Genomic DNA, 57,671 nt, shown 5'->3' with positions numbered 1-57,671 from the left:
GGCGGGTTGCTGCATTTTCCGCTGCGGCAAACGCTAAACGATCTCACCGGTTTGCCGACGCTGGCGGTCAATGATGCGCAGGCCGCGGCGTGGGCTGAGTATCATGCGCTTGGCGGCGAGTATCGCGATATGGTGTTTATTACTGTTTCCACCGGCGTGGGCGGCGGGGTAGTGAGTGCTGGGAAACTGCTGACCGGAGTCGGCGGTCTGGTCGGGCATCTGGGACATACGCTGGCCGATCCGCATGGACCCGTGTGTGGCTGCGGGCGTGTGGGCTGCGTTGAAGCGATCGCATCCGGTCGTGGGATCGCGGCGGCTGCCGAAGGCGCGCTGGCCGGATGCGACGCCAAAACTATTTTTAGCCGTGCCGGGCAGGGTGATGAGCAGGCAAGCCAGTTGATCCATCGCTCAGCGCGAACATTGGCAAGGCTTGTCGCTGATGTGAAGGCCATGACCGATTGCCAGTGCGTGGTCATTGGCGGCAGCGTTGGGCTGGCTGAAGGGTATCTGGCGCTGGTGGAACATTATCTGGCACAAGAGCCTGCGGCCTATCACGTGGAATTACTGGCAGCGCATTACCGTCATGACGCTGGATTATTGGGGGCTGCGCTGTTGGCCCGGGGAGAATAATGATGATTACCGATGAGCTGCGTTCACTGCCTTCTTCCGGATTACATCCGGTATTGCAGGAAGCGCTAACGCTGGCCGTTGCGGCAAGGCCGCAGGAGAAAGTACCAGGATGCTATGAGCTGCAGGGCGATAATATTTTTATGAACGTCATGCAGTTCGTCACGCAGAGCCCAGAGCAAAAGAAAGCGGAGCTGCATCAGCAGTACATTGATATTCAGGTGCTGTTGTCCGGTGAAGAACGCATTCTGTTCGGGATGACCGATTCTGCTCGCCAGTGCGAAGAGATACATGCTGAGGACGATTATCAACTGTGCAATCACATTGCCGATGAGCAGGCGCTCACCTTAAAGCCGGGAAGATTCGCAATTTTTATGCCGGGTGAACCGCATAAACCGGGTTGTGCAGTGGGGGACCCAAGGGAAATCAAAAAAGTCGTGATTAAGGTGCGCGCCAGCTTGTTACACGCCTGACGATGAGAGAGACGGTGTCGGATGACAAGGTTGGCGCCATCCGACACGGGATATAACAATTTAGCGCTTAAACGTCACTGCTTCCGGCTGCGTCAAGTGCAGCGTGGTTTGGCTGGGGACTGTCTCGGCAATGACTCGCCCATGACGAATAGAATACCGCGCAGGCGTCTGGCGACGAACCGCGTCAAATCCATTTTCAGCCGGTAAAATCACCAGATTCGCCGAGTTCCCCACGCTCAGGCCATAGTCCTGCAGGTGCAGAGTTTTCGCGCTGTGGGTAGTGATCAGATTCAGTCCATCATTTATCTGTCCGTATCCCATCAGCTGGCACACGTGTAACCCCATATGCAGCACCTGTAACATATTTGCCGTGCCTAATGGATACCACGGATCGAAGACGTCATCATGACCGAAGCAGACGTTGATCTCCGCTTCCAGCATCTCTTTGACGCGCGTGACGCCGCGGCGTTTAGGATAAGTGTCAAAGCGTCCTTGCAGGTGAATATTCACCAGTGGATTGGCGACAAAGTTAATGCCGGACATTTTCAACAGGCGGAAAAGACGGGAAGCATATGCGCCGTTATAGGAGTGCATTGCCGTGGTATGACTGGCAGTCACGCGCTCGCCCATATTGTAGCGATGCGCCAGCGCCGCGACGGTTTCAACAAAGCGTGATTGCTCATCGTCAATTTCGTCGCAGTGCACATCGATAAGTCGATCGTATTTTTGCGCCAGGGCGAAGATTTTGTGCAGCGACTCCACGCCATATTCACGCGTAAATTCAAAGTGGGGAATCGCGCCGATGACATCGGCCCCCAAACGCACGGCTTCCTCTAACAGCGCTTCACCGTTGGGATAAGACAGAATACCTTCTTGCGGGAATGCGACAATTTGCAGCTCTACCCACGGCGCGACCTCTTGCTTCACTTCCAGCATGGCTTTCAAAGCCGTTAGCGTAGGATCGGAAACGTCAACGTGGGTACGGACATACTGAATGCCATTAGCCATCTGCCATTTCAGGGTTTGCATCGCGCGCGCTTTTACGTCTTCGTGGGTCAGCATTGCCTTACGCTCGGCCCAGCGTTCAATACCCTCAAACAACGTACCAGACTGGTTCCAGCTCGGCTCACCCGCGGTTTGCGTGGTATCCAGATGGATATGTGGCTCAACGAACGGTGGGATTGCCAGACCACCCTCGGCATCAAGTACTTCGCCCTGCGGCAATGGAGCTGCGTCCTGAGGCTCAATCCGGCTGAAGCGCCCGTTTTCAATCGTGAGCTGCCATAATCCTTCGCGTCCCTGTAAACGCGCCTGACGGATGGTGATGTTATTGTTCTGCATGGCTGACCTCTGGTGATTTAGCAAGGCTGCGATTGAAAAGTGGATTCAGCAGGATATAGCTGAATACGCCGCCGAGTACGGCGTTGACTGGCACAATACCGGGAATATAGTGACCGGCGGCGATGCCCAGCGCAACGGACAAAATAGCTATCCAGTTGACGGTCATAAATCGTGCTTTGCTGAAATCGGCATATCGGCGATGGTTCAGCAGATAGTCGGCGATAATCACCCCGCCAATCGGCGGAATCGCTGCCGACAGAAATGTTAGCCAGCCAACAAAGTTATTGTAAAGCCACAGCGCGCACAGTGTGCCGATAATGCCGTTAGCCACCGACAGCGTACGGCTGGAAAGACCGGTAATATTGGCAAATCCCAGACCCGATGCGTACAGCGCATTGTCGTTAGTGGTCCAGATATTCAGGCCTAGCACTACAATCGCAGGCAACAGCAGGCCCTGGGCTATCATCACGTCAGAAATATCTGCTTGTCCGACTGCAGCGGCGCCCGCCGCACCGAAGATAAACATCAACGAGTTGCCAAGGAAAAAAGCGACCATGGCAATCAGTACCGCGCCTTTGGCATTGCGGCCAAAGCGAACGAAGTCGGCGGTTAACGTCCCGGCGCTGACAAACGAGCCAACCACCAGCGCCAGGGCGGTGGAGAAATCAAGCGGCGTTTGCGGCACAATCGCTTTTAAATGGTCTAAACCGCCGACATCGCTCACCGCAAGCCAGACGGAGTAGCTGCCAAGAATGACGATGGCGGGAACGGCGATGGTAGATAAAATGGTCAGGGCCGAGATGCCAAAAAAGATAGTCATCGTCATCAGCAGACCGGAAACCGCAATCAGGATATTGACGTCAATCCCCGTCGCTTTGCCAACCGGAATGGCAAACATGGCCACACCCACGCCAAACCAGCCTACCTGGGTGCCTCCTAATAGCAGTGAAGGAAGCCAGGAACCTTTCACGCCAAATGAGTAACGAGCAAGGAGGTGGGTGGAGAGTCCGGTTTTTGCGCCGATGAAACCGAGAAATGCAGTGTAAATACCGAGGAGAAGATTACCGAAGAGAACTGCGAGGAAGAAATCATTATAAGAAAGACCGGTACCGAGTGTGCCACCGGTCCACATACTGGCGGAAAAAAATGTGAGCCCCAACATAACAAACGTTAGTGGTATCACGCCTTTCCGCGCCGCCAGAGGGACGGGGCCCTGGCTATAATTGTTGTCCTGCGACACAACGCCTCCATGAATTTTGCCCAAAAAATCCGCCGCATAATATACAGTTCTCAGAATAAAGCAAACGTTTTCGTGTGATGTTTTCTTGATGATTATTCATGGGGTTAATGGTTTCGCTAATTTTTCTCCGTCGTCAGTGAACCACCGCGTGCGAGTTGTGTTTCGAGCATGGTTTGCGAACGAATGAGTTCGTCTGTGAGTAATACCAGTAAGCTGACCATGTAAGCGGAAAAATATTAGCTCCCCATCCATCAGCGTCAGGCTGTGGCAGGGGAGCCCGAAGAGTTACACTTCCAGATAATTCAGAATCCCGTCAGCCGCTTTACGACCTTCGGCAATCGCGGTGACCACCAGATCAGAACCGCGCACGATATCGCCACCGGCGAAGATTTTCGGGTTGCTGGTCTGAAAGGCGATGTCACTGCGTTCGGGAGCGATAATCCGGCCCTGAGAATCCAGTTCGACGCTGTGTTTTGCCAGCCATTCCATACTGTGCGGACGGAAACCAAACGCCAGTACCACCGCATCAGCCGGTACAACGTGCTCGGAACCGGCGACGATCTCCGCGCGGCGACGACCCTTCGCATCCGGTTCGCCCATTTCGGTACGCGCCATTTTCACGCCGCATACTTTACCGTTGGCATTCACTTCCACGCCTAACGGCTGGACGTTGAACTGGAATTCCACGCCTTCTTCACGCGCGTTTTTCACTTCGCGCTTGGAACCCGGCATGTTCTCTTCGTCGCGGCGATAGGCGCAGATTACGTGTGCTGCGTTCTGGCGAACCGAAGTGCGCACGCAGTCCATTGCCGTATCGCCACCGCCGAGAACGACGACGCGTTTGCCTTCCATGCTGATGTACGGCTCGTCGCTGCTTTCGCCAAAGCCCATCAACTGTTTGGTATTGGCGATCAGGAATGGCAGGGCGTCGAATACGCCGGAAGCGTCTTCGTTCTCCAGTCCGCCGCGCATCGACTGATAAGTACCTACGCCAAGGAATACCGCGTCGTAATCCTTCAGCAGGTCGTCGAGCTGGACGTCACGGCCCACTTCCACGTTGAGTTTGAACTCAATACCCATGCCGGTGAAGATTTCACGGCGGCGGGTCATGACCTCTTTCTCCAGCTTGAAAGCCGGAATGCCGAAGGTCAGCAGACCACCGATCTCCGGATGACGATCAAACACCACTGCCTTCACGCCGTTGCGGGTTAGCACATCAGCGCAGGCCAGGCCCGCCGGCCCCGCACCGATAATCGCCACGCGTTTGTCCGTCTGGCGCACACCGGTCATATCCGGGCGCCAGCCCATTTCGAACGCTTTATCGTTGATATAGCGCTCGATGTTACCGATGGTCACCGCGCCGAACTCGTCATTCAGGGTACAGGACCCTTCACACAGACGATCCTGCGGGCAGACGCGGCCGCAAACTTCCGGCAGGGTGTTGGTCTGGTGTGACAGCTCAACTGCTTCAAAAATACGCCCCTCGTTGGCCAGCTTCAGCCAGTTTGGGATGTAGTTATGCACCGGGCATTTCCACTCGCAGTACGGGTTGCCGCAGGACAGGCAGCGATCCGCCTGCGCTTTCGCCTGGCCTTCAGAAAAAGGCTCGTAGATCTCGATAAACTCGATCTTACGGATCTTCAGCGGTTTCTTAGGCGGATCAACGCGCTGCAGGTCGATAAATTGGTATACGTTCTGACTCATTGCTGCTACCCCTTACTGCGCCTGCACACGCAGCTCTGCTGCGCTACGACTACGGTGACCCAACAGTGCTTTCACATCACTGGATTTTGGTTTTACCAGCGCGAATTTCGCTGAGAATGCTGGCCAGTTAGCCAGGATCTCTTCGCCGCGTGAAGAGCCGGTATGTTGTACGTGCTCGGTAATCAGACCGCGCAGGTGTTCTTCGTGAATGGCAAGAGAATCAACGTCCAGCACTTCCACCAGTTCCGGGTTCACGCGCTTGCGGAAATCGCCATCTTCATCCAGTACGTAGGCGAATCCGCCCGTCATGCCTGCCCCGAAGTTAACGCCCGTTTTGCCGAGAATACAGACGATGCCGCCGGTCATGTATTCGCAGCCGTTGTCGCCGATACCTTCCACCACGGTGATTGCGCCGGAGTTACGTACCGCAAAGCGCTCGCCCGCACGACCTGCCGCAAACAGACGACCGCCGGTGGCGCCGTACAGGCAGGTATTACCAATGATGCTCGCTTTATGACTGAGGAATGCGGAACCTATTGGCGGACGAATCGCGATAAGGCCGCCCGCCATACCTTTGCCGACATAGTCGTTGGCATCGCCGGTCAGATACAGCTCCACGCCGCCCGCGTTCCACACGCCAAAGCTCTGGCCTGCAGTACCGTTGAAGTGCGCTTTAATCGGGTCAGATGCCAGGCCCTGATCGCCGTGGGTTTGGGCAATATAGCCAGACAGCGACGCGCCGACGGAACGGTCGGTGTTGCGGATATCGAACCAGAAGGTTTTGCTCTGGCGCTCGTCGACATACGGTTTTGCCTGTTGCAGTAGCTGTGCGTTCAGTACGCCGTTATCAAACGGCGGGTTGTTCTCGGTGCAGAACAACGCCTTACCAGGATGCGGCTCGGCGGTTTCCAGCAGACGCGACAGCTCCAGCTTCTGCTGTTTGGCGGTAAACCCTTCCAGCTCTTTGAGCAGGTCGGTACGACCAATCAGATCCACCAGACGTTTCACGCCCAGCTCGGCCATCAGCTCGCGTACTTCGCGGGCGATAAATTCAAAGTAGTTGGTCACTTTGAACGGCAGACCGTGATAGTGGTTCTTACGCAGTTTGTCGTCCTGAGTTGCCACGCCGGTTGCGCAGTTATTCAGATGGCAAATACGCAGGTATTTACAGCCCAGCGCGACCATTGGGCCGGTGCCGAAACCAAAGCTTTCCGCGCCAAGAATCGCCGCTTTAATGATATCCACGCCGGTTTTCAGACCGCCATCGACCTGCAGACGAATCTTATGACGCAGACCGTTGGCGACCAACGCCTGCTGGGTTTCCACCAGACCCAGCTCCCATGGGCAGCCCGCATATTTCACAGAGGAGAGCGGGCTTGCGCCGGTGCCGCCGTCGTAGCCGGCGATGGTGATCAGATCCGCATAGGCTTTTGCCACGCCGGTAGCGATGGTGCCGACACCCGGTTCGGACACCAGCTTCACCGAGATCATCGCCTTCGGGTTAACCTGTTTAAGGTCGAAAATCAGCTGCGCTAAGTCCTCGATAGAGTAGATATCGTGGTGCGGCGGCGGGGAGATCAGCGTCACCCCCGGCACCGAATAGCGCAGTTTGGCGATGTACGGGGTAACTTTATCACCCGGCAACTGACCGCCTTCGCCCGGTTTCGCGCCCTGAGCGACTTTAATCTGAATGACGTCGGCGTTGACCAGGTACGCCGGGGTTACGCCAAAGCGACCGGAAGCCACCTGCTTAATACGCGATACCTTGTTGGTGCCATAACGCGCAGGATCTTCGCCGCCTTCGCCGGAGTTAGAGTTACCGCCGATGCTGTTCATCGCTTCCGCCAGCGCCTCATGTGCTTCCGGGCTTAATGCGCCGATAGACATGGCTGCGGTATCAAAGCGTTTAAATAATTCGCTCGCGGGCTCTACCTCGTCAATGCTCACGGCTTCATCGCCAGGCGTAATCGCCAGCAGATCGCGCAGCGTGGCCGCCGGACGCTCATTGACCAGCTTGGCATATTCCTGATAGTCGCTGTATTCGCCGCTTTGTACAGCCTGTTGCAGCGTGCGTACCACGTCCGGGTTGTAAGCGTGGTATTCGCCGCCGTGGACGTACTTCAGCAAACCGCCTTGGCTAATCGGTTTCCGCGCCAGCCAGGCATGTTTCGAGAGGTTTAGCAGATCCTGCTGGAAGTCGGTAAAAGCTGCGCCGCTGATGCGGCTGACTACGCCCTGGAAGCACAGCGCCACGACATCATCGTGCAGACCAACGGCTTCAAACAGCTTCGAGCAGCGGTAAGAGGCGATGGTTGAGATGCCCATTTTGGACATGATCTTGTATAGACCTTTGTTGATGCCGTTACGGTAGTTCAGCATCACGGTCCGGTAATCTTTGGCAATCGCCTGAGTGTCGATCAGACGCCCCAGCGTTTCATAGGCCAGATACGGATAAATGGCCGTCGCACCGAAGCCGAGCAGCACCGCGAAGTGGTGCGGGTCACGCGCGCTCGCCGTTTCAACGATGATGTTGGCGTCGCAACGCAGGCTTTGTTCTACCAGACGCGTTTGCACTGCGCCCACGGCCATCGGTGCCGGAACCGGCAAGCGGTTTTTCGCGATGTTACGGTCAGAAAGCACCAGCAGTACCGTGCCGTTACGTACCATCTGTTCCGCCTTATCGCACAAGGCTTTGACGGTCTCTTCAAGCGTGGTTTCGGTCACATCAAAGGTGATATCCAGCCGGTCAGCGCGATAATGCTCCTCTTTCATGGTGGTGAGCTGGGTGAAATCGGAGTACAGCAGGATCGGTGATTTAAAGCTCAGACGGTGTGCCTGACCTTCGGCTTCGCAGAAGACGTTCATTTCGCGACCGATGCTGGTGGCCAGCGACATAACGTGCGCTTCACGCAGCGGGTCGATCGGCGGGTTAGTCACCTGCGCGAACTGCTGACGGAAGTAGTCATAAATGATGCGCGGCTGGCTGGACAGCACGGCAAACGGGGTATCGTCACCCATTGAGCCGACCGCTTCCTGGCCGTTTTCACCGAGCACGCGAATGACGGAATCCAGCTCTTCGGCGCTGTAGTTAAACTGTTTCTGGTAGCTGGCGAGGGTATCATCGTCCAGCTCGCGGCTGCCGACCTGATCGTCAGCCAGCTCTTCGAACGGCACCAGGCGACGAACGTTTTTCTCCATCCACTCTTTGTAGGGGTGGCGGCTTTTCAGGTCATTATCGGTTTCCGCTGAGTGCAGAATGCGGCCGCTGCGGGTGTCGATAACCATCAGCTCGCCAGGGCCGACGCGGCCTTTTTCCACCACTTCATCCGGCTGATAATCCCAGATCCCGACTTCAGAGGCGCAGGTAATCAGCTTGTCTTTGGTGATGACGTAGCGCGCCGGGCGCAGGCCGTTACGATCGAGGTTACAGGCGGCAAAGCGACCATCGGACATGACGATGCCCGCCGGGCCGTCCCACGGTTCCATGTGCATAGAGTTGAAGTCAAAGAACGCGCGCAGCTCCGGGTCCATATCCGGGTTGTTCTGCCAGGCCGGCGGCACCAGTAAGCGCATGGCGCGGATGATGTCCATCCCGCCCGCCAGCAGCAGCTCCAGCATATTATCCATGGAACTGGAGTCGGAGCCGGTTTCGTTGACGAACGGCGCGGCGTCATGCAGGTCAGGGATCAGTGGCGTCTGGAATTTATAGGTACGGGCGCGCGCCCACTGGCGGTTACCGGTGATGGTGTTGATTTCGCCATTGTGCGCCAGATAGCGGAACGGCTGCGCCAGCGGCCAGCGCGGCACGGTGTTGGTGGAGAAGCGCTGGTGGAACAGGCAGATGGCCGATTCCAGACGCAGGTCCGCGAGGTCCAGGTAAAAGCGCGGCAGATCCGCCGGCATACACAGACCTTTATAAATGTTCACCAGGTTCGACAGGCTACAGACGTAGAAGTCTTTATCTTGCAGGAGGCGTTTTTCAATACGACGGCGGGCGATGAACAGGCGTCGTTCCATATCACGTGGGCGCCAACCCGCAGGGGCGTTAACGAAAATTTGCTCAATACGAGGCAGGGAGGATAGAGCGATTTCACCGAGAACACCTTCGTTGGTCGGCACGTCGCGCCAGCCGACAATCGACAGGGTCTCCTGCTGTAATTCTTCTTCGACTATGCGACGAGAGGCTGCCGCCAGTTCAGCGTCTTTATTTAAAAAGATCATGCCGACGGCGTAATTTTTGGCTAAACGCCAGCCGCGCTCTTGCGCCACGATGCGGAAAAAGCGATCCGGTTTTTGTAACAGCAGACCGCAACCATCGCCGGTTTTTCCATCGGCAAGAATTGCGCCACGGTGCTGCATGCGGGCCAGTGCGTGTATGGCGGTACGCACTACCTTGTGGCTAGGTTCGCCTTCTATGTGGGCGATCAGGCCGAAACCACAGTTATCCCTCTCAAGAGATTTATCGTACAACATATGAGTGAACCTCCCCAGGCTCTGCGGGATTCCCATCTAAACCGTTGCGCACGGGCACACCAAGAGCATGGCGACGGGGTTTGCGTGCATACGCTTACCTCGCATTCGCCCTCTTTATCCTTTTCGCACAGGTCAAACAAGTTTGAGGACTTGCTTCAGAGGGAATCTCAATTACTGCATAAATATGATGAGCAGGCTGCTCATCCAGAAAGCTTCCAGCGGATTTCCACGTTATCGGGAATCCACACACAGGTCAAATGGCAATCTTATTTATGCAAAAATGTGCTATAGGGCAATTAACTTTATGAAATTGCTGAAATAAAAGGGTTTTTTACATAGGTTTAACGTAGGGGGAACGGTCAGGGAAGTGTGATCTGTCTCACTGTCAGAACGGCTGTATAACCCTCGTCCTGCCTTTGTTTATCAAGATGTTTGGCATTTTATGCTGGTTTTTAAAGTTTTGGCGTCTTAAAGATACTGTTTTTATGCAAAGAGTATAAGAAGATAAAAAAAAGAGTCGAATATAAGGAAAAGTAATTACATTTTTAATGAATGAAATTTCGATTATTTTGATTTGTTATGCAATAAGTAAAGGCTCGCCAGGGCGATTGATCCAGGTCATCGCCGACTGGGGCAAAAAATGGCAGGCTTTGGCCTCTTTTCAAGGCGCGGTCTACCAGATTATGCAGTTACAGAAATTAGTCAATATGTTTGGTGGGGATCTTTCTCGCCGTTATGGACAAAAGGTTCATAAACTCACGTTGCACGGCGGCTTTAGCTGCCCAAATCGCGATGGCACCATCGGGCGCGGCGGATGTACTTTCTGTAATGTTGCCTCGTTTGCCGATGAAGCGCAGCAGCACCATTCCATAGCCGAGCAGCTTGAACATCAGGCGCACCTGGTCAATCGCGCAAAACGCTATCTGGCCTATTTCCAGGCCTACACCAGCACCTTTGCTGAAGTACAGGTGCTGCGTTCGATGTATCAACAGGCGGTCAGCCAGGCCAGTATCGTTGGGTTATGCGTTGGGACACGCCCCGACTGTGTGCCGGAAGCGGTGCTTGATCTGCTTTGCGAGTATAAAGACCTGGGCTATGAAGTGTGGCTGGAGCTCGGTCTGCAAACCGCGCATGACAAAACCTTGCACCGAATTAACCGCGGCCATGATTTCGCCTGCTACCAAAACACCACGCGGCTGGCGCGCGAGCGCGGGCTGAAAGTGTGCTCGCATCTGATCGTCGGTCTGCCGGGAGAAGGGCAGGCAGAATGTCTGCAAACCATGGAACGCGTGGTGGAGACGGGCGTTGACGGTATTAAGCTGCATCCGCTGCATATTGTGAAAGGCAGTACGATGGCAAAAGCCTGGGAAGCCGGGCGGCTGAACGGGATTGAACTGGACGACTACACGATTACCGCAGGTGAGATGATCCGCCATACGCCGCCGGAGGTGATTTATCATCGTATTTCCGCCAGCGCGCGTCGCCCAACGCTGTTGGCGCCGCTATGGTGTGAAAATCGCTGGACGGGGATGGTCGAATTGGATAAGTACCTTAACGAGCACGGCGTGCAAGGCTCGGCGCTGGGTACGCCGTGGGTGCAACTGGGGAGCTAGTATGTAGGCCTGATAAGGCAAAGCCGCCATCAGGCAATCTGCGCCTGCTTGCCTGATGGCGCTTCGCTTATCAGGCCTACGATGAACTTATCCGGCCTACGATGAACCACTCCTCGGTCATTTCACCGATAACCGCCGCATTTCTTGCACAATCTTCAACGTCACGCTGAGAATTGAGTATTATTGTGCCAAGTTGTCGTGAAGGAACCCTCTATGAAGCAAATTCGTATGCTGGCGCAATATTATGTCGACCTGATGATGAAGTTAGGTCTGGTGCGCTTTTCGCTGCTATTAGCGCTGGCTTTGGTCGTGTTGGCAATTGTGGTGCAAATGGCTGTCACCATGGTGCTGCATGGCCAGGTAGAAAGCATTGATGTCATCCGCTCTATCTTTTTTGGTCTGTTAATTACCCCCTGGGCCGTCTATTTTTTGTCAGTGGTGGTGGAGCAACTGGAGGAATCCCGGCAGCGTCTGTCACGGCTGGTGCAAAAGCTGGAAGAGATGCGCGAGCGCGATCTCAAGCTCAATGTGCAGTTGAAAGATAATATCGCCCAGCTCAATCAGGAAATTGTTGAGCGCGAAAAAGCTGAAGCGGAGCGTCAGGAAACGTTTGAGCAACTGAAGGTCGAAATCAAAGAGCGCGAAGAAGCGCAGATTCAGCTTGAGCAACAGTCTTCATTTTTACGCTCTTTCCTTGATGCCTCGCCGGACCTGGTCTTTTATCGTAATGAAGATAAAGAATTTTCCGGCTGTAACCGCGCCATGGAGTTGCTGACCGGCAAGAGTGAAAAGCAACTGGTGAATTTGAAACCGGCTGACGTTTACTCCCCTGAGGCGGCTGAAAAAGTTATTGAGACCGACGAGAAGGTGTTTCGTCATAACGTCTCGCTCACCTATGAACAGTGGCTGGACTATCCGGATGGACGCAAAGCCTGCTTTGAAATTCGTAAAGTGCCTTACTACGACCGCGTTGGTAAACGTCATGGCCTGATGGGCTTTGGTCGCGATATTACCGAACGTAAGCGTTATCAGGACGCGCTTGAACGCGCCAGCCGCGATAAGACCACGTTTATTTCTACCATCAGTCACGAGCTGCGTACGCCGCTGAACGGCATCGTTGGCTTAAGCCGGATCCTGCTGGATACGGATCTGACCGCCGAGCAGGAAAAATACCTGAAAACTATCCATGTCTCTGCCGTGACGTTGGGCAATATTTTCAACGATATTATCGATATGGATAAGATGGAGCGGCGTAAAGTCCAGCTCGATAACCAGCCGATCGATTTCACCAGCTTTATGGCGGATCTGGAAAACCTCTCTGGCCTGCAGGCACAGCAAAAAGGGCTGCGTTTTGTGCTTGAGCCAACGCTACCGTTGCCGCATAAAGTGATTACCGACGGCACGCGTTTGCGCCAGATTCTGTGGAATCTGATCAGCAACGCCGTGAAGTTTACCCAGCAGGGGCAGGTGACCGTGCGGGCGCGCTATGACCAGGGGAATATGCTGCATTTCGAGGTAGAAGATTCCGGGATCGGCATTCCGCAGGATGAACAGGATAAAATCTTCGCCATGTATTATCAGGTGAAGGACAGTAACGGCGGCAAACCGGCAACAGGAACCGGGATTGGTCTGGCCGTATCAAAGCGTCTGGCGAAAAATATGGGCGGCGATATTACGGTCTCCAGCCAGGCTGGTAAAGGTTCTGTCTTTACGCTGACTGTGCATGCGCCTGCGGTAGCGGAAGAGATTGAAGACGCTTTTGAAGACGATGACATGCCGCTGCCCGCCCTGAATGTCCTGCTGGTGGAAGACATTGAACTGAACGTCATTGTCGCGCGCTCAGTGCTGGAAAAACTGGGTAATAGCGTGGATGTCGCCATGACCGGGAAAGCCGCGCTGGAAATGTTCACGCCGGGTGAATATGACCTGGTATTGCTGGATATTCAGCTACCGGATATGACCGGGCTGGATATCTCCCGCGAGCTTACGCAAAAATACGCGCGTGAAGATCTGCCGCCGCTGGTGGCCCTTACCGCCAACGTTCTGAAAGATAAAAAAGAGTATCTGGATGCGGGAATGGACGACGTGCTGAGTAAGCCGCTGTCAGTCCCGGCTTTAACCGCCATGATCAAAAAATACTGGGATACCCGAAACAAAGAGGAGAGCACTGTGACATCTGAAGAGAGCAGTAAATCGCAAGCGCTGTTAGATATTCCTATGTTGGAACAATACCTCGAGCTGGTGGGACCGAAGTTAATTACCGACGGGCTGGCGGTGTTTGAGAAGATGATGCCGGGATATTTGAGCGTGCTGGAATCCAATCTTACTGCACGTGATAAAAAAGGCGTGGTTGAGGAAGGTCATAAAATTAAAGGTGCGGCAGGTTCGGTGGGGCTGCGCCATCTGCAACAGTTAGGTCAGCAAATCCAGTCGCCAGATCTTCCAGCCTGGGAAGATAACGTTGCTGAATGGATTGAAGAGATGAAGCAGGAGTGGCAGCACGACGTGGCGGTACTAAAAGCCTGGGTGGCGAGCGTGGAAAAAAAATGACCCCGGCTTGACCGGGGTGCGCGAATACTGCGCCAACACCAGGGAAATCGTGGCTGCGCCGTAACTTATTGTCATTGTTTACAAAGGCACAGCCCTATTTTTCAGGCCGCACGCAGTTAAGATAGCAAATCTTAAATAATTTGTTACATGAATCAGTTAAATGTGTGAAGCGTAGCATTTAAATCATAATAACTAATATGTTTCAGCCAGTTGAGAAAGGAGTATCACGATGAAAAAAGTGGGAGTCGTGCTCAGCGGATGCGGTGTGTATGACGGTGCAGAGATCCATGAAACCGTACTCACGCTGCTGGCCATTGCCCGCAATGGCGCGCAGGCCGTCTGCTTCGCACCGGATAAACAACAAGCTGATGTGATTAATCATCTGACCGGCGAGCCGATGCCGGAAACACGCAATGTCCTGATTGAAGCCGCTCGCCTCACACGCGGCGAGATTCGCCCGCTTGCTCAGGCGGTTTCAACGGAACTGGATGCGTTGATCGTGCCGGGTGGGTTTGGCGCCGCCAAAAATCTGAGTAATTTTGCCAGCCAGGGCAGCGAATGCCGGGTTGACAGTGATTTAGCCGCGCTGGCAGTTGCCATGCATCAGATGGGGAAACCGTTGGGATTTATGTGTATTGCGCCCGCCATGTTACCCAAAATTTTTGATTTTCCGCTGCGTCTGACCATTGGCACGGATATCGATACGGCAGAGGTACTGGAGGAGATGGGCGCTGAACATGTGCCTTGTCCGGTTGATGACATTGTCGTTGATGAAGACAACAAAATTGTCACCACGCCCGCCTATATGCTGGCGCAGGATATCGCTCAGGCCGCGAGTGGCATCGATAAACTGGTCTCGCGTGTGCTGGTGTTGGTTGAATGAGAACAGGCGTTACCGCTTTTCTGCGGCGTATCTTTCTACGGGCGGTTATCGTCCTCGCCGTATTCTGGGGTGGGGGCATCGCCCTTTTCAGCGTGATGCCGGTGCCGTTCTCGGCGGTGATGGTCGAGCGGCAACTGGGCGCATGGTTATCCGGTGATTTCGGGTATGTGGCGCACTCTGACTGGGTGAGTATGGATGAGATCTCACCGTGGATGGGACTGGCGGTGATTGCCGCCGAGGACCAGAAGTTCCCTGACCATTGGGGATTTGATGTCTCTGCCATCGAGAAAGCGCTGGCGCATAATGAACGTAATGAAAACCGTATTCGCGGGGCGTCAACGTTATCGCAACAGACGGCAAAAAACCTCTTTCTGTGGGATGGACGTAGCTGGGTGCGTAAGGGCCTTGAAGCCGGGCTCACGCTGGGGATGGAAACGGTCTGGAGCAAGAAACGTATTCTGACCGTCTATCTGAACGTTGCGGAGTTTGGCGACGGCATTTTTGGCGTGGAGGCGGCGGCGCAGCGGTATTTTCATAAACCTGCCAGTCGCTTAAGTATGTCTGAAGCGGCCTTGCTGGCGGCGGTCCTACCTAATCCTTTACGTTTTAAAGCGAATGCGCCTTCGGGTTATGTGCGTAGCCGTCAGGCGTGGATTATGCGCCAAATGCGCCAGTTAGGCGGTGAGTCGTTTATGCGGGAAAATAAGCTGTATTAGCGGAGTTATTGCCGGATGCGGCGTAAACGCCTTATCCGGCCTACTGGCTACGTTCTGTGTACTCGATTAATCTTCGTCAAACCCTGAATTAAACAGGGCAACCACCGCGGCCAGAGCTTCAACTTCCTGCGGGCCTGTGGCTTCAACTTCTATCTGCCGCCCCTTCGCAGAATCCAGCATCAGCAGCGCGATAACGCTGTTTGCCTCGGCTTCCGTTCCTTCATCATTACGCAGCAAAACTTCTGCTTCGAAACCCTGCATCAATTCAAAAAGTTTCATTGCTGGCCGGGCATGCATGCCCAGCTTATTAGTGATTTCAACGGTTTGCTTCACGGTCATGATTTACGTTTTTCCAGCGTACGATGGCGTGACTGCACGTTTTTACCGCGTGAGCGGAAGTAGTCTGCCAGCTGCTCTGCAATATACACCGAACGGTGTTTCCCGCCGGTACAGCCGATGGCTACAGTGAGGTAGCTGCGGTTGTTGGTCTCCAGCATGGGTAACCATAGCTCAAGATAGCTGCGGGTCTGGTAGATAAAATTGTGTACTTCTGTGTGCCGGTCGAGGAAGGCGGCGACAGGGCGGTCAAGACCGGTCATCGGGCGCAGCTTCGGATCCCAGTGTGGGTTGGGCAGGAAGCGCACGTCAAAGACGTAGTCCGCGTCAATCGGGATACCGTGTTTGAAACCAAAGGATTCGAATACCATCGTTAATTCACGTTCACGTTTGCCCAGCAGTCGGGTACGCAGCATTTCTGCCAGTTCGTGTACGGACATTTCGGAGGTATCAACAATCAGGTCTGCGCGGGAACGCAGCGGCTCCAGCAAATCGCTTTCTTTATCGATAGCGCTTTCCAGCGACAAGTTTTTGCTGGAGAGGGGGTGTAAACGACGCGTGTCGCTGTAGCGGCGAATCAGCGTGTTACGGTCGGCATCAAGGAACAGCAACTGCGGTGAGAAGCCTTCAGGCAGATTGTTCATTGCCTGCTCGAAAATCTCCGGGGATTCCGGCATGTTACGCACATCAATGCTGACGGCCGCAGAAATCTGGCGATCGGCCAGTGTACGAGCCAGATCGGGCAACAGCACTACGGGAAGGTTATCCACGCAGTAAAAACCCATATCTTCCAGCGCACGCAGGGCAACGGATTTGCCTGACCCTGAACGACCGCTGACGATCATCAGTACCATGTACTGTTTCTCCTCACAACGACAAAAAAGGATGCCATTGGGTTGTTATGCTTCATCCTGTCCACCTTCGGTGTCCGTGATGATTTGATACAACTCCTGGTCACTCTGTGCGGCGCGCAGGCGACGGCAGATGGCTTTATCTGCCAGACGTTTGGCGACCAGCGATAATGTATGCAAATGCGTCTTGGTTTGGTCTGCCGGGACCAGCAGGGCGAAAAGCAGATCGACGGGTTGATTATCAATGGCGTCGAAGGCGATGGGGGTTTCGAGTTGCACAAACACGCCAACCGCGCGCATCGTGTCTTCTTCCAGCTTGCCGTGCGGGATGGCAATACCATTACCGATGCCGGTACTGCCCATTTTTTCACGCGTCAGAATGGCTTCAAATACCACCTGAGAGGGCAAGCTGAGCTGTTTTGCCGCCAGTTCACTGATGATTTCCAGTGCGCGTTTCTTGCTTTGGCAGTGAACGGCCGCGCGCGTACATTCCTGGTTAAGAACATTGCTCAGTTGTAGAGTCGTATCGTTATTTGTCATAATTTCACCTAAGCGCTAACTGTACAAATGGCCCGTTGTGCTGCACAACAGGCCGTCCTGCACCCGCTAACTGCCCGGACAAGTTAGTGCTGTTTCAGTTTATCTTTATGTTTTGTTAACTGCCGAGCCAGTTTATCAATTAAACCGTCAATGGCGGCGTACATATCCTGACCTTCCGCGCTGGCATGAATTTCACCACCGTTTACATGCAGTGTTGCATCCGAGATATGTGTAACCTTCTCCACTTTCAACACAATATAGACCTGATTAATCCGGTCGAAATATTGTTCAAGCTTGGCGAATTTGGTATTAACAAACTCGCGCAGAGCTTCCGTGATTTCGACGTTGTTTCCAGTGATGTTGAGCTGCATAGTGTCTTCCTTATCGGTTGGGTCACACCAGTTGTTTGCGCTGGTTAGACGGCGGAATGGATAAAGACTCTCGGTACTTCGCAACGGTGCGGCGCGCCACCATGATACCCTGATCCGACAGCATAGAGGTTAACTTGCTGTCACTCAGCGGTTTCGCGGGGTTCTCCGCAGCAATTAATTTCTTCACCAGTGCGCGGATCGCTGTGGATGAGGCTTCGCCCCCGCTTTCAGTGTTAACGTGACTGGAAAAGAAATACTTCAGTTCAAATATGCCGCGCGGACTGTGCAAATACTTTTGCGTGGTCACTCGGGAAATGGTCGATTCGTGCATCTCGACGGCCTGGGCGATATCCGCCAGCACCATCGGTTTCATAAATTCTTCGCCTTGCTCAAAGAAGGCCTGCTGCTGTTCAACGATACAGCGACTGACGCGCAGCAGCGTATCATTGCGGCTTTCCAGACTTTTAATCAGCCACTTCGCATCCTGCAAATTGCTACGAATAAACTGGCTGTCGGCATCGTTGCGCGCGCTATTGCACATCGCGGCGTAGTGCTGGTTAATCTGCAAGCGTGGAATGCTGTCGCCGTTGAGTTCGACCACCCAACGATCGTTATGCTTACGCACCAGCACATCCGGGATGACGTATTCCGGCTCGCCGGTTTGGATCGACTGTCCTGGGCGGGGATCGAGCGACTGGATGAGGTTGACGGCTTCTTTCAACACGTCTTCTTTCAGTCGGGTTACGCGCATCAGCGAGCGAAAGTCATGGTTGGCTAACAGATCGAGGTGATCGCTGATGATCAGGCGCGCTTCTTCCAGCCATGGCGTGGACTTATCAAATTGCGAAAGTTGGATCAGTAAGCAGTCACGCAGATCTTTGGCTGCCACGCCAACGGGATCAAAGCGCTGAACGCGTTTAAGCACGGCTTCGATTTCATCCATACCGACGTCGTCATCGCCCATGCTTTCGAGAATATCGTCCAGGGTCACGGTGAGATAACCGGTTTCGTCAACCGCATCAACAATCGATGTCGCAATGGCGCGATCGGTATCCGAGAACGGGGTCAGCTCCACTTGCCACATCAGGTAATCCTGCAGCGATTGCGTGGTCTCCCCCTGATAAACAGGCAGTTCGTCGTCAATGTAATCTCCGCTGGTGCCTGAAGGCGTACCGGCGGTGTAGATTTCATCCCAACTGGCGTCAAGCGGCAATTCCTCTGGCATCTCTTTTTGTTCGAGCGCATCTGCGGTATCGAGGGATTCGCTGTCCTGTTTTTCCTGGGTATCAATTTCGTCGTGAAGATCGGTTTGCTCGAGCAGTGGGTTACTTTCCAGCGCTTGCTGAAGTTCTTGCTGAAGTTCCAGCGTGGACAACTGCAACAGACGGATAGCCTGTTGTAGCTGAGGCGTCATCGCCAGTTGTTGGCTAAGCCTGAGTTGCAAACCTTGCTTCATGTTCAGAGTTGTTTTCTCCTGCGGTGACGTGAAGTCTTCTACCCTATCAGAGTCTGAAGTCTTCCCCAAGGTATACGCGCTTAACGTGCTCATCCTGCAGTATTTCTGTCGGCGTGCCGTGGGCGATCAGGTGTCCCTGGCTCACGATATAGGCGCGCTCACAAACTGCCAGCGTTTCGCGGACGTTATGGTCGGTAATCAACACCCCAAGCCCGCTGTCGCGCAGGTGTTCGATGATCCGTTTGATATCGATAACGGAAATCGGGTCAACACCGGCAAACGGTTCATCAAGCAGGATAAATTTCGGATTCGCGGCCAGCGCGCGGGCGATTTCCACACGGCGTCGTTCACCACCGGAGAGCGATTGGCCCATGCTGTCACGCAGATGTTCGATATGGAATTCTTCCATCAGCTCATTGGCGCGATCTTCCCGCTGCTCACTGGTGAGATCGTCACGAATTTGCAGTACCGCCATCAGGTTATCAAACACGCTCAGGCGACGGAAAATAGACGCTTCCTGCGGTAGGTAGCCGATGCCGCGACGCGCGCGCGCATGCAGTGGCAGCAGACTGATATCTTCGTCATCAATGATAATGTTGCCCGCATCGCGCGGGACAATGCCGACCACCATGTAAAATGTCGTTGTCTTGCCCGCACCGTTAGGACCAAGCAGACCGACGATCTCCCCGGAGTTGACGGTCAGACTGACATCTTCCACCACACGGCGGCCCTTATAGGCCTTTGCAAGGTTCTTTGCAGTTAATGTTGCCATAACGAATCAGTTACCTTTTTTCTCTGCCGGAGCCTTGTTTTTGTCCTGCAACTGCGACGGAACCAGAACGGTGGTGACGCGTTTGCCTTTATCGCTGAAGGCCTGCATTTTCTGCTCTTTTACCAGATAGGTGATCTTATCACCCGTGATGTTGCTATCGAGCTGTTCCAGGTAAGCCTTACCGGTGAGCACGACGAAGTCTTTCGCCAGTTCATAGTGCATGTGTGAGGCGCGGCCTTTCACTGGCTTACCGTTGTCCTGCATCTGGTAAAAGGTGGCGGGCTCACCGTAACCATCAATCACTTCTTTACCGTCTTCACCGCCCGGGCGGGTCACAACGACTTTATCGGCATTAATTTTGATGGTGCCCTGAGTCACAATCACGTTACCAGTAAACGTCACCACGTTGCCCTGCATATCCAGGGACTGCTGGTCCGACTCGATATGAATCGGCTGCTCGGTATCGCCGGTGACGGCAAATGCCGGAATGCTGGCGGCCAGAAGTGAACTGGCAAGCACAAGATTAAGGCTGAGTTTGTTTATTTTGGATTTCATATGAGGTTCTAACCTTTTCAATCAGCTCGGCGTTCTTGTTGCGTAAGTTGCCGCGCATCTTCAGTCCGCTGGAGTTAAATGTTGTGCCATATAACGTGACAAGATCATCAGAAGTGACGTCTTGAGTCACCAGGTTAATCTGTGCGTTATCGGTCGTAATTCTGCGTAGTTGAGAGTCAGGCACCAGGGCGTTAACTTCAACATGGCCGTACAGATACAGCATTCGATCGTTGGTCAATTTGGCTTTATCGGCTTTGATTGACCAGGTCGGTACTTTATCTTTATCAAACGTGGTTAATACCGGTTGAGTAAACCACGAAACCGCTTGCTCCGAATAATATTCAACGTGTTGGGCGATCAAGTGATAGCTCAGCGCGCCTTCCGGACTATACACGACGGTATCGGTATGTTCGCTTTTATAGGTTGGCTCGTTGTTATTGACGGCGACCTGAGTGGCCTCGTCTTTGTCTGCCAGGTTAATACCAATCATCACAAGGACAGCCAGCGACAGTAGAATGATAACCCAACGTCTGGTTTTGCTCATATCGATTGCCCTTTGGCCTCGTCCAGTTTGCCCTGCGCCAGGAGTAATAAATCGCAGACTTCACGTACAGCGCCGCGTCCCCCATCGATACGGGTGACGTAGTCGGCGCGTGGAATCAGCAATGGATGGGCATCCGCCACCGCTACGCTTAATCCCACTTTTGCCATCACTGGCCAGTCGATCAGGTCATCGCCAACATAGGCCACATTTTCCGGCGCGATCGCCAGTTTTCCAAGCAGATCGTCAAAGGCGATCAGTTTGTCTGACTGCCCCTGATACAGATGCGTGATCCCCAATGTGGCACAGCGATCTTCTACAAGTTTAGCCTTTCGTCCGGTAATAATAGCAACCTCAATACCGGAAGTGAGCGCACAGCGAATTCCGTAGCCATCGCGGACGTTAAAAGCCTTCAGCTCTTCACCGTTGTTGCCCATATAAATCAGACCATCAGACAATACGCCATCCACATCCAGGATCAGCAAACGGATGTTCTCAGCCCGGGTGATAACGTCAGCGTTGACGGGTCCATAACAGGTCGCAAGCGACGCACCTGCTTTACTCATTTTCTTTATCCTTGAGTTTCTTACACTACACCTGCACGCAGCAGATCATGCATATGTAACACACCGAGTAACTGGTCGCCATCAGCAACCATTACCGAAGTGATATGGCGGGACTGCATTAAGTTCAGGGCATCAACGGCAAGAATGCCCGGACGCACGCGAATGCCTCCAGGGGTCATCACATCGGCAATGCCTAACTGGCGTACATCTACGCCCATATCAAAGACGCGACGTAAATCGCCATCCGTGAAAATACCGTCAATCTTCATTGCATCATCGCAAATGACGGTCATGCCGAGATTTTTACGTGTGATCTCAAGTAAGGCGTCACGCAGGCTGGCGCTTTTATTAACATGCGGAATCTCATCACCCGTATGCATAATATCGTTAACACGCAGCAAAAGCTTACGGCCCAGTGCGCCACCCGGATGCGATAACGCAAAATCTTCCGCGGTGAAGCCGCGTGCTTTTAATAACGCCACGGCAAGGGCATCGCCCATCACCAGCGTTGCGGTGGTGCTGCTGGTCGGCGCCAGGCCTAACGGGCAAGCTTCCTTGGGCACTTTAACACACAGATGCACATCTGCCGCACGCGCCATGCTGCTTTCCGGACGGCCGGTGATGCAGATAAGCGGGACATGAAGACGTTTTAATACCGGGATTAACGCCGCTATCTCATTGGATTCGCCGGAGTTAGAGATGGCGATCACCACATCCTGCGGCGAGACCATGCCTAAATCACCATGCGCGGCTTCGCCCGGGTGCACGAAAAATGAGGGGGTGCCGGTGCTGGCAAAAGTGGCCGCCATCTTCCGCCCAATATGTCCGGATTTCCCCATCCCCATCACCACGACTTTGCCCGGGCAACTGAATATTTTTTCACAGGCGAGGGTAAAGTTTTGATTAATGTACTGATCAAGCTCCGCCAGGCCTTCACGTTCAATTGCCAGGACTTCCTTGCCTGCTTGCTGAAAGTCAAAACCCGGTTGCAACTCTAAGTGCGACATAATGCGTTTCCAGTTATCCAACGAGAAGTGGCGATAACCAATACAGCATCGCCAGCCATATGATAAAACCGCCGGTCAGCAGCGCACCCGCGCCGCGACCAATCTGGCGCGGACGTCGCCAGCAGAGTAGTGCAAAAATCACGCTCACCAGCAGCATGACGCTATAGTCACGGGTGAAGGCCATCGGATTGACTTCACCCGGCGTAATCAGCGCCGGTAACCCGAGGACGATAACAATATTAAAAATGTTCGCGCCGATGATGTTGCCAACGGCAATATCGTTTTCGCCTTTACGCAGACCTGCAATGGCCGTTGCCAGCTCTGGCAAACTGGTGCCAATAGCGACTACCGTCAGCCCGATAGTGAGTTCGCTCATGGCGAAATAGTTCGCCAGTACGGTGGCGTTATCCACCACCATCCGTGTTGCCATTGGCATAATAATCAACGCAATGCCCAACCACAAAAATGCGACCGGTAATCCGCCTTCGCGTGGAAGCTCCGCTATCTGCTCCCGGGTCAGCGTGTCATTGCCTTGTCGCTCAGCCAGACGGGCGATTTTAACAATGAATAGCAGCCATAGCACGGCCAGAAGCAGGAGAAAGAAACCGTCACTACGACTCAACTGGCCGTCATACAACACGGATGCGGCTAAAATACTCACCAGCAACATTAGCGGTAATTCACGGCGCAGAACATCAGAATGCACGGTAAAAGGATGAATCAGCGCCGACAGACCTAAAATAAGCAGAATGTTGGTAATGTTAGAGCCGATAGCGGTACCCACGGCCAGATCGAGTTGCCCATTTATTGATGCCGCTACAGAGACAATGATCTCGGGTAACGACGTCCCTACGCTCACAACGGTCATCCCAATAATAATGGGGGGGATACCGAAATTTCGACATAAAATGGATGCGGCAAATACCAGACGGTCGGCACCGTAGACCACCAGAAGTAAACCAATTATTAACAGCGCCGTCGCTAAAAGCATCTAAAGTCCTTTCTTCAGGTATACTCGCCGGTCCACTTGAAGGATCTTCTGGAAGCCGTAACGAAGTCTTAATTTTGACTTTATGCGGCTAAAAAGTAAAACAAATGCCAGCTTTCGCTAACCAGGACGGGCAATAATCTGTAAATATGTTGGGTTCAGGGCTAAATTGAGCGCCAAACTCTTCGATCAACGAGGCAATAGTAAAGGATGAATCAATGGGTCAGTCTGTGGCGAATCTAGTCGATATGCGCGATGTCAGCTTTTCCCGAGGCGATCGCTGCATCTTTGATAATATTTCCCTGACGGTGCCGCGTGGTAAGGTGACGGCGATCATGGGGCCATCAGGCATCGGCAAAACGACGCTATTGCGTCTGATTGGCGGACAGATACCCCCGGATAAGGGCGAGATCCTGTTCGACGGCGAGAACGTTCCGGCCATGTCCCGTTCGCGTTTATTTACCGTGCGTAAACGCATGAGTATGTTGTTTCAGTCCGGCGCGCTGTTTACCGACATGAACGTGTTTGACAACGTCGCGTATCCGCTACGCGAGCATACGACGTTGCCTGCAGCGTTGCTGAAAAGCACGGTGATGATGAAGCTTGAAGCTGTTGGTCTGCGGGGCGCGGCAAAGTTAATGCCTTCTGAATTATCCGGTGGGATGGCACGGCGTGCCGCGTTAGCACGCGCCATCGCGCTGGAGCCTGACCTCATTATGTTTGACGAACCCTTCGTCGGCCAGGATCCCATTACCATGGGTGTGCTGGTGAAACTGATTTCGGAACTGAACAGTGCGCTGGGCGTCACCTGCGTGGTGGTGTCCCATGATGTGCCTGAGGTGCTGAGTATTGCAGATTACGCCTATATTATGGCGGACAAAAAAATAGTGGCCTACGGTAGTGCTCAGGCTCTGCAAGAAAACGCCGACCCGCGCGTACGTCAGTTCCTTGACGGTATTGCTGATGGGCCGGTTCCGTTCCGTTATCCGGCGGGCGACTACCACATCGATTTACTCAAAACAGGGAGTTAAGCCACCCATGTTGTTAAATGCGCTGGCATCACTCGGACATCGAGGGATTAAAACCCTCAGGACGTTCGGGCGAGCCGGATTAATGTTGTTCAATGCGGTTGTCGGCAAGCCGGAGTTTCGCAAACATGCGCCGCTGCTGATACGCCAGCTCTATAATGTCGGTGTCTTATCGATGCTGATCATTATTGTTTCTGGTGTGTTCATCGGTATGGTGCTGGGGTTGCAGGGATACCTGGTTCTGACGACCTACAGTGCGGAAACCAGCCTTGGCATGCTGGTGGCGCTGTCATTGTTACGTGAGCTGGGGCCGGTTGTTGCGGCGCTACTGTTTGCCGGGCGCGCCGGATCGGCCTTAACCGCAGAGATTGGCCTGATGCGGGCGACCGAGCAACTCTCCAGTCTGGAAATGATGGCCGTCGATCCGCTGCGTCGGGTGATCTCTCCGCGTTTTTGGGCCGGTGTCATTTCATTGCCGCTGTTGACGGTTATTTTTGTCGCGGTGGGGATCTGGGGCGGTTCGCTGGTTGGCGTTAGCTGGAAAGGTATTGATGCAGGCTTTTTCTGGTCGGCGATGCAAAATGCCGTCGACTGGCGTCTGGATCTGGTCAACTGTCTGATTAAGAGCGTGGTGTTCGCCATAACGGTCACCTGGATTGCATTGTTCAATGGTTATGATGCGATCCCGACCTCAGCCGGCATTAGCCGGGCAACGACACGCACCGTTGTGCACGCCTCTCTCGCCGTTCTGGGGCTGGATTTTGTGCTCACCGCACTGATGTTTGGGAATTGAGTTCATGCAAACGAAAAAAAATGAAATTTGGGTCGGGTTATTTCTGCTGATTGCGCTGCTGGCTGCGCTGTTTGTCTGCCTGAAGGCAGCGAATGTTACCTCAATGCGTACTGAGCCGACTTACACGATTTATGCGACTTTTGATAATATTGGCGGCCTGAAAGAACGCTCTCCGGTGCGGATCGGCGGAGTGGTGGTTGGACGCGTATCGGATATCTCGCTGGATCCGAAAACGTACCTGCCGCGCGTGACCCTGGAAATCGAATCGCGTTTTAACCATATTCCTGACACCAGCTCCCTGAGCATCCGTACTTCCGGCCTGCTGGGAGAGCAGTATCTGGCATTGAACGTCGGTTTTGAAGATCCTGAGCTGGGAACGTCTATCCTCAAAGATGGCGGTACGATTCAGGACACGAAATCCGCGATGGTACTGGAAGACATGATTGGTCAGTTCCTTTACAACAGCAACAGTAAAGGTGATGACAATAAGAATTCTGGCGATGCGCCAGCCGCAACTGAAGGCAATAATGAAGCCACTACGCCTGCGGGCGCAACGAAATAATCTCAGGAGAATCGACGTATGTTTAAACGATTGATGATGGTGGCTATGCTGATCATTGCCCCCCTTAGCGCGGCAACCGCGGCGGATCAGACTAACCCGTACAAGTTGATGAATGAGGCGGCGCAGAAGACCTTTGACCGCCTGAAGAACGAGCAACCTAAAATCCGCGCAAACCCGGATTACCTGCGCGATGTTGTCGATCAGGAATTGTTGCCATACGTACAGGTTAAATATGCTGGTGCGCTGGTCCTGGGCCGCTACTACAAAGAAGCGACCCCGGCACAACGTGACGCCTATTTCGCCGCCTTTCGTGAATATCTGAAGCAGGCTTACGGTCAGGCGCTGGCAATGTATCACGGTCAGACCTATCAGATTGCCCCTGAGCAGCCGCTGGGTGATGCGACCATCGTGCCTATCCGCGTGACCATTATCGATCCGAATGGCCGTCCTCCGGTTCGTCTGGATTTCCAGTGGCGTAAAAACTCGCAAACCGGTAACTGGCAGGCGTATGACATGATCGCCGAAGGCGTCAGCATGATCACCACCAAACAGAATGAGTGGAGCGACCTGCTGCGTACCAAAGGCATCGATGGCCTGACAGCACAGCTGAAATCTATTTCTCAGCAGAAAATTACCCTGGAAGAGAAAAAATAATGACCCAGTCACTCACCTGGAAGCGTGAAGGTGACAAGCTGGTGCTGGCGGGAGAGCTGGATCAAGACGTGTTAAATCCATTATGGGATGCGCGAGTTGAGGCGATGCAAGGGGTAACCTGCATCGACCTGAACCAGGTTTCCCGTGTGGATACCGGTGGTCTGGCGTTACTGCTGCACTTGATTGATCAGGGCAAGCAGCAGGGGAACAGCGTTTCGCTCGCTGGTGTTAACGATAAAGTTTACACGCTGGCGCAGCTTTACAATCTGCCTGACGATGTCCTTCCGCGTTAATTTTTTCAGGCTGGATAAGGCCTTGTGCCTTCATCCAGCATCCCCATCATAAGGGATCTGCCATCAAAGCCTTGTCTGATTTATCAGCGAGGCTTTTTGCTTATTTATGACAGCGCCACTTTGCTCTAAGATGTTGGGCTGTTTTCACTATCTGACGAATGAAGAGCCCATGGAAAATAATGAAATTCAGAGCGTGCTGATGAATGCGCTCTCCCTCCAGGAAGTCCACGTTTCTGGCGACGGCAGTCACTTTCAGGTTATTGCCGTGGGTGAGATGTTTGAAGGCATGAGCCGGGTCAAGAAGCAGCAATCAGTCTATGGCCCGTTGATGGAGTACATTGCGGACAACCGCATTCATGCTTTGTCGATTAAAGCGTTTACCCCAGCGGAATGGGCGCGCGATCGCAAACTTAATGGTTTTTGAGCTACGGGTGATGTGCCGGTAGCGAAGATAAATTCTTAACAGAGAACAGAATAATGGATAAATTTCGTGTTCAGGGGCCAACGAAGCTCCAGGGCGAAGTCACAATTTCAGGCGCTAAAAACGCCGCACTGCCGATCCTGTTTGCGGCGCTGCTGGCGGAAGAACCTGTAGAGATCCAAAACGTCCCGAAACTGAAGGACGTTGACACTTCCATGAAGCTACTGAGCCAGTTGGGTGCGAAAGTTGAGCGTAATGGTTCCGTGCACATTGATGCGCGTGACGTTAACGTCTTCTGTGCACCGTATGATCTGGTGAAAACCATGCGTGCGTCTATCTGGGCGCTCGGACCGTTGGTTGCTCGCTTTGGCCAGGGGCAGGTTTCACTGCCGGGCGGTTGCACCATCGGCGCGCGTCCGGTTGACCTGCACATTACCGGTCTGGAGCAGTTAGGCGCGACGATCAAGCTGGAAGAAGGCTATGTGAAGGCGTCCGTTGATGGCCGTCTGAAAGGCGCGCATATCGTTATGGATAAGGTGAGCGTCGGCGCGACGGTCACTATTATGTGTGCGGCAACACTTGCTGAAGGCACCACCATTATTGAAAACGCCGCGCGCGAGCCGGAGATCGTCGATACCGCTAATTTCCTGATTGCGCTGGGTGCGAAGATCAGCGGCCAGGGTACCGATCGCATTACCATCGAAGGTGTTGAACGTCTCGGCGGTGGTATTTATCGCGTTCTGCCAGACCGTATTGAAACCGGCACTTTCCTGGTTGCAGCAGCGATTTCTCGCGGCAAAATTATCTGCCGCAATGCGCAACCTGACACGCTGGATGCCGTCCTGGCGAAGCTGCGTGATGCGGGTGCGGATATCGAAGTCGGCGACGACTGGATAAGCCTCGACATGCACGGCAAGCGTCCGAAGGCGGTCAATGTACGCACTGCGCCGCACCCGGCGTTCCCGACTGATATGCAGGCCCAGTTCACGCTGCTGAATCTGGTGGCGGAAGGAACAGGCTTCATCACGGAAACCGTGTTTGAAAACCGCTTCATGCACGTGCCTGAGCTGAGCCGTATGGGCGCTCACGCGGAAATCGAAAGCAACACTGTGATTTGCCACGGTGTGGAAACGCTCTCCGGCGCGCAAGTGATGGCGACCGATCTGCGTGCGTCAGCAAGCCTGGTGTTGGCGGGTTGTATTGCTGAAGGTACGACGGTGGTCGACCGTATTTATCACATCGATCGCGGCTATGAGCGCATCGAAGATAAACTGCGTGCGCTGGGCGCAAACATTGAGCGCGTGAAAGGCGAGTAATCGTCAACGCCTCTGGTAACCCCCTGGTCTTTGGGCCGGGGGTTACTGCTTAATGTTCATTCAGGATTCTTTTTCCCTCTCGGTCCCCTCATCATCCGTGTTCTGTCGATGAATTCATGCGTTTTTGCATCGTGGTAGCGCGACGGCCAGATCACCCAAGGGTCGGTTCCCAGCGCCCGGGCAATAATCAACTCTCCTTTCGGCCATGGCCGCGTTAACGCGTTCGCCAGCGTTGATGAACTCAAGCCATTTTTACGTGACTCAGCGGCCATTGAGGTGCCTTTTTTGCGCAGTCCGGCGATGATGTCGGCCGTATGCCAGTCAATCAGCTTGCTTTCCATAAATTCATCTCTCCTTTGGTTAATGACTTACGGTTTCACGATCGGTTGTGGCGACACTATAACGCTGCGAGAACAAATGTTCTAAAATGTTCATGTAAGATGTGAGTATATTCAGATTATGCCAATATCTGGCTTGATTACCCGGAAAGATGAAAGGATTTATTGGAATTTATAAGAGCATCCCGTGCGAGGCACGGGATGATGAGTGGCTGGGGGGAAGGTAATTAACGGTCGCGCTGTACGGCGATATGCGCCAGACCAATCAGCGCTTCTCGCCATGGCGTGTCAGGCAGCACCTGCAACGCGGCGATGGCTTTATCAGCCTCTTCTTCCGCACGCTGTCGGGTCCACTCCAGAGAGCCACAGGCGTTCATCGCTTCCAGAACCGGCTCCAGAAGGTGACGACCGTTACCTTGTTCAATGGCCTGGCGGATCATCTGCGCCTGCTCCGGGGTGCCGTGGCGCATGGCATGCAGCAGCGGTAGCGTCGGTTTACCTTCGTTAAGGTCATCGCCGACGTTTTTACCCAACTGCTCGCCATCTGCGCTGTAATCCAGTAAATCGTCAATTAACTGGAACGCAGTCCCAAGATAGCGGCCATAATCCTGCAATCCTTTCTCTTGTTCTTCGCTGCAGCCAGCCAGAATGCCTGAGCATTGGGCTGCGGCTTCAAACAAACGCGCCGTCTTGCTGTAGATGACGCGCATATAGTTTTCTTCGGTGATGTCCGGGTCGTTGACGTTCATCAACTGCAGAACTTCACCTTCTGCGATGACGTTAACCGCTTTTGACATGACTTCCAGTACTTTCAGCGAGCCGAGGCTGGTCATCATCTGAAATGCGCGGGTATAGATAAAATCGCCGACCAGCACGCTGGCCGCATTACCAAACGCCGCATTCGCTGTGGCTTTCCCGCGGCGCATGTCGGACTCATCCACAACATCGTCATGCAGGAGGGTCGCAGTGTGGATAAACTCGATGAGGGCTGCAATCGTAACGTGCGCATTTTCCTGGTAACCAACAGCACGTGCTGCAAGTACTGCGATCATTGGGCGAATGCGTTTTCCGCCGCCGCTCACGATGTAGTACCCTAACTGATTGATCAACTGGACGTCAGAATTGAGCTGTTCAAGGATTGTCGCATTGACCCCCGCCATATCTTGCGCGGTTAACTCATTGATTTTTTCTAAATTCATCGCAAAAGCCGGGCTTCTCGCCCCGATTACCTCACCGTATGGCAAGGTAACGTCGGGTTCAGGTTTATAAATATATGCTGATTGTACTGAAAAAACGCCGTAGATAAACGTTACCGTACGTGTTGTGTTTTTTTTCTTCATGTATTGACGGTAGCACTTGTCAAAGGCTCGCGTTTTGCGTAATATTCGCGCCCTATTGTGAATATTTATAGCGCACTCTGAATCATCAAAAAGGTGTGCGCGGAAGCGGAGTTTTTTATGTACGCGGTTTTCCAAAGTGGTGGTAAACAACACCGAGTAAGCGAAGGTCAGACCGTTCGCCTGGAAAAGCTGGACATCGCAACTGGCGAATCTGTTGAATTCGCTGAAGTTCTGATGATCGCAAACGGTGAAGAAGTCAAAATCGGCGTTCCTTTCGTTGATGGCGGCGTTATCAAAGCTGAAGTTGTTGCTCATGGTCGTGGCGAGAAAGTTAAAATCGTTAAGTTTCGTCGTCGTAAACACTACCGTAAGCAGCAGGGCCATCGTCAGTGGTTCACTGATGTGAAAATCACTGGCATCAGCGCTTAAGTTAAGGGGAGCAGATTAAATGGCACATAAAAAGGCTGGCGGCTCGACTCGTAACGGTCGCGATTCAGAAGCTAAACGTCTGGGCGTAAAACGCTTCGGCGGTGAAACAGTTCTGGCTGGTAGCATCATCGTTCGTCAACGTGGCACTAAATTCCACGCTGGCTCCAACGTTGGTTGCGGCAAAGACCACACTTTGTTTGCTAAAGCAGACGGTAAAGTGAAATTTGAAGTGAAAGGCCCGAAAAACCGTAAATTCATCAGCATCGTTGCTGAATAAGTTTTTCGCGTCCCGGTAACGGATAAAAGCCCCGCAACACGTTGCGGGGCTTTTTACATTCGACGGCCGGTAAATATGCTCGTCGCGCCGTGATAAACCGGAAACGAGCCCTTGCAGGGAATACGGCATGAAGCAGCAGGCAGGCATTGGTATTCTGTTAGCACTCACGACTGCAATATGTTGGGGCGCTTTGCCAATAGCAATGAAGCAAGTGCTGGAGGTGATGGAGCCTCCTACCGTGGTGTTCTACCGTTTTTTAATGGCAAGTATTGGCCTTGGCGCTATCCTTGCGGTTAAAAAAAAGCTCCCCCCATTGCGCATTTTTCGCAAAGCGCGTTGGTTGGTGCTGTTGGCAATAGCCACCGGTGGGCTGTTCGGTAACTTCATTCTGTTTAGTTCATCTTTGCAGTACTTGAGCCCAACGGCCTCGCAGGTTATCGGTCAGCTGTCACCCGTTGGCATGATGATCGCCAGCGTCTTTATCCTGAAAGAAAAGATGCGCGGCACGCAGGTGATTGGCGCCATTATGCTTCTGAGCGGCCTGGTTCTGTTTTTTAATACCAGTCTGATCGAAATTTTTACCCGACTCACCGATTACACCTGGGGCGTTATCTTTGGTGTCGGTGCGGCGATGGTCTGGGTGAGCTATGGGGTCGCGCAAAAGGTGTTATTGCGCCGTCTGGCGTCACCGCAGATCCTGTTTTTACTGTACACTTTATGTACGATCGCGTTGTTGCCGCTGGCTAAACCCGGTGTCATCACGCAGCTCAGCGACTGGCAGCTGGCCTGCCTGGTATTCTGCGGCCTGAATACGCTGGTAGGATACGGCGCTCTCGCGGAAGCGATGGCGCGCTGGCAGGCGGCGCAGGTAAGCGCCATTATTACGCTTACCCCGCTGTTTACGTTGTTATTTTCAGATTTATTATCACTGGCCTGGCCCGATTTCTTCGCCAGACCGATGCTAAACCTTTTAGGTTATCTCGGTGCGTTTATCGTGGTTGCGGGCGCGATGTATTCCGCCATTGGTCATCGAATTTGGGGCGGTTTACGTAAGCATGAAACGGTGGTTTCGCAACCCCGCTCAGGCGAATGATTTACGGAGAGTAAAATGAAGTTTGTTGATGAAGCATCGATTCTGGTCGTTGCAGGTGATGGCGGTAATGGTTGCGTGAGCTTCCGCCGTGAAAAATATATTCCAAAAGGCGGCCCGGACGGCGGTGATGGCGGTGATGGCGGCGACGTATGGATGGAAGCCGACGAAAACCTGAACACGCTGATCGATTACCGTTTTGAAAAATCTTTCCGTGCGGAACGTGGTCAGAATGGCGCGAGCCGCGATTGCACAGGTAAACGCGGTAAAGACGTTACGATTAAAGTGCCTGTCGGTACGCGCGTTATCGATCAGGGCACCGGCGAAACCATGGGCGACATGACCAAGCATGGTCAGCGTCTGATGGTCGCTAAAGGCGGCTGGCACGGCCTGGGTAACACCCGTTTCAAATCCTCGGTCAACCGTACTCCGCGTCAGAAAACGATGGGGACACCGGGCGATAAGCGCGATCTGTTGCTGGAGCTGATGCTGCTGGCGGATGTAGGTATGTTGGGTATGCCAAATGCCGGTAAATCGACGTTTATCCGTGCGGTATCCGCGGCGAAGCCGAAAGTTGCCGATTATCCGTTCACCACCCTGGTACCAAGCCTGGGCGTGGTACGTATGGACAACGAAAAGAGCTTCGTCGTGGCCGACATTCCGGGGTTGATTGAAGGCGCGGCTGAAGGCGCGGGTCTGGGGATTCGCTTCCTGAAACACCTGGAACGCTGCCGCGTGTTGCTGCACCTCATCGATATCGATCCAATTGATGGCTCCGATCCGGTAGAGAACGCCCGTATCATTATTGGCGAACTGGAAAAATACAGTCAGGACCTGGCGTCTAAACCGCGCTGGTTAGTGTTCAACAAAATTGATTTGCTGGACAAGGCCGAAGCGGAAGAGAAAGCGAAAGCGATCGCCGAAGCGCTGGGCTGGGAAGGTAAATATTACCTGATCTCCGCCGCCAGCCAGTTGGGCGTGAAGGATCTGTGCTGGGATGTGATGACCTTTATCATTGAGAACCCGATTGTTCAGGCTGAAGAAGCGAAACAGCCAGAGAAAGTTGAGTTCATGTGGGATGATTATCACCGCCAGCAGCTCGCTGAAGTCGAAGACGAAGCGGAAGATGACTGGGATGACGATTGGGACGAAGACGACGAAGAAGGAGTTGAGTTCATCTATAAGCGTTGATTTTGAGGGCTGGTTTACCAGCCCTTTTATTTATATATTCTGAAAAAAATATTAATGATGTTCCCGCATTAAACGACCAATTATAATTCCTCCTCATTTAGCGTGCATGTATGAGACGAGGTAATGCAATACTCATTTGTAGCAATTATTATATCACTGGCCTCAATGGTTTTGGCCGCCCTGATTTATAAAAGTAAAGGCTATAGGGCAATCTATTACGCCTCTCTTATTTTACTTGCTCAGTGCATTTCTTTATTTTTAAGCCTGTTTTGGTTAGGCTGTTATTACTTTACGGGCGAAGGGGTTAATGACGCTGTTATTTATACTTTGACCCGCTCGCTTTATGGCGCGGATTTTAAAGATTACGTCGCGCCTTTTGTCGTTGCTGTCTTGCTGATTGGACTGCTACTCTTTCTGAGCTGGCGATTCATGCAAGGTAAAAATGTTCAAAAAGAGAGAAAACAGTACGCTTCGATAACCGCCGTATTACTGACATTTTTTTCTGTTGGCATCTCTCCGGCATTATTACAATTCACTAATTATAGCAAGCCGCCAGCAGAAGTAGATGGTTCCGATTTTTCGCGCTACTATATTACGCCAGATACCAGGATTAATAATCCAAAATATAATCTGGTATATATTTATGCAGAAAGTCTGGAAAGAACCTACTTTGATAAAGACACATTTCCTCAGTTGCTGCCTGATTTAACGGCGCTGAAACAAGATGGCCTGGATTTTAGCGGCACAGAACAGTATCCGGCGACGGATTTTACCATAGCAGGGATCGTGGCATCGCAGTGTGGTCTTCCGCTGTTTGCACCGACCGATTTAAGTGGCAAGAAAGCCAGTCTGGGCTTCTTTTCCTCTTCAGTCTGCCTTGGGGATATTTTGAAAAATTCAGGTTATGAAACCTGGTTTATGCAGGGCGCTGATTTACGTTTCGCCGATAAGGATGTGTTTTTTAAAACGCACGGCATTGACCATGCCTGGGGACTGGCGGAGTCTGGCCTGGAGAAGGATTTTTCCGCCCAGAATGCCTGGGGGCTATATGATGATATGCTGCTGGAAAAGGTCTGGCGCAAGTTTGAGCATTTGTCCCGGCAAAAAACGCCTTTTGCGTTATTCACGTTGACGCTGGATACCCATCCCCCTGAAGGTTATATCCCCACGAGCTGTCCTGTCAGCTATAAAAAAAATGGTAGTGAAGTCGATGCGTTAACCTCTGTGCTTTGTAGCCAAAGGGAAATCGCTAAATTCATTAGACGGATACAGGCTTCGCCCTGGGCCAGTAATACAATTATTGTTCTCTCATCCGATCATCTGGTAATGCAAAATATGACGGCTGCTGTGGATTATTTAAATAAAATGCCTCGTCGCAATTTATTTGTGGTTTTCAGAAATGGCGTGACGCCAAAAGTTATCGCCGATAAGCGAAGCACGTTAGATAATGGGGCAACGGTGCTTGAGCTGATGGGGGGCGATAATGCAATAGGCTTAGGGAGAAGTTCATTAAGTCAGCCTTCACTGGCAGCGGTTTTTGACGACTTTAAAAATAAGTTGTTAGCCTGGGGGCCTGCTATCCGCTCCCGTTGGGGAATTCCCGAGTCCATTAAAAATTTTACCGTTGATACCAGAAGAAAGTTGCTGCGTTTTGATAGTTTTGAATACCCTATTCCCGCCTTACTGGAAGTATCTCCGGGACGAGTCTGGCCGGTTGTCGATGACGGGAATGACGTGGGAATGTCTTTAAGGAATACCCTGGGATTTCTGCCTGAAGGCCATAAATTTATCTGGATAGATCAATGCCTGAGCATTGGCCCCGTATGGCAACCGGATTCTGCCGTCAATACTGGGTGGTGTGTTGCCTCTGGAAAAGCCGGTAGCGAGACTCACATCGAGAAAATAATGGCTGAAGATTATTCAGGCGGGATGAGTGAATTTCCGGGCGAAACGAATCATGAACGCTTTCAGCGTATCCAGGCGCGGTTATTACTTTCCGCAAAGGATGTCCGCTATCAGTCCGATCGCATACTGTTTGCGGCGGAAGGACTGCCTGCATTTGTGAAATCAATAACAGGAGTGGGGCATCCAGAATACTGGGGACGGTGGTCAGATGCGAACCTGTCACCCGCGGTGGCTATCACCTATAACCAACCACTGCCCGCGAAATTTGACGTTGAGATCAAGGCAAAAGCCTTTGGCAAAAATATTGGTGCACTGCTTCCCGTTTCCATCGGTTCCTGTACCCACTATCTCACCCTGCACGCAGAGGCGGAAACGGTGATATTACATATGACGAATCCTGACAGACTCGATACGCTAACGATTGTCCCCCCTTATCCGGAGTTGAGTAACGAGGGAAATTATATTGGTTTTCCTAAATCCGCTCCGCCAAGGAAGCTGGGGATTGGGTTAACCGAGCTGCGGATAATCCCGGTAAACGATTAGAAACGACGAGGGAGCGTTACCGCTCCCTGCATCCGCTTAGTTAGACTGATAAATATCTTTGTACAACCGACTCTCGAAGCGTACCAGCGGAATACGCCGATTACGTTGGTCAGCCGGCTGTACCGCATAGCCCGACAGATACTGCACAAATGCCATACGCTGACCGCTTGCCGTGGTGATGAAGCCTGCGAGGTTGTAGACGCCCTGTAGTGAGCCTGTCTTCGCCGATACTTTGCCATCCACGCCAGCCTGATGCAGGCCCGCACGGTATTGCAGGGAGCCGTCATGGCCCGCCAGCGGTAGCATAGTTATAAAGTTCAGCTCGTTATCGTGCTGAGCGATATATTGCAGCACCTGCATCATGGTCGCCGGGGAAATCAGGTTATGGCGGGAGAGACCAGAACCGTCGGCAATAATGGTGTTGCCAATATCGATGCCCGCCTGCTGGCGCAAAATTTGGCGTACGGCATCGGAACCTGCCCGCCAGGTGCCCGGGACGTTAAATCGTGCATGGCCAATCATGCGGAAAACGGTATCGGCGATCATGTTGTCCGATTTTTTCAGCATAATCTTAAGCAGGTCATGCAGCGGCGCTGACTGTTTGCTGGCAACCACGGTTCCCGGCTCGTTGACCTGCGTCTGGCGCAGCAGCGTGCCGCTGTAAGTGATACCCGCTTGTTTTAGCTCATCTTTGATAATCGCCCCGGCATAGCTGGCGCCATCCTGAATGGCGAACGCCAGCGGCAGCGGGTCGGCGCGTTGAGGTAGGCATCCGGTCAGCGTGAAGCGGTTGAGATCGCCTGGAACCACGTCCAGTTCACAATATTGCGCTTCGGCAGAGCCACGCGCGAGGGTTCGCACCTGGCTGAACATGGTGACCGGGTAGTAGGATGCCACGCGAATAAATGCCAGATCGTTCGGTTTTTGCGCGCTGTAGAGCGAAATCGAGAAACAGTTGCGATCGACAATGGCTGCGGCAGGCGGGGCGCTAAAACATTGCGTCATGTCGTTCCAGGGCCAACCGGGGGCTTTATCATGACTGGCGAAAATAGAGGTGTCGATCAGAACATTTCCGGCAATTTGCGTCACACCAGATTTTTTCAGAGTCGCTACCATATTGCGAATATCCTGGCGTTTTAGCGTCGGATCGGCGCCAAATCGCGCCACTAAGTCACCTTTCAAAACGCCGCCTTCCACGTTGCCTTTCGTCTCAAGCGTGGTGGTAAAACGGAAATCAGGCCCGAGCTGAATCAACGCCGCCAGCGCGGTGATCACTTTCTGGGTACTGGCGGGGAGCGCCATCTGCTGGCTATGAAAATCAATAGCGGGTGCAGATGCGCCAACCTTCTGTACCATAAGGGCGAGGTTGGCCCCGGCAGGAAGCTGGTTGATGTATTCGTCGACATTCGCAGCCTGAACGCTGAACGCTATACTGGCAGTCAATCCAATGGTAAATCTGGGAAATCGCATAATCTCGCGCTAACAACCTGGAAACAGGCCGTCATACTACGGCGCAACGCCCCAAAAAGTAAACGATGACCCATAGGGAACTCCAGGGTAAAATGATCATCAAATAGAGAATTGTAACTGACCTGGGACCTTGAGCCCCGGGTCGGTATTTTTTTGCTTCTGACTCTGGCATGGCGTATGCCAGGGTGGGCTTAGCAGCCGGGGTGAGAAGCATCGCCCCCTACAGGAATGTTCAAGAGGTATAACAAATGCAAGCTATCCCGATGACCTTACGTGGTGCTGAAAAACTGCGCGAAGAGCTGGATTTTCTGAAATCTGTGCGCCGTCCTGAAATTATCGCCGCTATCGCGGAAGCGCGTGAGCACGGTGACCTGAAAGAGAACGCGGAGTATCATGCGGCTCGCGAACAGCAAGGATTCTGCGAAGGACGCATTAAAGATATCGAAGCTAAACTGTCCAATGCGCAGGTGATTGACGTCACTAAAATGCCGAACAATGGCCGTGTTGTTTTCGGCGCGACGGTTACCGTTCTGAATCTCGATAATGACGAAGAGCAGACCTGGCGTATTGTCGGCGATGATGAAGCTGATTTTAAACAGAACCTGATTTCAGTGAACTCGCCTATTGCTCGTGGCCTGATTGGCAAAGAGCAGGATGACGTCGTCGTTATCAAAACGCCGGGCGGTGAAGTTGAATATGAAGTAACGAAGGTCGAATACCTGTAATTCGCATCTTGGTTAAGATGTTGATACATTGTAAAGAAAGGAAAAAGGCCGCATAGCGGCCTTTTATCAACGAAGAGAGCGTGGCATTTTGCTCTCCTGCTAGCGGAAAACCCCGCGTTTTACACAAACTTCGTGTGCGACTTTGGGATATTCTTAGCGTGGCAGCGAGATTTTACGTTCTTTAGTCGGGCGATACAGTACCAGCGTTTTGCCGATGACCTGTACATTGCAGGCGCCGGTTTCGCGTACGATAGCTTCCACGATCAAGGTTTTGGTATCGCGATCTTCCGAGGCGATTTTCACCTTGATAAGTTCATGGTGCTCTAACGCTTGTTCAATCTCGGCCAGTACCCCTTCGGTCAAACCATTATTGCCAAGCATAACTACCGGCTTGAGCGGATGTGCCAGACCTTTCAGGTGCTGTTTTTGTTTAGTACTCAGATTCATCGTATATTTTTGCTTACGTTGGGATTGAAAACGGGTCATTCTACCGCCATCTCCCATATATCACCAAATAGCTGTGTAGAAATTTACACCATTGGTTACGATGAACTGCCCTTTGGGAATGTGAAATGACAGGTAAAAAGCGTTCTGCCAGCTCGAGTCGCTGGCTTCAGGAACACTTTAGCGATAAATATGTTCAACAGGCGCAGAAAAAGGGGTTACGTTCCCGTGCCTGGTTTAAACTTGATGAAATACAGCAAAGTGACAAAATTTTTAAACCGGGGATGACGATTGTTGATCTCGGCGCTGCACCGGGTGGCTGGTCGCAATATGCGGTTACGCAGATCGGCAACAGCGGCCGCATTATCGCTTGCGATCTTTTACCTATGGATCCAATCGTTGGTGTGGACTTCCTTCAGGGCGATTTTCGTGATGAATTAGTCCTGCAAGCGTTACTTGAACGCGTAGGTGACAGTAAAGTACAAGTTGTCATGTCTGATATGGCACCAAATATGTGTGGAACACCGGCGGTGGATATTCCCCGGGCCATGTATCTGGTAGAGCTGGCGCTTGGAATGGCTCGAGATGTTTTAGCGCCAGGTGGTAGTTTTGTAGTGAAGGTGTTCCAGGGCGAAGGCTTCGATGAGTATCTAAGAGAGATTCGCTCCCTGTTTACGAAGGTCAAAGTTCGTAAGCCGGACTCTTCTCGCGCCCGTTCGCGTGAAGTGTATATTGTAGCGACCGGGCGTAAACCATAACCGGTAGATTTCAAACGAAAGTTTGAAAGAAACTGGATATAGAGTATCCTGACGCTGTTTTTAACACAGTTGTAATATGAGGTTAATCCCTTGAGTGACATGGCGAAAAACCTAATTCTCTGGCTGGTCATTGCCGTTGTGCTGATGTCAGTATTCCAGAGCTTTGGGCCCAGCGAGTCTAATGGCCGTAAGGTTGATTACTCTACCTTCCTGCAAGAGGTCAATCAGGACCAGGTTCGTGAAGCGAAGATCAACGGACGTGAGATTAACGTTACCAAGAAAGATAGTAACCGTTACACGACCTATATTCCGGTTAACGATCCGAAGCTGCTTGATAACCTGCTGACCAAAAACGTCAAGGTTGTCGGCGAGCCGCCTGAAGAGCCGAGCCTGCTGGCTTCTATCTTCATTTCCTGGTTCCCAATGCTGCTGCTGATTGGTGTCTGGATCTTCTTCATGCGTCAAATGCAGGGCGGTGGTGGCAAAGGCGCCATGTCGTTCGGTAAGAGCAAAGCGCGCATGCTGACGGAAGATCAGATCAAAACCACGTTTGCTGACGTTGCGGGTTGTGACGAAGCGAAGGAAGAGGTTGCTGAGCTGGTTGAATACCTGCGCGAACCGAGCCGTTTCCAGAAGTTGGGCGGTAAAATCCCGAAAGGCGTCCTGATGGTCGGTCCTCCGGGTACCGGTAAAACCCTGCTGGCGAAAGCTATCGCCGGTGAAGCGAAGGTTCCATTCTTTACAATTTCCGGTTCTGATTTCGTGGAAATGTTCGTGGGTGTGGGTGCATCTCGTGTGCGTGACATGTTCGAACAGGCCAAGAAAGCGGCACCGTGCATCATCTTCATCGATGAAATCGACGCCGTAGGCCGTCAGCGTGGCGCTGGTCTGGGCGGTGGTCACGATGAACGTGAGCAGACCCTGAACCAGATGCTGGTTGAGATGGACGGCTTCGAAGGTAACGAAGGTATTATCGTTATCGCGGCAACTAACCGTCCGGACGTTCTTGACCCTGCGCTGCTGCGTCCAGGCCGTTTCGACCGTCAGGTTGTGGTTGGTCTGCCGGACGTTCGCGGTCGTGAACAGATCCTGAAAGTGCATATGCGTCGCGTACCGCTGTCTCCGGATATCGATGCGGCAATCATTGCACGTGGTACGCCTGGCTTCTCTGGTGCTGACCTCGCGAACCTGGTGAACGAAGCGGCGCTGTTTGCTGCTCGCGGCAACAAGCGCGTCGTGTCGATGGTTGAGTTTGAGAAAGCGAAAGACAAAATCATGATGGGTGCGGAACGTCGCTCCATGGTGATGACGGAAGCGCAGAAAGAATCTACCGCGTATCACGAAGCTGGCCACGCGATTATCGGTCGCCTGGTACCGGAACACGATCCGGTACACAAAGTAACGATTATCCCGCGCGGTCGTGCGCTGGGTGTGACCTTCTTCCTGCCTGAAGGCGACGCAATCAGCGCCAGCCGTCAGAAGCTGGAAAGCCAGATCTCCACGCTGTACGGCGGTCGTCTGGCGGAAGAGATCATCTACGGTGCTGAACATGTTTCTACCGGTGCGTCGAACGACATCAAAGTCGCGACTAACCTGGCGCGTAACATGGTTACTCAGTGGGGCTTCTCCGATAAACTCGGTCCGCTGCTGTACGCTGAAGAAGAAGGCGAAGTGTTCCTGGGACGTTCTGTTGCGAAAGCTAAACATATGTCCGATGAAACGGCTCGCATCATCGATCAGGAAGTTAAGCTGTTGATTGAGCGTAACTATGACCGTGCGCGTCGTCTGTTGAACGAAAACATGGACATTCTGCACTCGATGAAAGATGCGCTCATGAAATATGAGACCATCGATGCGCCGCAGATTGATGATCTGATGGCTCGCCGCGATGTGCGTCCGCCAGCGGGTTGGGAAGAACCGGGTTCTTCTAACAACAACTCTGGCAGCACCGGCAAGCCGAGCGCGCCGCGTCCGGTTGATGAACCGCGTGCGCCGGACTCTGGCACCATGTCAGAGCAACTGGGCGACAAATAAGTTATCGTTGATGATGACCGTGTTTTAATTGAAAACCCTGGGGCTTGCTCCGGGGTTTTTCTTATCTGCATACTCAAGATTTTTACCAGGGATAAAACTATGAAACTCTTTGCTCAGGGTTCTTCACTGGATCTCAGCCATCCTCACGTCATGGGGATTTTAAACGTTACGCCAGATTCTTTTTCCGATGGCGGGGCGCACAACTCTCTGGTTGAGGCGGTAAAACACGCAAATCTGATGATTAACGCTGGGGCGACTATCATTGATGTGGGGGGGGAGTCCACGCGTCCTGGCGCTGCTGATGTGAGCGTGGAAGAAGAGCTGCAGCGAGTGATCCCTGTGGTGGAGGCGATTGCTCAACGTTTTGAGGTATGGATTTCCGTCGATACCTCAAAACCCGAAGTGATTCGCGAATGCGCGCGGGTCGGCGCACATATCATTAATGATATTCGTTCACTCTCGGAACCCGGGGCGCTGGAAGCTGCCGCGGAAACCGGACTGCCAGTATGCCTGATGCATATGCAGGGGCAGCCGAAAACCATGCAGGAAGCGCCAAAGTACGAGGATGTGTTCGCTGAGGTAAATCGTTACTTTGTTGAGCAAATAGCACGTTGTGAACGAGCCGGAATCACAAAAGATAAATTGTTGCTCGACCCGGGATTCGGATTCGGTAAAAATCTCACCCACAACTACACATTACTGGCACGCCTGGCTGAGTTTCATCATTTTGAGCTGCCGCTGCTGGTTGGAATGTCACGAAAATCAATGGTTGGTCAACTGCTGAATGTGGGGCCATCCGAACGCCTGAACGGTAGTCTTGCGTGCGCGGTGATTGCCGCAATGCAGGGGGCGCAGATCGTTCGTGTCCATGACGTCAAAGAAACCGTAGAAGCGATGCGTGTGGTGGAAGCCACATTGTCTGCAAAGGAAAACAAACGCTATGAGTAATCGTAAATATTTTGGCACTGATGGGATCCGTGGCCGCGTAGGCGACTCCCCAATTACCCCTGACTTTGTGCTCAAACTGGGGTGGGCGGCAGGAAAAGTGCTGGCACGTCATGGTTCACGAAAAATTATCATCGGTAAAGATACGCGTATTTCTGGCTATATGCTGGAGTCTGCGCTGGAAGCGGGCCTGGCTGCCGCAGGTCTTTCTGCCTCTTTCACTGGCCCAATGCCAACACCTGCCGTTGCTTATCTGACGCGTGCTTTCCGTGCGGAAGCAGGGATTGTTATCTCCGCTTCACACAACCCGTACTATGACAACGGGATCAAATTTTTCTCTATCGACGGCACCAAACTGCCGGATGCGGTTGAAGAAGCCATAGAAGCCGAGATGGAAAAAGCAATCACCTGTGTGGACTCGGCTGAATTGGGTAAAGCCACCCGTATTGTCGATGCCGCCGGTCGCTATATCGAGTTTTGCAAAGGCACCTTCCCGAATGAGCTGAGCCTGAGCGAGCTTAAAATTGTGGTGGATTGCGCTAACGGTGCGACGTATCACATTGCGCCAAACGTACTGCGTGAGCTGGGCGCCAATGTTATTGCCATCGGTTGTGAGCCAAACGGCGTTAACATCAATGAAGAAGTCGGCGCTACCGACGTCCGCGCCCTGCAGGCGCGCGTGATCGCGGAAAAAGCCGATCTGGGTATCGCGCTGGACGGCGACGGCGACCGCGTGATCATGGTCGACCACGAAGGCAATAAGGTCGACGGTGACCAAATCATGTATATCATCGCCCGTGAAGCGCTGCGTCAGGGGCAACTGCGCGGTGGCGCGGTAGGCACGCTGATGAGCAACATGGGCCTTGAGCTGGCGTTGAAACAGCTGGGCATTCCGTTTGCTCGTGCGAAAGTCGGTGACCGCTATGTCCTGGAAAAAATGCAGGAAAAAGGCTGGAGTATCGGTGCGGAAAACTCAGGCCATGTGATCCTGCTGGATAAAACCACCACCGGTGACGGTATCGTGGCGGGTCTGCAGGTGTTGACCGCGATGGTGCGCAATCATATGAGTTTGCACGACCTGTGCAGCGGCATGAAAATGTTCCCGCAGCTGCTGGTTAACGTACGTTACACCGCAGGTAGCGGCGATCCGCTGGAAAATGACAATGTGAAAGCGGTGATGGCAGATGTTGAAGCGGCGCTGGGTAATCGTGGACGCGTCCTGCTGCGTAAGTCTGGCACTGAACCATTAATTCGTGTGATGGTTGAAGGTGAAGACGAGGCACAGGTATCTGAGTTCGCCCATCGTATTGCAGATGCAGTGAAAGCGGTTTAATACATAGCTATAGGGGTTAGTTTTACCTCTATTAAAGAACGTTATAATTTGTTATCAGACGCCCGGTTAATTTAACCGGGCATTTTTTTCATTCTCATGCCAGAGTAACAGGAATGACAGTATTATCGGTATTGTTTTTTCGATAAGGGATTAATAAATAAGGAAGAAGAGAAGTTTATCAAGATTGACATTTAATTATTGAAAATATTCCGCATCTCATGTAAAAGTACAGCTATAAAGTACGTTTTGTTTTATTGGTTTAACTAATTCATAATAATTATACTTTCCTATAAATTTTATAAAAATAATGTATGAAATGTGTTTGCTGAATATAAATTTATTCTTAGTTTTTTTTCGTTCTGTTGCATTCTTATTTTTCCGTATTAATAATATTTGAACAGGTGGCTAAGCCTGAATTTAACGGAATTAATAAGGGTGTATAACATGAGTACAATGGTTTTAAACATAAAAGGGAATGTGACCAAAAAGGTCTCTAAATTAAAAGAGATGAAGAAACAGCGAGGTGTTACGCTGTTGGAAATAATTATTGTCTTAGGGATTATCGGTGTTATTGCCGCTGGTGTGGTTATTTTAGCCCAGCGGGCTTTTACGGCTCAGGACTTGTCTGCTGTACAGGATGACTTGACCAGTGTACGTACTGCAATGAATGAAGCTTATAAAGATCAGGCTCAATATCCGGCGCAAAGCGATTCTATTAAAGGTTTGTCTAAATCCGATATCAACGATACTTCTGTATCCAATGACTCGCCAATCGCCACTCTGGTACGTATGGGTAAAATCTCTGCTGATGAAGCGTTTAACGGCTTCTCTAACGATGCGTTCCAGATGGATAACGCGTTAACGGATAGCTCAAGTTCTCAGAGAAAAGGCTTTGTTGTGGTGGTGAATGGTCTGGCGTCTGAAGAGTGTCGTAACCTGATTTCCCAGATGGGTAACCAGTGGGACTATGTTGAAGCGCTCAATACCGGTGCTGCTGCCGGGTCTGAACCAAGTATCGCTGACCGAGACTTCAGTGTGGGTAAAAGTGGTGCAATTCTTAAGACGCTGACCTCGAGTGATATTTCGCCTTCTGATATTGTTGCAACTGGCGTCTGTGACGGTCAGGGTTCTATTAACGGTGTTATCTTCGGTAGTAAATAATACTTTGTGCTCTAAATTAGAATCTGTTCTTTTTTAGAATAAAAACAAGTGGCTATTTACTGTGAATAGCCACTTATTATTTATATAAAAATGATTCATGTTCTTCAGGAATTAGTATGCGGTCCCGAAACCATCAGGCTGGATTTTCACTACTGGAAGTAATTGTTGTACTGGCAATCATTGGTGGCGCGCTAGCTATGTATACCAATTATGCCCGTAAACAAGCAGCGAAAGAAATGCGCCAGACCATCGCGAACGCGCTTGTCCAGGAGATGAAGGGCGTGATGAATTATTTGCGTGATGAAACTCTGCAAACAAAAGACGGTGAAAAAGATAACCCACTGTATGAAGCCACGCAAGGCAGCAGTACCGATTCCCAATATCGTTACCGGATAACTAATAACGTTACGGACATCGATACCGGGACCGGGACGAACTATTTTTTGTGGGGAGAGGGGGCGAATCAGCAAAAGCAACAGCGTTATTTGTTCATCAGCAAAAGCTGTAACGTCTCACTTAAATCGACATTTGAACTGACACAAGAATATTTACCCTGCTCACTTGTGACGGCGGCTAAAAATCCCGCGGCGAAAATTGAACGGATTGGGTTTGCTTCTGACGATCTTAAAACCCCCTCCAGCACTATTGCGCGTATGGATGCTATTGTTGCGTTCAACTACACGGAGAGTAACGACAAGTATAGTTTTGCCAATTATGCCTCCGCGTTTAACAATGCGTTAAATAACTCAGGCCTGATTGCTTCGCATATCATGCTTGTTCGCCGGGCCAGGACGGCGGATGCCTGGCAACTGATAACGGAATCTGACGGCAGTACGCCAGTCGAGTTTTCCGATATGGCGTCTAACCTGGAGCGACTGGAAACGCTGGGAAAGGGTCAGCAACTGGGTATTCGCTTTACCTTTGACATGAATGATAACGATCAGGGGAGCAATGGCGGCGGCTCAGGCACGGCATGCTGGAACACCCAGGAGAGCAAAGTTGAACTGTGTTACAACCAGGAGGCAGGCACAGGCGCCCATGGCGAAGATCAGATCCTTTCGCTGGATATGACCGATCCGGAGAATTATGGTGATGAGACCAAAACGGGTACGCTAAAAGCCAATCTGGTGATGGAAAATACGTCACGGCCAGTTTTTTTATTCAAGCGTAATTATGGCGGTGATTTAATGCTTTCCGCCGACGGTAGCCCTGAGCGCTTTACATACAAAAATAACAATAACGAAGAAATTGAGGGTGATTTTTATCTGGATGATAATACCTCTTATCATGCCTGGAATGGCAGCAGCATGGCTGGATTTGATATTATTTCGGATTATTACCCTTCCAGTACATATGATGCTTTTGAACTTGTTACTCCGTCAGTGAGTGAATATTCTGGCTATGAACTTTTATCTGCGGATATTACAGACGAGAAAAATTATGTGGCAGCCTATGATGACAGTTCAATAAAATCTGGCTTGCATCGATTTGCAGTGCAGACTTGCCCTGTTATCGAACAGGAAATTATTTTGCGTGACGCCAACGGTGACGCAATCCTGGATGAAGATGGCAATAAGGAAAAAACAAAAGTTACCCGGGCGTTATATCCACGGTTGTCTGCCAGTATATCTTCTGTCTCGGCTTATAACGATGGCGGCATATCTGGTAGCTATGTCAAACAAAATGAGACTCGCGCCAAATTAGATGATAGCAAGAAAGTAGACTTGCTTGGCGGCGTTACTGTGCAGGTAGAGTTGGCTGAGATGGACGTTTCAAGTGGGGCTCGTGTCGATCATAATGTGGCGCAAAAATACATATTCCCGGGCAGTAAGTATGTATGGGCAGTGACCGCAACGATGGGTCTGTATGATTCAGAAACGGGAGCAGGATATAACATAGTAAACCCACAGACAATATCTTATGTCATTACCAAATGGTGCAGTACGATACCGCAATCAGGTACGCCATATGATTTATTAACGACGACAGAATACAGATAATAGCAATCTGATAAACAGAGGGAAGATAATATGATTATCAGGAAATACTGCCTGCTTTTATTGTCGGTAATGCTTTTGCCGCAGGCTATGGCAAGTAATAATAGTTCATCAGAGATCCATATGGCGGCATCTCCAGTATCTTCTGGTGCGGTTGTTCAACATACTGGCATAAATCCGTTTACTGGTGACACTTATCACGCGGATGTGCCTTCAGTGCCGCCACTGGTAATTCAGGAAGATAAATTATTAAGCCAGGAAATCAGAAAATGGGTGGAGGCTAATGGCTATAAGCTTTTCTGGAACAGTGCAAAAGATTACCTGGTTTATAACAATATTACGCTGGCAGGGAAATCGGATGACGAGATCCTACAAGAACTTGGCGAGCTGTTTTTTTCTGAGAATTATGGCCTGGTAGTCAAGAAATATCAAAAAAATCGCGTTATTGTTATTGATGAAATGTAAAACGGGTGCAGGGATGAAGATTAAGACAGGGTTGTTAATATTAGCCATTTTTCTTCAGGGTTGTGTTAGCGATTTTGAAGAAAAATATGATTCAGAAAGCCAGATTCAGAAGCATTTTAAAGATGCGACCACCCAGGATGAATCAAAAGCGAAGCCGTATATCAAGTACGACCGCGCATACATAGGGAAAAAGGTGGATTACAGCGTTGAGCAGCAGCGAATCATGGGAAAACATGTCAAAATTTCATCCTATGAACCCGCCACGCTGGCAGTCATTATGGACGCTGTCTCTGCACAAACGGGAATCAGTTACCGGATCAACGAGAGTGCGATAGGCGCAAAAGCCGGTGCGTCAAATAACAGCGGTAGCTGGAATACGGCGCGTAGCGTAAAATTTGATGGCACCTTTGAGGCGTTTATCCAGTATATCGCTTCCCTTTATGACGTAAGCCCAAAACTTGATAATCATAACGTTCTCAAAATAAACGTTTATGAAACGTATGTCATTAAGCTGGACTTTTATGGTGAAAACAATAAGACAGAAACGAACCTCGATCTTTCTGGTAACGAGGCGACTTCCAGCGGCGGGTTGACCGGAAAGACCGAAACCAAATTCGAATCATCTTTCTGGGATGATGTGGAGGATATGGCGAAGAATTATATTTCTTCAGGAAACTACAACCTATTCAAAGATTCTTCTGTCTTAATGGTTAACTCAAGACCGTCAGAGTATGAGGCGCTCAATCGTGCGTTAGATAAATATAAAGCGGATAACAGCCGTCAGTTTATTGTTACCTATAAAATCTTCACGCTCGATAAATCGAAAGTGAAAGAACTTTCTGCCGGCGTTAACTTCTCTCTGGATGACGGGCAAAACACCATGAAGATCAGTTCAAGTTTGCTGGACTCATTAACGGGTGGCATATCGGCAGGCTGGAAAAATAGTACTGTTGATATCAGTAGCGGGCTGGATGCGTTATACAAGTTAACGGGTGACCGGACGTTACAAAGCGGTTCGTTTATCACGCGCAACAATATGGCGATACCGCTGAATATGACGAAGTCGCAAAATTACGTCTCCAGCAAAACCCGTACCGTCGATGACAATGGTGAGGTTAACGTCGCGGTCGAAACATCATCCATTATTACAGGGACCAGTTTTATCATCACCCCCCGCGTGCTTTCAGATGGTCGAATTGAGGTAGTGAGTGGTTTCACAAAACGTTATCTGGAAGGCATTGAAACTTATGATGATGTGCAGTTACCGAACGTAAGCACCACGGAATCATTTAACTCATCAATTATTATGCCGGGCGATCTGCTAATGGTAGGCAAGTATGATGTGAAAGGTGAAAATGGTGGTCTGGAATATCAGGTATTGGGTATCGGTGACAAAAATGAAGATGAATCTGCGACGATCGTCATGGTAATTGGCGTCGATTATTATCGTCAGCCTATTACTTCCCGATAGGAATAAATGGTTATGGATAAACTGTTACAGGATAATAATATCCTTACCGGTCTGCTCTGGGAACCGGACAGTATGTCTCACCTTGACCCTGGCGCGCAGGCAGCTTTTCGCGGAATGGTAAAGGCTAATCGTCGGGTAATCTATAAAGATTCTGACGGGCGTTTAGCAGTGGGTTATTGTGAGAAAATTTCTACCCTTTATGAGCCTTTTGCGATTTATATTAAAGAGTTATTTGGGGATGGCATCTATTTCTCACATGGTGATGATAATTTCACTTATCTGCTCATTATTAATGGCGGCCGGATTGTCAGTGGAACCGATTGCTTTATAGAGCGCAGCCTGTTTGATGAGCTCATGCGGCACCCGGAACAATATGAACACCTGGAAGTGACGTCGCTGACCGAAGTCCAGCTTTCTGTGGTGATAGAGAAATGCGCGGCGCATCAGCTCTCTCTGAAGCGACGTCGCAGATTCATTATTAGCTCCATTCTGGCTGGTGGTCTGATATTTTTGGCGCTGCTTGCTTTAGCACTTCATTTTCTGGTGGCGGGGTAATTTATGCTGGAAGGTCTCTATTTCTGGAAAGGTAAGAGCGGAATATTTTCTACAAGTCGAATTATAATTATTATTCTGGTTATTGCTTTACTGTTGTGTGGTGCAGGTGCAGGCTATTGGTATTATTTTATAAAGATGCCGCAAGACGAAATGCTTGCTCAGCAACAACAGGCTGCGCAGAAACTGCTTAACGATAAGGCTTCTGTACATGACTGGTATGAGAAATCATTAGAGGGAATGAGTATTGATTTCGGTATTCGCCTGATTGATGAAATTCATCGCAGCGTTATTCCGTTTGCATTGATTAAACTTCCTGTTGAGGGACGAAGCTATGGCTGTTCGCTAAAGGCGTGCCACATGACTTTTGAAATCGACCCCGCTGCTATTTTGACGCAACCAGAGTTAACTTTCTTTGGTAAAACCTACGCAGCATCATTTCCAGTAAAAAAAGGAAAGAGCAGGTCGAATGGGGTTTCACTTGAATACAATGACATGAAAATTGCCCACAAAGAAAACGGCTTATTAAGCGCGTATAAGAAGAACAAACCTTTGTCGTTATATTCCTGTAATGAGGTTATCTCTTATATCAAAAGCTATAACTCAACGTTGACGGGCGGAAAGGGTAAAAATAAAAATGGCGAGATTGTATTTAAGACTCTGCCTAAATCGACAGTTGCAGCGCTGGAAAAAACATTAGCGGGGGACGTTAAGGCTTACGGTATGCTTTCAGCAGAGTGGAACATGACGCTGACAAAACCACACTCCACATCAGTGAACGAAGGGATATTATTACAGGTTGCCTTGTATAAACAGGCGTATCGGGATGCCTTTCTTATCAGGAAGATTGAAACAATTAACGATGGAATAAAAGTATCCGGAGGATTAGTATGCAAAGCGTAAAAAATATCATCATATTTGCAGTATTAATGGTGGGATCCGGACTGGTACAGGCCGCTCCGACTACTGACTTGCCGCCTGCACCCAAAAACCAGACCGGTAAACCAGCGCTGGTAGGCAATGGCGAGAAAGCTGCGTCTCCTGAGGTAAAAAATGTCGATGAGAAAGCCCTGAATGAGCAGTCAGCGGAACTGACGATGCAGGATCATATTCAGGCACTCGTTGAGCAGGATTATCTTTATCAGTCAGAATATCGCAAGCTACAGCAACAGGTTGAATTAGAAAAAATGTTGAGCGAAATTCGTAAGCTGCGCGGTGAAGATAAAATAAAAGCGAGGGCAACTCCAACTCCCGTAATCGAAGCGAAGATCAAGACTGAAAAAAGCACGCCTGCGGTCAATACAGGCAATAATATTGCGAAGCCGCACGTAGTACTGGAATCAGTCATTGGCGGTCTTTCCCGGGTTGCTATTGCTAATCAACGCGGTGATACATTGTTATACGTCACTCCAGGAAATGTATTTTCCATGGACGGCGCACAATACATTTTAACCAAAGATCGTAAAAACGGGTTGCAAATTAAGGAAGCTAACCCGTGAATATAGATTTTAAACGAATAACGACTGAAGATATATTTTCCGGTCTTTGGGAGTATCATGAATTTGAAGGAATAGGCATTAATGCTATTCATGATGGTTATGAGTATTTATTAGTACACACTATCAATATCGATAAGTTATTTGAATACAAGCTCCAGATAAGCCGGCTGAAATCAATGCATAAACGGCCAGTCATTGGCCTGGCGATAGTAACGGAAGAAGATTATTTTCATATACTGGAATTTATCTCTCTTAAAGCCCTTAACGCTGCGCATAATGATATTGATATCACAGACACGCAAAAACAGTTGGTCAATATCTTACAGCGCGTTGTAAATATGGGGGCCAGCGACCTTCATATTACACGGAATGATGTGTTGGCGTTGCTTGAGGCGCGCGTAAATGGCGTATTGATGCCGTTTATGCAGATTAAATCACAGCAGTGTGATGAACTGGTATTTGTCTTGTACAACGTAGAGGCTACAACCAGAGATACAACATGGAACCGGGCAATTCCGCAGAATGCGAATATTCTCTACAGTCTTAACGGTAAACCGTACCGTTTCCGTTATGCCCATTTTCCCATTTTTGGCGAAACGGCGGATTGTTACCATGCTGTGCTGCGTATTATTCCTTCCGGTTTGCAAAAAGATAACCTGGGCTCGCTGGATAAAATAGGCGTTTCGTCCGCCGAAATTGCCGATTTGAAAAAGATCCTTAGCAACCCTTATGGCGCGTATGTCATTGCGGGAACGACAGGTTCGGGCAAATCGACCACGCTGAAAAACCTGATGGAATGGCTACAAATTAACCGCTATGACGATCGCGGCTGCTTTTTGACGGTCGAAGATCCCGTGGAATATCAGATATACGGTGCCAAGCAAAGCTCCGTTGTCAGCGTCGAGGGGGGAGGCTTCCACGCCGCAATTAAATCTGCGTTACGCCGCGACCCGGATGTACTGATGGTGGGGGAGATTCGTGACAATGTTTCAGCTAACGCTCTGGCGGGCGCCGTTGAGAGTGGACATTACTGTTTTACCACCGTGCATGCGGGCAATATCGTTTCACTCCTGCAGCGTATGTCCGCATTAGGTATCAGCAGTGACAAGCTCTCCACGCCAGGCTTCGTTGCGGGGTTGCAGTGTCAGAAACTGGTGCCGGTGCTTTGCGATACCTGTAAGCAAGTCCATGAAGAGATTACCCTTTCCGACCGCACTTTTACTCTGTTCCGGGCAAGCGAGAAGGGGTGTGTAAAGTGTAAGAAGAGCGGTATCAAAGGACGGCAGCTGGCGATGGAGTATTTTTTGCCAACCTATGACGAACTGGCGGCTATCTCCCGTCAGGAGTGGCTTAATGTTTACACCCTGTGGCGGGAAAAAAGAAAGACAGCGGTAGGACTTGCTGAAGGGTTTGAGATCCGTGAAAAAGTCATGGCGCATGTGCTGCTTGGTCGTGTGGATGCGCGCTGGTACGCAATGGAATTTGGCGTATTGCCAACAGAAGATCTGGAGATGATCGTTGAAAAAATTCAGTAAGAAACAGCGCATCTATATCTACCAGTTTTGCGCAGACATGATTAAGGCCGGTCTGCCTTTGTATGATTCGATGCAAAAACTGCAAAAAGAAGGTCAATCTTTACTGGGGAAAGCCTTTAGTAAACGGTTGATGGATCTTATCACGCAAATGAAGCAGGAAACATCCGTTGCGGCTGTTTTCGAAGGTATGGTGCCGAATTCTGAACTGAGCGTGATCACCGCGGCGGAGAAAAGCGGCAGCCTTTCTGATGGATTTTTTACCCTGGTTTCGATTATTAAATACAACGATGAACTGCGTAAAAAGATCATCGGTGCGCTTATATTTCCCCTGATAATGATTACCTTGTCGTTAATTGTTATTGCCGGCTATTCACAAAAAGTATTCCCCGCCTTTGCCTCCGTTGTGCCGATTGATAAATGGCCAACCGTGACACAGAATCTCTATAATTTTGGCGTGGCGCTTTACGAGGGGTTGTGGCTAAAAATTCTACTGGGATTTATCTTTCTGGTTATCTTTTCACGGCTGACAATGGCCAATTTTAGCGGCACAATAAGGAATAAGGTTCTCGACAGAATTATGCCGTTCTCAACTTATCGGCAGCTAACTTCCTCCATTTTTTTGAATAATTTGTCGCTAATGTTGAGTAACAATATTCCTCTGACGGATGCGCTTTCAATTATTCAGCTCAATGCTAACCGTTGGCTAAAATGGCATCTTTTCACCATGCTGGAGAAAATGGCGCACGGCGTGAATTATGGCAAAGCGCTCGATACCGGACTGATGGGCGCGGAAGAGTTACTCAACATCAGCCTTTATGCCGATCTCCCCTCGTTTAATGAGGTTTTGCTCTCGGTATCGGAGCGCTCCCGCGATCATATACAGGAGTATATTAAAAAACTTGCCGGACTGTTAAAGAACTTAGCCACTGTTATCCTGGGCGGGAGCGTTATCTGGGTATTTCTGGCGCTGTTCTCATTAATGGATACGTTGTCGAAAAGTGCAGTAGGATGATTGATGAAATGAATATAAAACCACAAAGCATTTGTCAGCGTGCACTCTTACTGGGTGCCTTATTCCTGGCGAGCGTAACGGCGCAAGGAGCGCAAAAATATGGTCTTAGCGACAGTCTCCAGTACTGCGAGCTTTGGGATACCTTTTTCCCTCTTTCGTTTCAGGTCCCTTCAAGTAATTGGGTGTCTAATTATTCCAAGCCTGAGCTTAACATCATATATATCTCAGCTGGTAAACGTAAGCATGTGGATGACTACATTGATCTTTACACTATTAATAACCAATCTGTCTGGCCGTCGCGTTTAATCAGTGGACGTGACTCGGCCTTTTGTCAGAACGACGGTGGTTGTGTGGCTAAAGGTAAGGGAAGCGTAGGTAAGGGTATTTCGGCATATAAAGATCTTGTCGCCGAATTTCCTGATGATGACGTTAAGATATTTTCCGGTTCCCCTTACTATGACGGCACTCTCTCATGGATTTCTTTGCCTGTACGGTACCTTAAACTACTGAGAGTCGAATTCTTTACACCTTATTCCGGACCCGTAGGTGTTTTTACAGACTCTTATAATCCGTATGTGGAACCATTATATTTTGAATATAGAGCGACAGGGAATAAAGATGAAATGCAATTGACAGCTGTAGGTGGTACTGCAGCCGGGGCTAATTTCAATGGCGTTAATCTACCTGATAAAATAAGGCTAACGTCACTTGCTGCTTTACAGGTTTGGTTGTCATCAAGCACTGGTGACCCATGGAAGACGTTATTACCTTATGCGCACACGGTGGATATGACAACAAGTCAGAAGGCGCTTATCCCTGATAACTGCAAGTAATCTCGCGTAACGATCGCCGATTATTAAAAGACGATCGTTACTGATGTAACACCGACTATTAATAAGAGTTAAATTTTGCATGGATGCTTTTTTCTCTCCCTGGTACCCCTGGCTCGCGCTGCTTCTGGGATTATTCATTGGCAGCTTTCTCAACGTCGTTATTTATCGCTTACCGATAATGCTGATGCGTGAAACCGCAGACGATGAAGAAAGAAACGCGCTTCCCGCGGTAAATTTATGGTGGCCGCCGTCTCACTGCCCATGCTGCCAGCACAATGTTATGCCCTGGGATAACATTCCCGTGGTGAGCTGGTTGCTGTTACGCGGCAGATGTCGCCATTGCCATTGCACAATTTCGGGTATTTATCCGTTAAGTGAGGCGGTCATTGGCGTTGTGTTTTGCACTCTGGTTTACTGGCTTTATCCGCAATATAGCTTACTCCAGCTCGCGTTCATGGCGTTATTTCTCTGCCTGTTGTACACCCTGGCGGTTATCGACATCCGCACCTTTTTGCTTCCTGACTGCCTGGTGTTTTTATTGCTGTGGGCAGGACTTATTGCCTCTGTACGCCACCTTATTCCAATTTCACCGCGGGATAGCGTAATGGGCGCCGTTTTTATATGGGGCTTTACCTGGCTAATGGCCGAAGGTTACCGCTGGATAACCGGTCGGGAAGGTTTCGGTAAAGGGGACGTTAAGCTGTTCGCCGCGTGTGCGACATGGTTAGGGGTGGAAAATATTGCGGTGCTAATGCTGGGCTCAGCCCTGTTGGGTCTTTGCCTGTTTCTGTTTCGCTACTTCTATATTCGCAGATTCGCGCCGCAGGGGGAGCTGGCGAAACAGGGATACATTCCATTTGGCCCGGCGATCGTTGTGATGTCGATCTATCTAATGTATACGGCGGTGCTTAACCTGTGATCACTCTTCTGCTTTCGTTACTTTTGCTGCGCGCTGCGCCAGATATGTATCGGGACGAGGTTGCGCGTGATGAATTCAGCGTGACGGTATCGCTCATTCCGCCCGCTCCACGACAATACACTACCGTGCCAGCCATGACGGGGCGAATACCACGTACGCTTTATTTACTGTCTCTGCCAGTATGGCGGCCAGTGGATCAGCAGAAAACCTGTGCAACAGCGGTGCTGATGAATCAGCCGCCAGTAACAACATCGCCTTTAATACGGCAGCGCTATCAGCCTTGTTTCGATGATCTTCAGGCCGGTAAACACCATGCGAACCTTATTGAGACCCGACGGGAAACCGACCCTCTCTCCTGTCGCATCAGCGCTGCTACCTTGTCACGTCGCGCTTTTATGACGTGGCCCTCTGACGTTACGGTGAACGCCGATGCCAATGATGATCTTTCCTGCGCGCAGGTTATGGCGCTGGCAAGCTTCTTTCCTGCTGGCGTTGTATCTACCGATCGCTTTGCAATCAATCCGGCTCCTGATAATGATACGGCGAGCAGCTTTTTTTCGGTGCTGAATCTGACGATCCCCACGAACAGCGCCCCAGCGCCAAACTGGCAGTCTTTATCGAATCGTCATGCCGTTTCTGAGGTCGATACCCTGCCTGCTGGGGCGTTTATCTTCCCCCTGACGCACGAAATTGTTGTGACGTCTCCTTATGGCATGCGTTACCACCCGGTCACCCGTCAGTTTATGCGGCATGAAGGCGTGGATCTGCGCGCACCGGTAAATAGCCCGGTAATGTCGGTTGCCGATGGCGAAGTGACGGCGACCGGCTATGGTCCGGTGACGGGGTTCTATATTACCGTCAGTCATGCCGATGGCTGGAGCAGCCGCTATCTGCATTTAAATACGCTTCAGGTTCATAAAGGCGATAAGGTATTCAGAGGCAATGTTATCGCCTTATCAGGGGCAACCGGGCGCATCAATGGTCCTCATCTCCACCTGGAACTCAGCCATCATCACCAGTTGGTAAACCCAATGGAGGTGCTTTTTGCGTCGACATTAAACCCCAATGCCAGGCGGGCGTCGCACGAAGCAGATACACAGGCGGTTATCGAGCCGGTGGATATGACGCCGACCATCGCTTTGATTAGTGGGGAAGGGGAGAATTTGCAGATAGGCGTGCGCGTCGGTAAAAAAACCACCTTCTACGCGCAGAGAGAACCCGTAGAGACGCCGGATGGCGTATGGCGCATTGTTAAACGGTATGGAAAATACAGGCTCGTGAAAGTGTCGCCGGAAGCGAAACCCGAATAGCCGGCTGTTTTATAGCCGTTTTTCCGCCGTTAACCGGCAGAATGCAGCGCTTTTGCTGTTTTTTTCCGCAGTTGATACAATGCACTAAAAATGCCCTTGCGAAGGTGATTCGCTTTGGTTAGTATTCACACCCGCTTCAGTGGGAAACAGTAAATATTCCCGCTTTAATGGTCGAAGCATTGTACGCGGCAACTCCGCAAGGAACAGGTTGATTATGCACGAAGCTCTTTTAGTAGTTTTCCTTATTGTGGCAATTGGCCTGGTTGGCTTGATCATGCTGCAACAAGGTAAAGGCGCTGATATGGGAGCCTCTTTTGGCGCAGGCGCTTCTGGTACTCTGTTTGGTTCAAGTGGTTCTGGTAACTTCATGACCCGTATGACAGCTGTATTGGGAACCTTGTTCTTCATCATCAGTCTGGTGCTGGGTAACATGAACAGCAATAAGACCAATAAAGGAAGTGAGTGGGAAAATCTGAGCGCACCGGCGAAAACCGAGCAAACTCAGCCAGCTGCTCCGGCTCAGCCGACCAGCGATATCCCACACTAAGTATTCTGTACCGAGGTGGTGGAATTGGTAGACACGCTACCTTGAGGTGGTAGTGCCCTAACGGGCTTGTGGGTTCGAGTCCCATCCTCGGTACCAAATTCCAGAAAAAAGACGCTGCAAAGCGTCTTTTTTTTCGTCTGTTACTCGTGGCTGTCTGTAGGTCGGATAAGGCGTTTACGCCGCCATCCGACATTATTGCAACACCTGATGGCGCTACGTTTATCAGGCCTACAGACACCTTATATTCCGCGCATAAAAAAGGCCGCTTTCGCGGCCTTAAAATGATGAATGCTTACTTCGCTTTGTTTTCCAGATTCTCAACCTGCGGCAGGCCGGTCGTTGAAGAGGCGGTCAACAGACCGGCTTTCGCGTAGCCGAACAGCTTCTCGCGGGTATCGGTGATATCCAGATTACGCATGGTCAGCTGGCCGATACGATCGTCAGGTGAGAATACTGACTCGCCTTTCTCCATGGTCAGACGTTCTGGCTTGTAAGTCAGATTATCAGAGACGGTATTGAGGATGGAGTAGTCGTTGCCGCGGCGCAGCTCCAGCGTCACTTCGCCGGTAATCTGGCTGGCGACCCAACGCTGCAGACCGTCACGCAGCATCAACGCCTGCGAGTCGAACCAGCGGCCCTGGTACAGTAGTTTGCCCAACTGACGGCCATGAGAGTGATATTGCTCAATGGTGTCTTCGTTATGGATACCGGTCAGCAGACGCTCGTAAGCGATGTGCAGCAGCGCCATCCCCGGGGCTTCATAGATACCACGGCTTTTCGCTTCAATAATACGGTTTTCAATCTGATCGCTCATGCCCAGACCGTGACGGCCGCCGATGCGGTTGGCTTCCAGCATCATTTCTACGTCATCGCTGAAG

At 51.2% G+C, this 57,671-nt stretch carries 56 protein-coding genes, 1 tRNA gene and 1 pseudogene (2 of these 58 cut by a window edge); 37 read left to right on the top strand and 21 right to left on the bottom strand.

Features of this window, described 5'->3' with window-relative positions; genetic code table 11:
• Both nanK and nanQ read left to right on the top strand, forming a co-directional pair.
• Positions 1-630, top strand: the 3' portion of a protein-coding gene (gene nanK / locus FDX09_RS13320; RefSeq protein WP_137347349.1) for an N-acetylmannosamine kinase. It extends 240 nt beyond the left edge of the window; only the last 630 of its 870 coding nucleotides appear in the window; the start codon falls outside the window, past its left edge; it ends in the stop codon at positions 628-630.
• 2 nt (positions 631-632) lie between these two features.
• A complete protein-coding gene (nanQ, locus tag FDX09_RS13315) occupies positions 633-1,100 on the top strand; it encodes an N-acetylneuraminate anomerase (RefSeq protein ID WP_137347355.1) in 468 nt (155 codons plus the stop codon).
• A 60-nt stretch (positions 1,101-1,160) separates the two neighbouring features.
• Here nanQ and FDX09_RS13310 read toward each other — a convergent pair whose 3' ends face one another.
• The 5 genes and pseudogenes from FDX09_RS13310 to gltB all read right to left on the bottom strand — a co-directional run bounded on the left by FDX09_RS13310 (position 1,161) and on the right by gltB (position 9,858).
• Positions 1,161-2,441, bottom strand: coding sequence for a cytosine deaminase (locus tag FDX09_RS13310; RefSeq protein ID WP_137347348.1), 1,281 nt, complete (start codon positions 2,439-2,441; stop codon positions 1,161-1,163).
• Positions 2,428-3,681, bottom strand: coding sequence for a cytosine permease (gene codB / locus FDX09_RS13305; RefSeq protein ID WP_137347347.1), 1,254 nt, complete (start codon positions 3,679-3,681; stop codon positions 2,428-2,430). Before codB ends, FDX09_RS13310 begins: the two co-directional genes overlap by 14 nt.
• 116 nt (positions 3,682-3,797) lie before the next feature.
• A pseudogene (locus tag FDX09_RS23935) lies at positions 3,798-3,884 on the bottom strand (hypothetical protein); the annotation flags it as partial.
• 82 nt (positions 3,885-3,966) lie between these two features.
• On the bottom strand, positions 3,967-5,385 hold the full coding sequence (locus FDX09_RS13300) for a glutamate synthase small subunit (protein WP_137347346.1): 1,419 nt from the start codon (positions 5,383-5,385) through the stop codon (positions 3,967-3,969).
• A gap of 12 nt (positions 5,386-5,397) precedes the next feature.
• Positions 5,398-9,858, bottom strand: a complete 4,461-nt coding sequence (gene gltB, locus FDX09_RS13295; RefSeq protein WP_137347345.1) for a glutamate synthase large subunit — start codon at positions 9,856-9,858, stop codon at positions 5,398-5,400.
• A 683-nt stretch (positions 9,859-10,541) separates the two neighbouring features.
• Between gltB and FDX09_RS13290 the strand changes: the two genes are divergently transcribed.
• From FDX09_RS13290 to mtgA, 4 genes are all read left to right on the top strand, one after another.
• Positions 10,542-11,471 carry a TIGR01212 family radical SAM protein gene (locus FDX09_RS13290; protein WP_110496730.1) on the top strand — a complete coding sequence of 310 codons (930 nt, stop codon included), beginning with the start codon at positions 10,542-10,544 and terminating at the stop codon, positions 11,469-11,471.
• 213 nt (positions 11,472-11,684) lie between these two features.
• On the top strand, positions 11,685-14,021 hold the full coding sequence (gene arcB, locus FDX09_RS13285) for an aerobic respiration two-component sensor histidine kinase ArcB (RefSeq protein WP_069324404.1): 2,337 nt from the start codon (positions 11,685-11,687) through the stop codon (positions 14,019-14,021).
• Between the two features lie 229 nt (positions 14,022-14,250).
• Positions 14,251-14,904, top strand: a complete 654-nt coding sequence (elbB, locus tag FDX09_RS13280) for an isoprenoid biosynthesis glyoxalase ElbB (RefSeq protein ID WP_038634284.1) — start codon at positions 14,251-14,253, stop codon at positions 14,902-14,904.
• Complete coding sequence (gene mtgA / locus FDX09_RS13275; protein WP_038634281.1) at positions 14,901-15,620, top strand: monofunctional biosynthetic peptidoglycan transglycosylase; 720 nt, start codon at positions 14,901-14,903, stop codon at positions 15,618-15,620. The genes elbB and mtgA overlap by 4 nt, the downstream gene beginning before the upstream one ends.
• Positions 15,621-15,686: 66 nt before the next feature.
• Here the strand turns inward: mtgA and npr are convergent, their stop codons facing one another.
• The 11 genes from npr to FDX09_RS13220 form a co-directional block, all read right to left on the bottom strand.
• A complete protein-coding gene (npr, locus tag FDX09_RS13270) occupies positions 15,687-15,959 on the bottom strand; it encodes a PTS phosphocarrier protein NPr (RefSeq protein ID WP_003025086.1) in 273 nt (90 codons plus the stop codon).
• Entirely contained in the window at positions 15,956-16,810 is an 855-nt protein-coding gene (gene rapZ / locus FDX09_RS13265; protein WP_003025085.1) for an RNase adapter RapZ, read from the bottom strand. The genes npr and rapZ overlap by 4 nt, the downstream gene beginning before the upstream one ends.
• Before the next feature lie 45 nt (positions 16,811-16,855).
• Positions 16,856-17,347, bottom strand: a complete 492-nt coding sequence (gene ptsN, locus FDX09_RS13260) for a PTS IIA-like nitrogen regulatory protein PtsN (RefSeq protein WP_038634278.1) — start codon at positions 17,345-17,347, stop codon at positions 16,856-16,858.
• Between the two features lie 83 nt (positions 17,348-17,430).
• Positions 17,431-17,718 carry a ribosome hibernation promoting factor gene (hpf, locus tag FDX09_RS13255; protein WP_038634275.1) on the bottom strand — a complete coding sequence of 96 codons (288 nt, stop codon included), beginning with the start codon at positions 17,716-17,718 and terminating at the stop codon, positions 17,431-17,433.
• Positions 17,719-17,740: 22 nt separating this feature from the next.
• Positions 17,741-19,174: an RNA polymerase factor sigma-54 gene (gene rpoN, locus FDX09_RS13250; protein ID WP_137347344.1), complete on the bottom strand. Its 1,434-nt coding sequence runs from the start codon at positions 19,172-19,174 to the stop codon at positions 17,741-17,743.
• Positions 19,175-19,220: 46 nt separating this feature from the next.
• On the bottom strand, positions 19,221-19,946 hold the full coding sequence (lptB, locus tag FDX09_RS13245) for an LPS export ABC transporter ATP-binding protein (protein ID WP_003025073.1): 726 nt from the start codon (positions 19,944-19,946) through the stop codon (positions 19,221-19,223).
• A gap of 6 nt (positions 19,947-19,952) precedes the next feature.
• Complete coding sequence (gene lptA, locus FDX09_RS13240) at positions 19,953-20,501, bottom strand: lipopolysaccharide ABC transporter substrate-binding protein LptA (protein ID WP_038634270.1); 549 nt, start codon at positions 20,499-20,501, stop codon at positions 19,953-19,955.
• Positions 20,470-21,045: an LPS export ABC transporter periplasmic protein LptC gene (gene lptC / locus FDX09_RS13235; protein ID WP_038634267.1), complete on the bottom strand. Its 576-nt coding sequence runs from the start codon at positions 21,043-21,045 to the stop codon at positions 20,470-20,472. Before lptC ends, lptA begins: the two co-directional genes overlap by 32 nt.
• Positions 21,042-21,608 carry a 3-deoxy-manno-octulosonate-8-phosphatase KdsC gene (gene kdsC / locus FDX09_RS13230; protein ID WP_069324401.1) on the bottom strand — a complete coding sequence of 189 codons (567 nt, stop codon included), beginning with the start codon at positions 21,606-21,608 and terminating at the stop codon, positions 21,042-21,044. Before kdsC ends, lptC begins: the two co-directional genes overlap by 4 nt.
• A gap of 20 nt (positions 21,609-21,628) precedes the next feature.
• The gene (gene kdsD / locus FDX09_RS13225) at positions 21,629-22,615 is read right to left on the bottom strand and encodes an arabinose-5-phosphate isomerase KdsD (protein ID WP_085048642.1); all 987 of its coding nucleotides are present in this window, start codon (positions 22,613-22,615) and stop codon (positions 21,629-21,631) included.
• A gap of 13 nt (positions 22,616-22,628) precedes the next feature.
• A complete protein-coding gene (locus FDX09_RS13220) occupies positions 22,629-23,606 on the bottom strand; it encodes a calcium/sodium antiporter (protein WP_038634258.1) in 978 nt (325 codons plus the stop codon).
• A gap of 215 nt (positions 23,607-23,821) precedes the next feature.
• On the opposite strand from FDX09_RS13220, the gene mlaF reads away from it, so the two are divergent.
• The 7 genes from mlaF to murA all read left to right on the top strand — a co-directional run bounded on the left by mlaF (position 23,822) and on the right by murA (position 28,670).
• Positions 23,822-24,634: a phospholipid ABC transporter ATP-binding protein MlaF gene (gene mlaF, locus FDX09_RS13215; protein ID WP_038634255.1), complete on the top strand. Its 813-nt coding sequence runs from the start codon at positions 23,822-23,824 to the stop codon at positions 24,632-24,634.
• A gap of 7 nt (positions 24,635-24,641) precedes the next feature.
• Positions 24,642-25,424, top strand: coding sequence for a lipid asymmetry maintenance ABC transporter permease subunit MlaE (gene mlaE / locus FDX09_RS13210; RefSeq protein WP_085048643.1), 783 nt, complete (start codon positions 24,642-24,644; stop codon positions 25,422-25,424).
• 4 nt (positions 25,425-25,428) lie between these two features.
• Positions 25,429-25,986 (top strand): outer membrane lipid asymmetry maintenance protein MlaD, encoded by a 558-nt coding sequence (gene mlaD / locus FDX09_RS13205; protein WP_038642894.1) that lies wholly within the window; start codon positions 25,429-25,431, stop codon positions 25,984-25,986.
• A gap of 18 nt (positions 25,987-26,004) precedes the next feature.
• Entirely contained in the window at positions 26,005-26,640 is a 636-nt protein-coding gene (gene mlaC / locus FDX09_RS13200) for a phospholipid-binding protein MlaC (protein WP_038634253.1), read from the top strand.
• Complete coding sequence (gene mlaB, locus FDX09_RS13195) at positions 26,640-26,933, top strand: lipid asymmetry maintenance protein MlaB (RefSeq protein WP_038634251.1); 294 nt, start codon at positions 26,640-26,642, stop codon at positions 26,931-26,933. Before mlaC ends, mlaB begins: the two co-directional genes overlap by 1 nt.
• Positions 26,934-27,102: 169 nt before the next feature.
• Positions 27,103-27,357, top strand: coding sequence for a BolA family iron metabolism protein IbaG (gene ibaG, locus FDX09_RS13190; protein ID WP_032940719.1), 255 nt, complete (start codon positions 27,103-27,105; stop codon positions 27,355-27,357).
• A 53-nt stretch (positions 27,358-27,410) separates the two neighbouring features.
• A complete protein-coding gene (gene murA / locus FDX09_RS13185; RefSeq protein WP_137347343.1) occupies positions 27,411-28,670 on the top strand; it encodes a UDP-N-acetylglucosamine 1-carboxyvinyltransferase in 1,260 nt (419 codons plus the stop codon).
• A 56-nt stretch (positions 28,671-28,726) separates the two neighbouring features.
• On the opposite strand, the gene sfsB is transcribed toward murA, so the two are convergent.
• Positions 28,727-29,011, bottom strand: coding sequence for a DNA-binding transcriptional regulator SfsB (gene sfsB / locus FDX09_RS13180; protein WP_038634246.1), 285 nt, complete (start codon positions 29,009-29,011; stop codon positions 28,727-28,729).
• A gap of 224 nt (positions 29,012-29,235) precedes the next feature.
• The gene (ispB, locus tag FDX09_RS13175; protein ID WP_003025033.1) at positions 29,236-30,207 is read right to left on the bottom strand and encodes an octaprenyl diphosphate synthase; all 972 of its coding nucleotides are present in this window, start codon (positions 30,205-30,207) and stop codon (positions 29,236-29,238) included.
• Between the two features lie 258 nt (positions 30,208-30,465).
• On the opposite strand from ispB, the gene rplU reads away from it, so the two are divergent.
• The 5 genes from rplU to opgB all read left to right on the top strand — a co-directional run bounded on the left by rplU (position 30,466) and on the right by opgB (position 35,783).
• Complete coding sequence (gene rplU, locus FDX09_RS13170) at positions 30,466-30,777, top strand: 50S ribosomal protein L21 (RefSeq protein WP_003025032.1); 312 nt, start codon at positions 30,466-30,468, stop codon at positions 30,775-30,777.
• A gap of 19 nt (positions 30,778-30,796) precedes the next feature.
• A complete protein-coding gene (gene rpmA / locus FDX09_RS13165) occupies positions 30,797-31,054 on the top strand; it encodes a 50S ribosomal protein L27 (RefSeq protein WP_003025030.1) in 258 nt (85 codons plus the stop codon).
• Between the two features lie 127 nt (positions 31,055-31,181).
• Positions 31,182-32,147, top strand: coding sequence for a DMT family transporter (locus FDX09_RS13160; RefSeq protein ID WP_006687874.1), 966 nt, complete (start codon positions 31,182-31,184; stop codon positions 32,145-32,147).
• 15 nt (positions 32,148-32,162) lie between these two features.
• Positions 32,163-33,335 carry an Obg family GTPase CgtA gene (cgtA, locus tag FDX09_RS13155; RefSeq protein ID WP_038634240.1) on the top strand — a complete coding sequence of 391 codons (1,173 nt, stop codon included), beginning with the start codon at positions 32,163-32,165 and terminating at the stop codon, positions 33,333-33,335.
• 123 nt (positions 33,336-33,458) lie between these two features.
• Positions 33,459-35,783 (top strand): phosphatidylglycerol--membrane-oligosaccharide glycerophosphotransferase, encoded by a 2,325-nt coding sequence (gene opgB, locus FDX09_RS13150; RefSeq protein ID WP_137347342.1) that lies wholly within the window; start codon positions 33,459-33,461, stop codon positions 35,781-35,783.
• Between the two features lie 36 nt (positions 35,784-35,819).
• Here the strand turns inward: opgB and dacB are convergent, their stop codons facing one another.
• Entirely contained in the window at positions 35,820-37,253 is a 1,434-nt protein-coding gene (gene dacB, locus FDX09_RS13145) for a serine-type D-Ala-D-Ala carboxypeptidase (protein WP_085048645.1), read from the bottom strand.
• Positions 37,254-37,501: 248 nt separating this feature from the next.
• Between dacB and greA the strand changes: the two genes are divergently transcribed.
• Positions 37,502-37,978 carry a transcription elongation factor GreA gene (gene greA / locus FDX09_RS13140; RefSeq protein ID WP_003025019.1) on the top strand — a complete coding sequence of 159 codons (477 nt, stop codon included), beginning with the start codon at positions 37,502-37,504 and terminating at the stop codon, positions 37,976-37,978.
• Positions 37,979-38,131: 153 nt separating this feature from the next.
• Here greA and yhbY read toward each other — a convergent pair whose 3' ends face one another.
• Positions 38,132-38,425, bottom strand: coding sequence for a ribosome assembly RNA-binding protein YhbY (gene yhbY / locus FDX09_RS13130; protein WP_003025016.1), 294 nt, complete (start codon positions 38,423-38,425; stop codon positions 38,132-38,134).
• Positions 38,426-38,550: 125 nt separating this feature from the next.
• Between yhbY and rlmE the strand changes: the two genes are divergently transcribed.
• The 18 genes from rlmE to FDX09_RS13040 all read left to right on the top strand — a co-directional run bounded on the left by rlmE (position 38,551) and on the right by FDX09_RS13040 (position 56,889).
• On the top strand, positions 38,551-39,180 hold the full coding sequence (rlmE, locus tag FDX09_RS13125) for a 23S rRNA (uridine(2552)-2'-O)-methyltransferase RlmE (protein WP_006687879.1): 630 nt from the start codon (positions 38,551-38,553) through the stop codon (positions 39,178-39,180).
• Positions 39,181-39,279: 99 nt separating this feature from the next.
• Positions 39,280-41,214, top strand: a complete 1,935-nt coding sequence (gene ftsH / locus FDX09_RS13120; protein ID WP_003025013.1) for an ATP-dependent zinc metalloprotease FtsH — start codon at positions 39,280-39,282, stop codon at positions 41,212-41,214.
• A gap of 99 nt (positions 41,215-41,313) precedes the next feature.
• The gene (folP, locus tag FDX09_RS13115; RefSeq protein WP_038634231.1) at positions 41,314-42,162 is read left to right on the top strand and encodes a dihydropteroate synthase; all 849 of its coding nucleotides are present in this window, start codon (positions 41,314-41,316) and stop codon (positions 42,160-42,162) included.
• Positions 42,155-43,492 carry a phosphoglucosamine mutase gene (glmM, locus tag FDX09_RS13110; RefSeq protein WP_038634228.1) on the top strand — a complete coding sequence of 446 codons (1,338 nt, stop codon included), beginning with the start codon at positions 42,155-42,157 and terminating at the stop codon, positions 43,490-43,492. Before folP ends, glmM begins: the two co-directional genes overlap by 8 nt.
• 444 nt (positions 43,493-43,936) lie before the next feature.
• Complete coding sequence (locus FDX09_RS13105; RefSeq protein ID WP_137347341.1) at positions 43,937-44,653, top strand: type IV pilus major pilin; 717 nt, start codon at positions 43,937-43,939, stop codon at positions 44,651-44,653.
• 116 nt (positions 44,654-44,769) lie between these two features.
• Positions 44,770-46,653, top strand: coding sequence for a type II secretion system protein (locus FDX09_RS13100; RefSeq protein WP_137347340.1), 1,884 nt, complete (start codon positions 44,770-44,772; stop codon positions 46,651-46,653).
• A 30-nt stretch (positions 46,654-46,683) separates the two neighbouring features.
• Entirely contained in the window at positions 46,684-47,115 is a 432-nt protein-coding gene (locus FDX09_RS13095; protein ID WP_137347339.1) for a TcpQ domain-containing protein, read from the top strand.
• 13 nt (positions 47,116-47,128) lie between these two features.
• Positions 47,129-48,586: a type II and III secretion system protein gene (locus FDX09_RS13090; protein ID WP_121530037.1), complete on the top strand. Its 1,458-nt coding sequence runs from the start codon at positions 47,129-47,131 to the stop codon at positions 48,584-48,586.
• Between the two features lie 12 nt (positions 48,587-48,598).
• Positions 48,599-49,141: a hypothetical protein gene (locus FDX09_RS13085; protein ID WP_038634220.1), complete on the top strand. Its 543-nt coding sequence runs from the start codon at positions 48,599-48,601 to the stop codon at positions 49,139-49,141.
• Positions 49,142-49,144: 3 nt separating this feature from the next.
• Entirely contained in the window at positions 49,145-50,041 is an 897-nt protein-coding gene (locus FDX09_RS13080; protein WP_137347338.1) for a hypothetical protein, read from the top strand.
• Positions 50,029-50,637 carry a hypothetical protein gene (locus tag FDX09_RS13075; protein WP_137347337.1) on the top strand — a complete coding sequence of 203 codons (609 nt, stop codon included), beginning with the start codon at positions 50,029-50,031 and terminating at the stop codon, positions 50,635-50,637. The genes FDX09_RS13080 and FDX09_RS13075 overlap by 13 nt, the downstream gene beginning before the upstream one ends.
• Entirely contained in the window at positions 50,634-52,172 is a 1,539-nt protein-coding gene (locus FDX09_RS13070; protein ID WP_137347336.1) for an ATPase, T2SS/T4P/T4SS family, read from the top strand. The genes FDX09_RS13075 and FDX09_RS13070 overlap by 4 nt, the downstream gene beginning before the upstream one ends.
• Positions 52,156-53,184, top strand: a complete 1,029-nt coding sequence (locus FDX09_RS13065; protein ID WP_137347335.1) for a type II secretion system F family protein — start codon at positions 52,156-52,158, stop codon at positions 53,182-53,184. The genes FDX09_RS13070 and FDX09_RS13065 overlap by 17 nt, the downstream gene beginning before the upstream one ends.
• Positions 53,181-54,017, top strand: coding sequence for a hypothetical protein (locus FDX09_RS13060; protein ID WP_137347334.1), 837 nt, complete (start codon positions 53,181-53,183; stop codon positions 54,015-54,017). Before FDX09_RS13065 ends, FDX09_RS13060 begins: the two co-directional genes overlap by 4 nt.
• A gap of 79 nt (positions 54,018-54,096) precedes the next feature.
• The gene (locus tag FDX09_RS13055; protein ID WP_137347333.1) at positions 54,097-54,936 is read left to right on the top strand and encodes an A24 family peptidase; all 840 of its coding nucleotides are present in this window, start codon (positions 54,097-54,099) and stop codon (positions 54,934-54,936) included.
• Positions 54,933-56,246, top strand: coding sequence for a M23 family metallopeptidase (locus tag FDX09_RS13050; protein WP_137347332.1), 1,314 nt, complete (start codon positions 54,933-54,935; stop codon positions 56,244-56,246). The genes FDX09_RS13055 and FDX09_RS13050 overlap by 4 nt, the downstream gene beginning before the upstream one ends.
• 214 nt (positions 56,247-56,460) lie before the next feature.
• Positions 56,461-56,793: a preprotein translocase subunit SecG gene (gene secG / locus FDX09_RS13045; protein ID WP_006687886.1), complete on the top strand. Its 333-nt coding sequence runs from the start codon at positions 56,461-56,463 to the stop codon at positions 56,791-56,793.
• A gap of 9 nt (positions 56,794-56,802) precedes the next feature.
• A tRNA-Leu gene (locus tag FDX09_RS13040) sits at positions 56,803-56,889 on the top strand.
• A gap of 196 nt (positions 56,890-57,085) precedes the next feature.
• On the opposite strand, the gene argG is transcribed toward FDX09_RS13040, so the two are convergent.
• Positions 57,086-57,671, bottom strand: the 3' end of a protein-coding gene (argG, locus tag FDX09_RS13030) for an argininosuccinate synthase (RefSeq protein WP_006687887.1). The gene runs 758 nt beyond the window's last position; only the last 586 of its 1,344 coding nucleotides appear in the window; the start codon falls outside the window, past its right edge — the gene reads right to left on this strand; its stop codon occupies positions 57,086-57,088.

The organism is Citrobacter sp. wls717, from assembly GCF_005280955.1.
GTDB classification, from domain to species: domain Bacteria; phylum Pseudomonadota; class Gammaproteobacteria; order Enterobacterales; family Enterobacteriaceae; genus Citrobacter; species Citrobacter werkmanii.
Note: the sequence above shows the minus strand (reverse complement) of the source record. Positions and strands in the feature narration are given on the sequence as shown.

Excerpts from the sequence above, each read along its gene's own strand:
- FDX09_RS13080 (WP_137347338.1), top strand. The coding sequence starts at position 49,145 with ATGCTGGAAGGTCTCTATTTCTGGAAAGGTAAGAGCGGAATATTTTCT.
- gltB (WP_137347345.1), bottom strand. The coding sequence starts at position 9,858 with ATGTTGTACGATAAATCTCTTGAGAGGGATAACTGTGGTTTCGGCCTG.
- ftsH (WP_003025013.1), top strand. The coding sequence starts at position 39,280 with ATGGCGAAAAACCTAATTCTCTGGCTGGTCATTGCCGTTGTGCTGATG.
- lptA (WP_038634270.1), bottom strand. The coding sequence starts at position 20,501 with ATGAAATCCAAAATAAACAAACTCAGCCTTAATCTTGTGCTTGCCAGT.
- ispB (WP_003025033.1), bottom strand. The coding sequence starts at position 30,207 with ATGAATTTAGAAAAAATCAATGAGTTAACCGCGCAAGATATGGCGGGG.
- FDX09_RS13075 (WP_137347337.1), top strand. The coding sequence starts at position 50,029 with ATGCAAAGCGTAAAAAATATCATCATATTTGCAGTATTAATGGTGGGA.
- lptC (WP_038634267.1), bottom strand. The coding sequence starts at position 21,045 with ATGAGCAAAACCAGACGTTGGGTTATCATTCTACTGTCGCTGGCTGTC.
- rapZ (WP_003025085.1), bottom strand. The coding sequence starts at position 16,810 with ATGGTACTGATGATCGTCAGCGGTCGTTCAGGGTCAGGCAAATCCGTT.
- rpoN (WP_137347344.1), bottom strand. The coding sequence starts at position 19,174 with ATGAAGCAAGGTTTGCAACTCAGGCTTAGCCAACAACTGGCGATGACG.
- mtgA (WP_038634281.1), top strand. The coding sequence starts at position 14,901 with ATGAGAACAGGCGTTACCGCTTTTCTGCGGCGTATCTTTCTACGGGCG.
- FDX09_RS13095 (WP_137347339.1), top strand. The coding sequence starts at position 46,684 with ATGATTATCAGGAAATACTGCCTGCTTTTATTGTCGGTAATGCTTTTG.
- mlaF (WP_038634255.1), top strand. The coding sequence starts at position 23,822 with ATGGGTCAGTCTGTGGCGAATCTAGTCGATATGCGCGATGTCAGCTTT.
- FDX09_RS13090 (WP_121530037.1), top strand. The coding sequence starts at position 47,129 with ATGAAGATTAAGACAGGGTTGTTAATATTAGCCATTTTTCTTCAGGGT.
- FDX09_RS13100 (WP_137347340.1), top strand. The coding sequence starts at position 44,770 with ATGCGGTCCCGAAACCATCAGGCTGGATTTTCACTACTGGAAGTAATT.
- FDX09_RS13290 (WP_110496730.1), top strand. The coding sequence starts at position 10,542 with ATGCAGTTACAGAAATTAGTCAATATGTTTGGTGGGGATCTTTCTCGC.
- murA (WP_137347343.1), top strand. The coding sequence starts at position 27,411 with ATGGATAAATTTCGTGTTCAGGGGCCAACGAAGCTCCAGGGCGAAGTC.
- mlaD (WP_038642894.1), top strand. The coding sequence starts at position 25,429 with ATGCAAACGAAAAAAAATGAAATTTGGGTCGGGTTATTTCTGCTGATT.
- secG (WP_006687886.1), top strand. The coding sequence starts at position 56,461 with ATGCACGAAGCTCTTTTAGTAGTTTTCCTTATTGTGGCAATTGGCCTG.
- FDX09_RS13060 (WP_137347334.1), top strand. The coding sequence starts at position 53,181 with ATGATTGATGAAATGAATATAAAACCACAAAGCATTTGTCAGCGTGCA.
- cgtA (WP_038634240.1), top strand. The coding sequence starts at position 32,163 with ATGAAGTTTGTTGATGAAGCATCGATTCTGGTCGTTGCAGGTGATGGC.
- kdsC (WP_069324401.1), bottom strand. The coding sequence starts at position 21,608 with ATGAGTAAAGCAGGTGCGTCGCTTGCGACCTGTTATGGACCCGTCAAC.
- rplU (WP_003025032.1), top strand. The coding sequence starts at position 30,466 with ATGTACGCGGTTTTCCAAAGTGGTGGTAAACAACACCGAGTAAGCGAA.
- greA (WP_003025019.1), top strand. The coding sequence starts at position 37,502 with ATGCAAGCTATCCCGATGACCTTACGTGGTGCTGAAAAACTGCGCGAA.
- arcB (WP_069324404.1), top strand. The coding sequence starts at position 11,685 with ATGAAGCAAATTCGTATGCTGGCGCAATATTATGTCGACCTGATGATG.
- FDX09_RS13310 (WP_137347348.1), bottom strand. The coding sequence starts at position 2,441 with ATGCAGAACAATAACATCACCATCCGTCAGGCGCGTTTACAGGGACGC.
- FDX09_RS13105 (WP_137347341.1), top strand. The coding sequence starts at position 43,937 with ATGAGTACAATGGTTTTAAACATAAAAGGGAATGTGACCAAAAAGGTC.
- mlaB (WP_038634251.1), top strand. The coding sequence starts at position 26,640 with ATGACCCAGTCACTCACCTGGAAGCGTGAAGGTGACAAGCTGGTGCTG.
- FDX09_RS13160 (WP_006687874.1), top strand. The coding sequence starts at position 31,182 with ATGAAGCAGCAGGCAGGCATTGGTATTCTGTTAGCACTCACGACTGCA.
- FDX09_RS13300 (WP_137347346.1), bottom strand. The coding sequence starts at position 5,385 with ATGAGTCAGAACGTATACCAATTTATCGACCTGCAGCGCGTTGATCCG.
- lptB (WP_003025073.1), bottom strand. The coding sequence starts at position 19,946 with ATGGCAACATTAACTGCAAAGAACCTTGCAAAGGCCTATAAGGGCCGC.
- rlmE (WP_006687879.1), top strand. The coding sequence starts at position 38,551 with ATGACAGGTAAAAAGCGTTCTGCCAGCTCGAGTCGCTGGCTTCAGGAA.
- FDX09_RS13085 (WP_038634220.1), top strand. The coding sequence starts at position 48,599 with ATGGATAAACTGTTACAGGATAATAATATCCTTACCGGTCTGCTCTGG.
- sfsB (WP_038634246.1), bottom strand. The coding sequence starts at position 29,011 with ATGGAAAGCAAGCTGATTGACTGGCATACGGCCGACATCATCGCCGGA.
- kdsD (WP_085048642.1), bottom strand. The coding sequence starts at position 22,615 with ATGTCGCACTTAGAGTTGCAACCGGGTTTTGACTTTCAGCAAGCAGGC.
- folP (WP_038634231.1), top strand. The coding sequence starts at position 41,314 with ATGAAACTCTTTGCTCAGGGTTCTTCACTGGATCTCAGCCATCCTCAC.
- npr (WP_003025086.1), bottom strand. The coding sequence starts at position 15,959 with ATGACCGTGAAGCAAACCGTTGAAATCACTAATAAGCTGGGCATGCAT.
- ptsN (WP_038634278.1), bottom strand. The coding sequence starts at position 17,347 with ATGACAAATAACGATACGACTCTACAACTGAGCAATGTTCTTAACCAG.
- mlaC (WP_038634253.1), top strand. The coding sequence starts at position 26,005 with ATGTTTAAACGATTGATGATGGTGGCTATGCTGATCATTGCCCCCCTT.
- FDX09_RS13220 (WP_038634258.1), bottom strand. The coding sequence starts at position 23,606 with ATGCTTTTAGCGACGGCGCTGTTAATAATTGGTTTACTTCTGGTGGTC.
- glmM (WP_038634228.1), top strand. The coding sequence starts at position 42,155 with ATGAGTAATCGTAAATATTTTGGCACTGATGGGATCCGTGGCCGCGTA.
- dacB (WP_085048645.1), bottom strand. The coding sequence starts at position 37,253 with ATGCGATTTCCCAGATTTACCATTGGATTGACTGCCAGTATAGCGTTC.
- mlaE (WP_085048643.1), top strand. The coding sequence starts at position 24,642 with ATGTTGTTAAATGCGCTGGCATCACTCGGACATCGAGGGATTAAAACC.
- nanQ (WP_137347355.1), top strand. The coding sequence starts at position 633 with ATGATTACCGATGAGCTGCGTTCACTGCCTTCTTCCGGATTACATCCG.
- rpmA (WP_003025030.1), top strand. The coding sequence starts at position 30,797 with ATGGCACATAAAAAGGCTGGCGGCTCGACTCGTAACGGTCGCGATTCA.
- FDX09_RS13055 (WP_137347333.1), top strand. The coding sequence starts at position 54,097 with ATGGATGCTTTTTTCTCTCCCTGGTACCCCTGGCTCGCGCTGCTTCTG.
- opgB (WP_137347342.1), top strand. The coding sequence starts at position 33,459 with ATGCAATACTCATTTGTAGCAATTATTATATCACTGGCCTCAATGGTT.
- elbB (WP_038634284.1), top strand. The coding sequence starts at position 14,251 with ATGAAAAAAGTGGGAGTCGTGCTCAGCGGATGCGGTGTGTATGACGGT.
- ibaG (WP_032940719.1), top strand. The coding sequence starts at position 27,103 with ATGGAAAATAATGAAATTCAGAGCGTGCTGATGAATGCGCTCTCCCTC.
- hpf (WP_038634275.1), bottom strand. The coding sequence starts at position 17,718 with ATGCAGCTCAACATCACTGGAAACAACGTCGAAATCACGGAAGCTCTG.
- yhbY (WP_003025016.1), bottom strand. The coding sequence starts at position 38,425 with ATGAATCTGAGTACTAAACAAAAACAGCACCTGAAAGGTCTGGCACAT.